Consider the following 53,225-nt stretch of genomic DNA (forward strand, 5'->3'; position numbering starts at 1 on the left):
TCGTCCGCTCGCCAGCCGTCTGCGCGTCAGTCGGCGCGTGGATCTAGGTCCATCGCTTCGGCGAGGAGCGCGTGCGAATCGAGCGCGGCCTCGCGGTCCGGCACCGTGTGCTGGATCATCACCTCGTCGACGCCGACGCGGTCGGCCAACTGCTCCAGCAGGCCCGACATCGTCTCCGGGCTCCCGGAGATCGACCGCGGCCACTCGTCGTCGTCCAGCGTCGCCGGCGTCGGGTCCGGCGCGCCGCCTAGCTCGTCGATCGCCTCCTCCTCGGTCGGCGTCTCGTCGCCGAGCTCACCGCGTTTCATACGCCGGAACGTCGCCTCTGCGGGCGCGCGCCGACGGGCCGCGGCCGCGTCCGTCTCGGCCGCCACCGCGTTGACCGCGACCATCCCTTGCGGCTCGTCGAGGCCGCCGGGGCCGGCGTCGGGGTCGAACGCCTCGCGGTACGCCGCGAACGCGCGCTCGGCGAACCCGGGCCGGATGAAGCCGGCGAAGCAGTAGCGCAGGCCCAGCTCGCCGGCGATCTCCCCGCTCGCCGGACTCGACCCCAGCACCCACGGGACGGCCGGCCCCTCGGCCGACCCGGGCACCGACAGGTCGGCGTACGGGTGTTCGTCCGGATAGGCGTCGCGGAGGTGGTTCACCACCGCGGTGATCCGCTCGCGGTGGTCCTCGTTCGGGTTCTCGACGCGGCGGTCGGTGCCGAGCGCGCGGTCGGAGGCGGGCGAGCCGTTCGCGCGGCCCATCCCGAGGTCGACGCGGCCGGGCGCCAGCCCGTCGAGGACGCCGAACGACTCGGCCACCTTGAACGGGCTGTAGTGGTTCAAGAGGACGGCCCCGCTTCCGATCCGGATCGAGTCGGTCGCGCCCGCGACCCGACCGAGCAGCACCTCTGGCGTGGTGCCGGCGAGGCGGTCGCCCATCCCGTGGTGTTCGGCGACCCAGAACCGCTCGTAGCCCAGTCGCTCGGCGTGGCGCGCGGCGTCGACCGTGTTCGCGAACGCGTCCGCCGCGGTGCCGCCCCGGGGGACCGGCGAGAGGTCGACGACTGAAAGGTCCATACCCGCGTTCGGCGACTGATCCGGTTAACGGTTGGCTCGGCGGCGGAGCGGTCGGGGGATCGAAACCGCGCCGACCGCGGGGCCGGGAGGACCAGCCGAGCGAAACGCCGCGGCTAGTCGACGGTGAAGACGAAGCGAAGAGAAGAACCGCAGTTCAGTTGTCGCCGGTCTTCGACTGCCAGGCGTAGTCGCGCCGGGAGGCGGACTCGCCGAAGCCGCACGAGGAGCAGCGCTCCTTCTTGACGTGGTAGGACTTCTCGCCGCAGCGTCGACACTTCACGTGAACCGTCTTGTTCTTTTTCCCTTGGGAGGGCGTACCTGCGCCGGTCATGCTTTGATTGTGACGACGTTATCGCCGCGTATAATCGTTGTGTCTTCGATCGCGACCGCGAACTCGCCGTCGAGGTCTTCGTCGACGCGGCCGTCCACGTCAGCCTCCGGCTCGATGACGACGTTCATGTGCTGGTCGTAGCCGCCGAGGACGCCGTAGTACGTCGTGCCGTCCTTCAGGTGTACCGTCACGGGCTCCTCGAGCGACGCTTCGAGCACGTCGAGGGGTCGTCCACTCATTGTCCGTATCGCCGCCCGTCGCGGTAATAAAAATACCGGGACGGAGCCCCCGAGGCCGGTCGGTTTGACACGAACTTCGCGCTCGCGCCCGCCGCAGTCCGTCAGTCCAGCCGCTCGCGGAGGAACTCGCTCGCCGCCGGGACCGCCGCGCCGTACAGGGCGACGTACTCAAGGGTCGCCTGCGTCCGCCGGGCCGAGCTGTACCCCTCCTCGACGCGGTCGGCGACGTACTCGAAGCCGTCCAGCCCGGGGCGGACGAGCCGCGTCGCCAGCGGATCGTCGCCGGCGACGGCCTCGCCGACCGCCGTCCGCGCCCGCTCCGCGGCCGACCGCACGGACGACTCCGAGGGGGCCTCCCGGTGTTCGCCGTCGCGGATCTCGCCGACGGCCGCCCGAAACGCGTCGAGCTCGGCCAGCGCAACGCCGGACTCGACGACGGCCGTGGCGCAGTCGCCGGCGTCGACCGCCCGCTCGACGTCCTCGACGGCCGAGTCGGTCCGGAGCTCGCCCGTGGCCACAAGCTCCTGTGCGACCGTCCCGCTCAGGTCCTCGCCGCCGAGCGGGTCGTCGCCGCCGGCGCGCTCCCGGACGGTCGAGCGTGTCCGACTCACGGAGCCCCGCAGCTCGTCGGCGGCCGCGACCAGCGACGCCCACCGCGGGACCAGTCCGTCGCGCCCGTCGAGGTGCGCGTTCCGGAGGCTCTCGGCGTCGTCCGCGGTCGCCCGCGCGCGCTCGACCCGAGCCGTCGCCTCACCGGCTCGGAACGGCTCGGCGACCGGGTCGGCGGGGTACGTCAGCTCCGGCCGGACGTGCCGCTCGCACTCCGCGAGCAGCGATTCGACCGGCTCGTACGCCAGCGCCGCCGCGACCGGCGACTCGGCTCGGTACTCCACCTCGGCGGCGAGCGCGCCCCGAGCGTCCCGGACCGCGCTCCGCCGAGCGGCCAGGTCCGCGCCGTCGTCGACGCCGGTGGCCGCGCGGTACGCGCCGCGCACCGCCGCGGCGTCCTCCCGACGACGACGCCACGCCGAGAGGACGTCCACCGGCCACTCGGCTGTCACTCCGGCGTCCGCCCGCTCCAGCGCCCGCTCGCGGTCGGAACCGATCTCCGTCGCCACCGCAGCGTTGGCTATCCCCGGCTCGGCCGGCACGTCGTCGAGTAGGCTCCGGGTCCGCGCCTCGTGGGCGTCCGCGAGCGACTCCGGTACGGTCGCCGGAAACGGCGACGCCGGCCAGTCGACGGTCCCCACGGCGCCGGACGGGAGCGATACGGGCGAGCCGCGGCGCTCCTCGCCGCCGCCGAACGGGAGTCCGGAGCAGCCGGCGACCGCAGCCGTCCCGACCGCCGCTCCGACCCCTGCGAGGAACCGGCGGCGAGAGCTTGAGCCGCCGTGCGAACCGGACCCGCGACCCGTCGACTCGCGGCTCACTCGCCATCACCTCCCGCGCCGGGTGCCGAGGAGTTGAACACGGCAGGCGGATCTCCCTGTCGACAGGAGCCACGCATCCCCATTCCGCTCCCGCTCGACCGCTCCGCCGCCACGGGGAGTCGGATCGCGAAGCCGACGGTGTGGACGGCCTCCGGATCGCACTCGACGTCGGCCGGGCGGTACGCCCGGCAGAAGTCGGCTCGGGGGTGGAGGTCGCCGTCGGCGAGCTCCGACGGCTCGACGGCGACAGACCGAAGCCGGACATCGCGACAGGCCGTCACCGGCATCGAGAGAAGGTAGGCCGACGCCGACTCGAAGTCCGTCCCGTCGAGGAACGACCGCAGGCGGTCGGCGGCCGCGGTCTCGGCGAAGTCGAGTGCGTCGAGGCCGTCGCCCGAGACCAATACGCGCCGGGCGCGAGGCCGCCGTCGCCCGCGCTCGTCGGTTTCGCTCGACGGCGTCTCTTCACCGCCGGTGAGGATCGGCTCGCCGCTCTCGTCGCGCGCTCGTTCGAGTTCGTACCCGTCTATCGGTTGATCGCCCCGGACGGGGTAGCTGTTCGACGCGGAGTCGCTACCGGCGCAGCCGGCCAGCGCGGCGATCCCTGATGCGGCCGCGAGGAGGGCTCGGCGGCGGGGTACGTCTGCCATCGCCGGGGATTCGATCGAGAGCGTGAAACCCTTTGTGGGGCCAGTTCGGGCGCGAATCCCCGCCGCGGGGCCGAACCCGGGAGTTTTTAACGTGCGCGGGAGTACGCCGATGTACCACACTCCCGCGGGACACGGTGAGTCGCGGTGACTCGGCCGTAGCGGGGCCTTCAACGACGCGCGGTAGGACGTAGCGCCGACGGCTCCTTGCGGGGTTTCAGTGACCGGCGCCGACCACGGCGTCAAACACGACAACACCATGGAAATCGAAATTGCGACACTCGGCGGTTACGAAGAGGTCGGTCGACAGATGACGGCGGTCCGGGCGGGCGAGGACATCGTCATCTTCGACATGGGCCTGAACCTCAGTAAGGTCCTCATCCACGACAACGTGGAGACCGAGAGCATGCACAGCCTCGACCTGATCGACATGGGCGCCATCCCGGACGATCGGGTGATGAGCGAACTCGAAGGCGACGTCAAGGCGATCGTCCCCACCCACGGGCACCTCGACCACATCGCGGGGATCCCGAAGCTCGCCCACCGCTACGACGCGCCGATCGTCTCCGCGCCGTACACGATCGAACTGGTGCGCCAGCAGATCGAAGACGAGGGCAAGTTCCAGGTGGACAACGACCTCGTGAAGATGAAGCCCGGCGCGTCGATGGCGATCGGCGACTCCGAGCAGGTCGAACTAGAGTTCGTCAACGTCACCCACTCGATCATCGACGCGATCAACCCGGTCCTCCACACGCCCGAGGGCGCGGTGGTCTACGGCCTCGACAAGCGCCTGGACCACGACCCCGTCATCGGCGACCCGGTCGACATGGACCGGTTCCGCGAGATCGGCCGGCAGGACGAGGGCGTCCTCGCGTACATCGAGGACTGTACGAACGCCGGGAGCAAAGGCCGGACCCCCTCCGAGTCGTACGCGAAGAAACACGTCGAGGACACGCTGAAATCGATGGAGGACTACACGGGCGGCATCATCGCCACCACGTTCTCCTCGCACATCGCCCGCGTGAAGACCCTCGTCGAGTACGCCCGCGAGATCGGCCGCCAGCCGGTCCTGCTCGGGCGCTCGATGGAGAAGTACTCCGGTACGGCCGAGCGGCTCGACTTCGTCGACTTCCAGGGCGACGTCGGCATGTACGGTCACCGGAAGTCGGTCGACCGCGCGTTCAAGCGGATCATGAAGGAGGGGAAGGGCAATTTCCTCCCCATCGTGACGGGCCACCAGGGCGAGCCGCGAGCGATGCTCACCCGCATGGGCCGCGGCGAGACCCCTTACGAGATCGACGACGGCGACAAGGTCGTCTTCAGCGCGAGCGTCATCCCGGAACCCACCAACGAGGGGCAGCGCTACCAGTCCGAACAGCTGCTCCGGATGCAGGGCGCCCGCCTCTACGACGACATCCACGTCTCCGGCCACCTCCGCGAGGAGGGCCACTACGAGATGCTACAGGCGCTCCAGCCGCAGCATCTCATCCCCGGCCACCAGACGCTCAAGGGTCGCTCGCCGTACGTCGACCTCGCGAAGACGCAGGGGTACAAGCTCGGACGCGACGTCCACGTCACGCAGAACGGGTCCACGATCCAGCTCGTCGAATGACGAGCGAGACGAAGGAGGCGCGGGTGCTCGACGCCATCCGCGAGCGGCGTGAGCTCGTCAACGCCGCTATCGACGAGGAGCTGCCGGTCCAGGAGCCTGAGCGACTGTACGAGGCCACCCGATACATCCTCGAGGCCGGCGGCAAGCGGCTCCGCCCGACGGTGACGACCCTGGCCGCTGAGGCGGTCACCGGCACCGAGCCGATGGGCGCCGACTTCCGCGCGTTCCCGTCGCTCGACGGCGACGAGGTCGACGTGATGCGGGCCGCGGTCGCCATCGAGGTGATCCAGTCGTTCACGCTGATCCACGACGACATCATGGACGAGGACGACCTCCGGCGGGGCGTCCCGGCAGTCCACGAGGCGTACGACGTCTCGACGGCGATCCTCGCGGGCGACACCCTCTACTCGAAAGCGTTCGAGTTCATGACCGAGACGGGCGCGGACCCGCAACACGGGCTCGAAGCGATGCGGATGCTCGCGTCGACCTGTACCGAGATCTGCGAGGGGCAGGCCCTCGACGTCGCCTTCGAGAGCCGCGACGACATCCTCCCCGACGAGTACTTGGACATGGTCGAGCTGAAGACCGCGGTGCTGTACGGCGCCTCGGCCGCGACGCCCGCCCTCCTACTCGGCGCCGACGAGGCGGTCGTCGACGCCCTGTATCAGTACGGGATCGACTCCGGGCGCGCGTTCCAGATCCAAGACGACGTGCTCGACCTCACCGTCCCCTCGGAGGAGCTCGGGAAGCAGCGCGGCTCCGACCTCGTGGAGGGGAAGGAGACGCTCATCACGCTCCACGCCCGACAACAGGGAGTCGATATCGACGGGCTCGTCGACGCCGACACGCCCGCGGCGGTGACCGAGGCGGCCATCGACGACGCGGTCGCGGCCCTCGAAGAGGTCGGCTCGATCGAGTACGCCCGCGAGACCGCCGAGGACCTCACCGCGCGGTCGAAGGACCACCTCGGAGTGCTCCCCGAGAGCGGCTCTCGGAGCCTGCTCGAAGACCTCGCGGACTACCTCATCGTCCGCGGCTACTGAGCGGGCCGCGGCGCGACTGACCCGCCGGACGGGTCGGAACTTCCAGACACGGCGTCACGGCCGGACGAGCCGGCACCGGCGGTCCGGGCCGCGACGGACACCGCTTTACCCGCGGCCCGCGTTCGGTCGACCGTGTCACGGTACCGAGACGCCCTCCTGTTCTTCACCCTCGCCCTGCTGTGGGGCGGATCGTTCGTCGCCATCGAGGTCGGCCTCGACTACTATCCGCCGGTGTTGTACGCCGCCTACCGGTTCGACGTGGCCGCGCTGGCGCTGCTGTCGTACGTGTTCGTCACGCAGGACGGTCCGTTTCCGCGGACGCGCGGCGACCTCGCCGCGATCGGGTTCAGCGGCGGACTCTCCGTGGCCGCGAACAACGCGCTGCTGTTCGTCGGCCAGCAGTACACCACGAGCGGTATCGCCTCGATCACCTACAGCCTCGTCCCCATCGCGACCGCGGCGGTCGCCGCCCTGTGGATCGGCGGGGCGGACCTCGACGCGCGCGGCGCGGTCGGGGTCGTCCTCGCGTTCCTCGGCGTCGGCCTCGTCGCACAGCCGGACCCCGCGAGCCTCGGCGGGGGCGTCGCGGTCGGCGTCGGGCTGATCGCGATCGGCGTCGTCGCCGTCGCGGTCGGCAGCGTCGGGCTCCGGACCGTCGAGACGTCGTTCTCCAGCGTCGCGCTCACCGGGTGGGCGATGGGGTTCGGCGCGCTGGCCATCCACGCACTGAGCCTCGGGATCGGCGAGAGCCAGCGCCTCCCCGCCGCGGCGCCGCGCGCGCTCCTCGCGCTGGCGTTCCTCGGGCTCTGCTCGTCGGCGGTGGCGTACACCATCTACTTCACGCTGCTCGACCGGCTCGGCCCCTTCGAGATCAACCTCGTCTCGTACGTCGTGCCGGTCGTCGCCACCGTCGCGGGCGCCCTGCTGCTCGCCGAGCCGGTAACGGCGTTCACCGTCGCCGGCTTCGCGGTCATCGTCCTCGGCTTCGGCCTGCTGAAGCGCCGCGAGATCGCCGACGCGGTCGCCGGGATCAGCCCGTCGGGATAGCGGTCGCCCTCGACGGCGTCGACCGCCCCGATCAGCCGTCGAGCGCGCGGATGTCGTCGAGTATCTCGACGGCGTGGTCCTCGGGGGAGACCCCCTCGTACGCCAAGACGACGGTTCCCTCGTCGTCGATGACGTACGTGTTCCGGAACACGCCGTCGAAGGTGTTCCCGAACATCGACTTCTCGCCGTAGGAGTCGTACGCGCTCGACACCGCGCCGTCCGGGTCCGAGAGGAGCGTGAAGGGTAGGTCGTACTCCTCGGCGAAGGGTTCGAGGTCCTCGACCGGGTCGTCGCTGATCCCGACGACGGCGATGTCGGCGTCCTCGAACGCGTCCCACTCGTCGCGGAAGCCGCACGCCTCGGCGGTACAGCCGGGGGTGTCGGCGCGCGGGTAGAAGTACACCACCGTGTGGCCGGCCGCGGTCGGGTCGACGGTGGCCGTCTCGCCGCGGTGGTCGGTGAGCGTGATCGCGGGCGCGTCGTCGCCGGGTTCGAGCATACGGATCGACGCCGCTCGAACTGGTTAGAGGATTCGGTCCCTTTTTACCGACTACTCGCATCCTACCGGTATCGATGGCGTGGCAACCGACGCCGTACACGGTTCCGCTGCTCGTCGCGGCCGTCGCGTCGTTCGGATTCGCCGCGTACGCGGCCGCGAACCGTTCTCGCGGCGGCCGGGCGCTCCTGTGGAGTTTCGTCGGCGTCGCCGGCAGCGCCGGCGTCTGGTCGCTGGCGTACGCGGCGCAGCTGTCGGCGACCGCGCTCGGTCCCACGCTGCTTTTCAACCGCCTCGTCTGGCTCGGGTCCGCGGGGCTGGCGGTCGCGTGGCCCGCCTTCGTCCTCTCGTACGTCGACCGGACCGAGTGGCTCGGTCGCCGCCGGTTCGCGCTCTTCTGGGTCGTCCCGGCCGCGACCGCCGTTGCCGTCCTGACGGTCGGCGCCGACCCGCTGTTCTACGCCGACCCCTCGCTCGTCGACGCCGGCGGGTACCGCCTCCTCGGCTACGCGCCGACGCCCGCCCTGCTCGGATTCGTCGGGTACACTTACGTGGTCAACCTGTTCTCCTTCGGCGTGCTCGGCTACGCCGCGGTCGCCCGTGACGGCGTGTTCCGCCGGCAGGCCGCCCTCCTCTTCGCCGCCGGCGTCGCGCCGCCGGCGCTCGGCGCGGCCGGCATCTTCGGGCTCGTCGGTCCGGCGGACGGCGTGGTCGACTTCACGCCGATCGCCTTCAGCGGGACCTCGGCGCTGCTGGCGTGGGTCGTGTTCCGGTACCGGCTGCTCGACGTGTCGCCAATCGCCCGCGACGCGGTGTTCGCGAACCTCTCCGACGGCGTGGTCGTCTGCGACGCCGACGGGCGGGTGATCGACCGCAACGACCCGGCTCAGGCGCTGTTTCCCGACGCCGAACTCGGCGCCCGCGCCGACGAGGCGTTCGCCGACGCCCCGCCGGTCGTCGACGCGGTGACGGAGGCGGGGTCCGACGAGGGAGAAGCGTCGTCCGACGACGAGTTCCGCGTGACCGTCGGCGGCGACGACGCCGCGCCGCGGTTCCTGACGGTTGACGTCCACGACATCACCGGCCCGGGGACGACCCGCGGCGGGACGGTCCTGCTGTTCCGCGACGTCACCGAGCGGGAAACGCTCCAGCGGCGCTACCGCGCCCTCATCGAGAAGTCGCCGAACGTGATCGCGGTCTGCGGCGAGGACGGCCTGATCAGGTACGTGAGCCCCTCGATTGAGCGCCTGCTCGGTCACGCTCCCGCGGCGATCGAGGGGCGTCCTGTGATCGACCTGGTCCACCCGGAGGACCGACGCGAGGCGCAGCAGGCGTTCGAGCGCGCCTTCGAGGGCGCCGAACCCCAGTCGATCACGCACCGGATCGCCCGGGGCGACGGCAGTTGGCGCCGGTTCGAGACGGTGATCGAGCGGCTGTTCGAGGACGCGCGCGAGGTCGTCATCACCGCAACCGACGTGACGGAGGCCCGGCGGTACGAACAGCGGCTCCAGGTTCTGAACCGCGTGCTGCGCCACGACCTGAAGAACGACACCAACGTCATCGGCGGGTACGCCGACCTGCTCCGCGACCACGTCGACGAGGAGGGCGACCCGTACCTCGACGTCATCGACCGGAAGGTACAGACGCTGACGCACCTCAGCGACCAGGCGCGCGAGATCGATGTCGCGCTGCACAGCGACGCCGACAAGACCGAGATCGACCTCGCCGAACTCGTCGACCGCCTCTGCGAGTCGCTGGGCTCGTCGTTCCCGCGGGCGACGGTGACGGTGACGGTGCCCGACTCCGCCGTCGTCGCCGCCGACGAACTGCTGGAGTCCGCGGTCCGGAACGTGCTGGAGAACGCTGTCGTCCACAACGACGACGATGATCCGCACGTCGAGGCGACGGTCGTCGCCGACGGCGACCGGTTCCGGCTCGACGTGGCCGACGACGGCCCCGGCATCCCGCCGGTCGAGCGGACGGTGTTCTCGGAGGCGCGGGAGACGGCGCTCGAACACGCGAGCGGGCTCGGCCTCTGGCTCGTCCACTGGATCGTCACGGAGTCCGGCGGCGACCTCGAGATCGACACCCGTGAGCCGACCGGCACGGTAGTCCGGATGTGGCTCCCGCGAGCGGCCGAAGAGTGCGAGTAGATCCGCCGACCTTCCGGTGTCGGCTCAGACGCGGACGCGGACGACGTGACCCCCGCAGCCGCACTGCTCGATGTACTCCCAGTCGAGGTCGCCGCCGAGCTCCGATTCGAGCGCGTCGACGAGGTACGTCTCCGGGTGGCCGTGGTCGCCGTGGGTGACGAGGTTGACGTGGTTGCCCGCGGCCGTGTGCTCGACCGCTTCGATCGCCTGTCGGACGAGCAGATCCCGGTCGTCCGCGTGTTCGGGGCCTTCGAGGTTCGCGGACCACGAATTCTCGTGGACGTGGTCGGTCACCGGGTCCGCGTCGTGATCGTGGCCTGAGGGTGTACTCGACATGTCCGATCCGACGCCCTCAGTTCCCCTACGTCTTCGAGCGAACATGTTCGCGCGGAGCGTCGACCGACGACCGGCGCGCGAACGTCTTGGGGACAGGAGACACTCCCGCGGGACCCGACGACAGACTCATGAGTCGCGACCCGTTCGGCGACGCGGACGAGCCCTTGGACGCTCGCGAGATAGACGACGACCCCGACCGGCGACGCGTGGTACGTCGAGGTCACGAACGGGGCGTAGTCGACCGCCCTCCGCAACCTCTTTGCGCGCCCTCGCCGAAGCCGGAGCCATGAGTCACGGACCTCTGGACGAGGACGCGGTCGAAAGCTACCGCGAGGCCGGCGCGGTGCTGGTCGAGGCGATGAACGAGGCCCGCGAGATGGTCGAGCCGGGCCGGACCCACCTCGAAGTCGCCGAGTGGACGGAGGACTTCGTCCGCGAGCAGGGGGCCGGCCTCGCGTTCCCGGTCAACATCAGCGTCGACCCCGAGGCGTCGCACGCGACGCCGGGTCGGGACGACGAGACCGAGTTCGGCGAGGAGATGGTGTGTCTCGACGTCGGCGTCCACGTCGACGGCTACATCGCCGACGCCGCGGTGACGGTCGACCACAGCGGGACGCCCGAACTCGTCGAGGCCGCCGAGATGGCGCTGGAGGCCGCGCTCGACGAGGCCGGGCCGGGCGTCGAGGTCGGCGTCGTCGGGCAGGCGATCGAAGACGTGATCCGCGGCTACGGCTACACGCCCGTCCTCAACCTCTCCGGGCACGGCGTCCAGCGCTACGACGCCCACACCGGGCCCACGGTACCGAACCGCGGCGTCGACCGGTCGGTCGAGCTGGAGCCGGGGCAGGCGGTCGCCATCGAGCCGTTCGCCACCGACGGCCGCGGAAAGGTCGGCGAGGGGACCGACGAACAGATCTTCGAGCAGCAGGGCTCCGCGAGCGTGCGCGACCGGCGGGCGCGGCAGGCGCTCGAAGAGATCGAGGCGTTCGACGACCTCCCGTTCGCGGCGCGCTGGCTGGAGACGGACCGGGCGGGGATGGCGCTTCGTCGCCTGAAGCAGGCGAACGCGATCAAGGGGTACCCCGTCCTGAAGGAGGACGACGACGCCATCGTGAGCCAGGCGGAGCACACGCTGCTCGTCACCGAGGACGGCGTCGAGGTGACGACCGCGGGCATCCACGGCTTCGACGACTGATGGACCGGATCTTCGCGCCGTGGCGGATCGAATGGGTCGAGCGCGACGCCGACCCGATCGACGGCTGCCCGTTCTGCGTCCTGCCCGAGCGCGAGGACGCCCGCGAGGCGCGCGTCGTCGCCCGCAGCGAGCGCAACTACGTCCTCCTGAACAACGCGCCGTACAACCCCGGTCACGCGATGGTGATCCCGGACGCACACGTCGAGGATCCGACCGGCCTCGACGACGCGACACTCCTCGATCACGCGAAGCTGAAGGCGGCGACGCTCGCCGCGCTGCGCCGCGACGTGAACCCCGACGGCGTCAACACGGGCCAGAACCTCGGCGGCGACGCCGCGGGGGGGTCGATCGACCACCTCCACACCCACGTCGTCCCGCGCTGGAGCGGCGACACGAACTTCATGCCCGTCACCGGCGCCACGAAGGTGATCGTGGAGGCGATAGACCGCACCTACGACCACCTCCACGCGGGCTTCGCGGCCGACGACGCGGTCGTCGATCCGGGAGACGCCGAGGCGGGCGAGGCGGTCGAACTTGACTTCGGCGTCTAACTCGGCGGTGTCGATCACTCATAAACAAACGGCGTGGCGGCGCGTGCCGATGAGCGCCCGTATGGCGCGAATCGCCCGCGCGAGGTCGCCGGCGCGAAACGCCGGCTGCCGGAGAATCTTCGATTCTCGCCGGAGTCGCTGGCTCCCGGAGCGAAGCGACGGGTGTCAGCGACGAGGCTGGGGAGGCGTGAGGTGCGGTCGCTGTGCGGGGTGGGACTCAACGGGGCAGTCGCGAGGAGGCGGGAGGCGATGTAAGCACCGCAGCGAGCGGAGCGAGCGAGGAGCACAACGGGCGTACCGTCTCCTCGCGACCGGGGCTTTGGAGGTATTCACCGCAGCGTCGTCGATCACCCGAACCGGATCGCTGTATTCGACCGATCTCCCGCCTCCCCTCGACGCAAATTAGTACACCAGTTCGCCCGAGATGAACTTCCGGGTGCGCTCGTCGGCGGGGTCGTCGAAGATCTCCTCGGTCGGACCGATCTCCGTGATCCCGTCGTCGAGCAGCACCGCGACGCGGTCCGCGACCCGCTCGGCCTGATACATGTCGTGGGTCGCCACGACCACGCCGATCCCCCGCGCTTTCGCCTCACCGATCGCCTCCTCGATGACGGCCGTGTTCCGTGGGTCGAGGTCGGAGGTTGGTTCGTCGAGCAAGAGGGCGTCGGGGTCGTACGCCAGGGCGCGGGCGAACGACACCCGCTGGGCCTCGCCGCCGGAGAGCGAGTCGGCGGGCTGGTCCGTCTTGTCTGCGAGTCCGACGACCTCCAGCGACTCGTGGACCGCGTCGGCGGCGCCGGACAGCCGGAAGAGCGAGGCGATCCGCTCGCTCCACGAGCGGCGGACCCGGAGCCCGTACTCGACGTTTCGGGCGACCGATCCCCCGAAGAGGCTCGCCTCTTGGAACACCATCCCGACGCGGCGGCGCAGCGCGAGCCGCGCCGACTCGTCGACGGCCCACGCGTCAGTCCCGTCGAGCGTCACCGTCCCCTCGTCCGGCTCCAGCGACAGCGCGAGCGTCCGCAGCAGCGTGGTCTTGCCGACGCCGGAGGGACCGATGACGGCGACGACCTCGCCCGCGTCGACGTCGATCGTGAGGTCGCGGAACACCCTCTCGTCGCCGTACGACCGCGACACGCCCGTCGCGCGGAGCATCAGCCGGACACCCCCCGCCGCATCAGCCGGACACCTCCCGCCGCATCAGGCCACCCCCCGATCGCCGAAGCGGACCACGATCGCGTTGACGGTCAACACGAGCGCGACCAGCACCGCGCCGAGCACCATGGCGGTCTCGTACCGCCCCTGCCGCGCTTCGAGCTGGATCGCGGTGGTGAGCGTGCGCGTCTTCGAGATGCCGTCGGCGCTCGTGATGTTCCCGCCGACGATCAGCACGGAGCCGACCTCGCTCACCGCGCGACCGAACCCGGCCAGCACCGCGGTCGCGATCCCGTACTTGGCCTCCTTGATCACGACCAGCGCCACGTCGATCCGCGTCCCGCCGAGGACGCGAGCGGCGTCCCGGACGCCGTCGTCGACGCCGCTCACTGCCGCGAGGCTGATCGCCGTGATCGGCGGCGTCGCGAGGACGAACTGCGACATGATCATCGCCTCGCGGGTGAAGATGAGCTCTAGCGACCCCAGCGGCCCCTGGTTGGAGACCGCGAACAGCACTACCAGCCCGACCACCACGCTCGGGAACCCCATCCCGGTGTTGACGACCGACTTCACGAACCCCTTCCCCGGGAACTCCGCGAGGCCGATCGCGACGGCCGCCGGCACGCTGACGAGCGTGCTCAGCGCCACGGCGGTGAGGCTCACGTACAGCGAGACCGCGACGATACTCCCGACGTACCCCTCCCTGAACGAGGCGCCGAGCAGGGACGCCGCGGGGCTCGCGCCCGAGTCGAGGAGGGCGGGGGCCAGCTGTGCGACCGGTTCGAGCGGCACGCTTACGCGTCCGAGTCGTCGCTACTCCAGCCTTCCGGAACGTACTGTTGGAAGTCGGGGTCCTCCGAGACGGCCTCGGGGAAGAACAGCTGTTCGCCGTTCACCTGGTACTCTGCGATGGCCTCCTGGACGCCGGGACTGGTGATCCAGCCGATGTACGCCATCGCGAGGTCGTAGTTGGCGTTCTCGTGGACGCCGGGGTTGACCGCCATGACGCCGTACGGGTTCGCGAGGATCTCCGGCCCGCCCTCGATCGGCCCCTGAACGAGGATCGTCAGGTCGATCTCCGAGCGCTGCGAGATGTAGGTTCCGCGGTCCGAGAGCGTGTACGCGCCCTGCTGGTTTGCGATGTTCAGCGCCTCGCCCATCCCGGTGCCGGTCTCCTGATACCAGTCTCCGCCGGGATCCGTGCCCGCCGCGTCCCAGAGGTTCAGCTCCTTCGTGTGGGTCCCGGAGTTGTCGCCGCGAGAGACGAACGTCGCCTCCGCCTCCGCGATGGTCGTCAGCGCCTCGGTCGCTGAGCCCGTCCCCCCGATTCCCGCCGGGTCGCTCTCGGGGCCGACGATCACGAAGTCGTTGAACATCAGGTCGCGGCGGTTGATCCCGTACCCGTTGCGCATGAACTCGTCTTCGAGGCCGCGGGCGTGGACCATCACGATGTCCGAGTCGCCGTTGCGCGCGGTCTCCAGCGCGGCGCCCGTCCCCTGCGCGACGGCGTCGACCGTGACGCCGTACATCTCCTCGAAGTCCGGGTGGATCGCGTCGAGGAGCCCCGTGTCGTAGGTGCTCGTCGTCGTCGTGAGCGTCAGCGTCTCGCCGGCGACGCCGACGCTCTCAGCGCTGTTTCCGCCGTCGGTGCCGTTGCCCCCGGTCCCGTCGCCGCTGCCGCCGTCGTTCGTCGACGAACAGCCGGCCGTACCCACGATCGCTCCGGCGCCGACCGCGGCCACGAACTTCCGTCGTTGTATCGGCATAGATACAACGGTGGGGCGACACGACATATAAGTTGCGTCACGGTGGGGAACGTCGGCCCGGAGCGGCCCGAGGGCGCGTCGAAACCCCCAACACGTCCCGGACGCATCCCCCGAGCATGGGAGAGCCGACCGACTCCGGTCCCGCCCCGGCCGCGGGGCGCGGACGGGCCGCGCTGATCGAGGACGGCGTCGAGTTCGACGGCCGCGACGCGGCCCTGTTGCGCGCGGTCGACGCGGCGGGATCGGTCGCGGGCGCGGCCTCGGAGCTCGGCCGCTCCCGCGCCCGCGCTCTCACCCGGATCGAGACGCTGGAGGACGCTTACGGCACGCTCGTCGAGCGCCGTCGGGGCGGCGAGGGCGGCGGCGGGAGCCGGCTCGCCGCGTCGACTCGGGACCTCCTCGACCGCTACGACCGCCTTCAGGCCGTCCTCGCGGCGACCGCGTCGGTGCCCGAGACGGTCCTCGACGGGACCGTGGCCGCCGTCGACGGCGAACTCGCCGTCGTCGACACGCCGGTCGGAGAGCTCTCCGGACTCCACGGCGGCACCGTGGACGACGAAGACGCAGACGACGGGACCGACGGCAGAGACGCAGACGACGGGGCCGACGGCGGCGCGGTCGCCGTCGGCGACGCGGTTCAAGTCCGGATCGGCGCGGACGCGGTCACCGTCAACGACGCGGCCAACGCGGTCGACCCGGACGCGACGAGCGCCCGGAACCGCCTGGCCGGCCGCGTCTCGCGCATCGACTCGGGCGAGACGGTGTCGACGGTTCGGATCGTCGTCGAACCGGTCGACCGGGGAGGGACAGACGACGCCGCCGTCGAGGTCGCGGCGCTGATCACCGCCGAGAGCATCAACCGGCTCGGCCTCGCGCCCGGCGACCCGGTGTCGCTCCGGTGGAAGGCGACCGCGACGCGACTCGTTGCGCAGGTCGAGTGACTCGGCCGACCGGAGTAGACCAGCGTTCTGAACCGGGGGGGCAGACCGGCGTTCCGGACAGGCGGGCCGTGCCAAGCGCTCCCGCGCAAGCGAACGGTTTTTGCGTCGACCGACGGGAGAGGTGGTATGGACGAGGACACCCCCGAAGGGACGACGCCGGGCGGTGACGGGCGCGAGCCCGACGCCGACCGCGGGCCGTTGACGCCCCCCCGGACCGACGGCGGGACCGACGCGGACGAGCCGACCGAGGACGTCGCGCTCGACCCGTGGGGGTCGGCGTCGGTCGGGGACTACGCGGACCTCTTCGCGGAGTTCGGCATCGAGGCGTTCGACGAGGTCGACGACGACGTGCCGGACCCGCACTACCTGATGCGCCGCGGCGTCATCTTCGGGCACCGTGAGTACGACGCGGTCGCGGAGGCGATGGCGAACGACGAGCCGTTCGCGGCGCTCTCCGGGTTCATGCCCACGGGGGACCCGCACATCGGTCACAAGCTCGTGTTCGACGAGATCATCTGGCACCAAGAGATGGGCGGCGACGCGTTCGGGCTCATCGCCGACCTCGAAGCGCATTCCGCGCGCGGGATGTCGTGGGACGAGATCGACGAGCACGCGCGGAACTACCTCCTGAGCCTCCTCGCGCTCGGCTTCGACGCCGAGGACGGCGAGATCTACCGCCAGTCCGACAACCGCGAGGTCCAGGACCTCGGCTTCGAGCTCGGCTCGAAGGCGAACTTCTCGGAGTTCGAGGCGATCTACGGCTTCGACGGGGAGACGAACGTCTCGCACATGCAGAGCGTGATCACCCAGACCGCGGACATCCTCTACCCGCAGCTCGTCGACGAGCCGAAGCCCACGGTGATCCCGGTCGGTCCCGATCAGGACCCGCACGTCCGGCTCACCCGCGACCTCGCGACCCGCGTGCGCTACTTCAAGGTGACAGAGGCGTTCGCTTCCTTCGAGCTCGACGACGACGAGCGCCGGCTCGTGCGAGCCGCCTACGACGCGCTCGCGGCCCGCGACGAAGAGAACGACGCCGCCGGAGACGCGGACGACGCCGCCGAGACCGACGTGCGCTGCGAGGACGCCGCCGAGTGGCTCGCCGACTACGAGCCGCCGGAGAGCGACCGCGAGAGCGTCGACCTCGCGGCCGCGAAGGCGAGCGCCCTCGACAAGCTCGAGGCCGGCGGGAAGGAGCCGCTTCGCCCCCGCGTGCGGTTCTTCGACCGCAACGCCACCGACGAGGCGTTCGAGGCGCTGATCGAGGCCGTGGAAGGGGAAAAACGCGTGTTCGAGGGCCACGTCGACGCGTTCGACCTGACCCGCGACGAGGCCGAGTCCATCGCGCGCGAGGTCGAGATCGACCACGACGGGTTCGGCTTCCGGCAGCCCTCCTCGATCTACCACCGGTTCATGACCGGGCTCACCGGCGGCAAGATGTCTTCGTCGATCCCGGCGAGCCACATCTCGTTGCTCGACGACCCCGAGGACGGCTACGACAAGGTGAAGGCGGCGACGACCGGGGGCCGCGACACCGCCGAGGAGCAGCGCGAGTTGGGCGGCGAGGCCGACGAGTGCCCGGTCTACGAGCTGTACGCCTACCTGCTCGCGGGCGACGACGACGAACTCACCAAGGAGGTGTACTCCGAGTGCGTCAACGGCGAGCGCCTCTGCGGCGGCTGTAAGGAGCAGGCCGCGGAGCTCATGCGCGAGTTCCTCGAGGACCACCAGGAGAAGCGCGCGGAGGCCGAGGAACTCCTCGACGACCTCGACATCGACCTCGACTCCGACCGGCGCGGCACCGGCGGCGAGCACTGAGGCGTCTCTATTGAGGCCGCAGGGCAACTCTCACGAGCTGTTTTATAAACGAACGGTGCGGTGGCGCGTGCCTGCGAGGCCGCCTCGCGGCCGAGCAGCACGCGCGAGGGAGTCGCTGGCTCCCGGAGCGAAGCGGAGGGTGCCAGCGACGAGGCTGGGGAGGCGTGAGGTGCTGTGCTGGGCGGGACTCAACGGGGCAGTCGCGAGGACGAAGCACGGCGACGTAAGCACCGCAATGAGGGAGAACGGAGTGAGCGACCGAGTGAGGAGCACAGCGAGCCGCGCGAGTCCTCGCGACTGGGGCTTTGGAGGCGTTCGCCGCCAATTCACGGGTAGCTGTTTATGACCGAGCGACTGGGGCTTTGGAGGCGTTCGCCGCCGATCCGCAATCGATTTCTATAACTAACAGCGACCGCCTTACAGCTCGTTCTTCACGTACACGCCCAGCAGTCCGCCGAGCGCGCTCAGAACCACGGAGTAGGCGACGCCGCCCAACACGATGAGGGCGGCGACGAAGACGACTCCGCCGGCCGCGAGGCCGACTTCGAGCGGGAACCCGAAGAACCCCAAGAACGGGAGGAAAACCAGCACGAGCAACAGCAGTCCGACGATCGGGATCGCGGCGATCGCGCCGGAGAGCGCGCCGACCTGGAGGCCGTCGTCTCCATTTAAATACCCGGCCACCGCGCCGCCGAGGAGCGGTGAGATGCCGGTAAACGAGAGCACCGTCGACGCGATAGCGCCGACGACCGCGTTGAGGAGGGTGTTCTCTGTGTCCATGCGCGGTCGAACTCCCGGCGGCGGCATACGTTTTGCGAAGCGCGGCGGCCGGGCCGGCCCGCGCTCGGCACGACCGGACGGCGAGCGAGCCGATAGTTTATGAGGCGGGCGCCACCTCTCACGGGTATGAGCGAGGAGGAGGCGATCCACGTCGCGGACGTCAGCGAGGGGATCGGCGGCGACGCGACGGCGGAACCCGGCTCGCCGGTCGAACTCCCGGTCGTCGACGTGCTCACCGGTCGGTCCTTCATCACGGGGAAGAGCGGGTCCGGGAAGAGCAACACCGCAAGTGTCGTGATAGAAAATCTGCTATCTAACGGATTTCCTGTCATGATCGTGGACACAGACGGTGAATATTACGGTTTAAAGGAAGAATATGAAATTCTTCACGCCGGCGCCGACGACGAGTGCGACATCGTCGTCTCCCCCGAGCACGCCGAGAAGCTCGCGACCCTCGCCTTAGAGCAGAACGTCCCGATCATCTTGGACGTCTCCGGCTACCTCGAAGAGGACACGGCCAACGAGCTCCTCTTGGAGGTCGTCAAGCAGCTGTTCGCGAAGGAGAAGCGCATGAAGAAGCCCTTCCTGCTCGTCATCGAGGAGTGCCACGAGTACATCCCCGAGGGCGGCGGCATGGACGAGACGGGGAAGATGCTGATCAAGGTGGGGAAGCGCGGCCGGAAGCACGGGCTCGGCATCGTCGGCATCAGCCAGCGCCCGGCCGACGTCAAGAAGGACTTCATCACCCAGTGCGACTGGCTCTGCTGGCACCGGCTCACCTGGGACAACGACACGAAGGTGGTCGGGCGCATCCTCGGCTCGAAGTACGCCAGCGCGGTCGAGGACCTCGGCGACGGCGAGGCGTTCCTGATGACCGACTGGGACGAGTCGATCCGCCGGATCCAGTTCCACCGCAAGGAGACGTTCGACGCGGGCGCGACCCCCGGGCTCGACGACTTCGAGCGCCCCGAACTGAAGTCCGTCTCCAGCGACCTCGTCGGCGAGCTCCAGTCGATCTCCGACGAGAAGGAGCGCCGCGAGTCCGAGATCGCCGACCTCAAGCAGGAGTTACAAAAGAAGGACCGGCGGATCGCCGACCTCGAACGCGAGCTGGAGGAGGCCCGCGACCTGAGCGACATGGCCGACCAGTTCGCGCAGGCGCTCCTCGGTAAGGCGGAGGCCCCGTACCGGGGCGGCGGTCGACCTCCGGCCGGCGACGAGCGACTCGGAGGGACGGACGACGGCGACGAGGGCCAGTCCGTCCTCAAGTCGTACGACGAGGCGGTCGCCGCGACCGAGGAGAGCGACGCGGACGCGGAAGCGGAGACCGACGCCGCGCCCGGACCGGGCCCATCGGCCGCCGACGGCGGCGCCGAGGTCGACGCCGACGCCGCGACCGGTGACGCCGCGACCGCTGACGCCGCGGATGTCGACGCGACGGCCGCCGATTCTGCGGACGAACCGAACCCCCCGGACGACGTCGACCCGGTCACCCGCGACGACGTGGCCGAGAGCGCGCTCCGGTTCGACGAGGCGATCGAGCTCGGTACCCGCGAAGCGGTCATCGATGAGCTCCGCTCGCGGATCGAGTCCCTCCCGGAGCTCTCGCGCGGGATGCTCCGCCACTATCGGCGCGAGGGCGCGAGCGACCCCGTCGCGGCCCACATCGACGCCGGGGGCGACGGCGACTCCGGCCACGCGTACAGCCGTCACCGCCCGATCCGGCGGGCGGGACTCATCCGCCACGCCGGTCGGGGCAGCTACGCCTACGCGGTCCCGGACCTCGTCCGGGAGGCGTACGCCGACCGCCTCGACGAGGCGCAGGTCGACGAGATCGTTCGCGCCGTCGAGCGCGTCTTCGTCCCGTCCGCCGAACTGGACTACCCGCCGGACGCCGCTCCGGCCGAGGTCGGTGACCGGGCGCCCGCCGGAGACGACGAGGCCGAGGAGAACACGGACGCCGACGCGGCCGACGGGGACGAGGAGCCTTCGGCGCCGACCGACGCCGGCCTGAGCGACGCCGCGCGTCGGTTCGCCGAGCGATCGGAGCGCTGAGGCCGGAGTGCCGGGGCCGGAGCGCTGAGACCGGAGCGCTGCGGTCGGCGAACCCCGCGGCCGGCTCTCGAGGTAACTCTCCGCTCGGTAGCCCGGTCAGAACGGGACCGAGAGGTACTCGCTCGGCACCGCGTTCCGTGCCGTCACCTGCGGGTCGACCACCTGACTGATCTCCAAGCCCCCGACGAGGCTGGAGAAGAGATACGCCTCGGTGCGCGAGAAGCCGTGGTGGTGCGCCAGCAGGTCGAGCATGTCGGCGTTCGCCAGCTCGACCGCCCCCTCCAGCGTCTCGGCGCTCGCGAGCGTCTTCACCGCGTCGCCGGTGTCGAGGAGCGGACGGTCGAGCGGCACGGCCGGATCCTCGACCACGGAGAGCGTCGCGTCGACCTCGACCGCGATCTCCGCGCCGGTCCCGCACATCTCCCCGTCCGCCATCGCCGCTTTCGCGTCGCCCAGCGCCAACATGGCGCCCTCCTGAAACACCGGGAAGTAGACGGTCGTCCCCCCGGTCACGTCGGTCGTGTCGAGGTTACCGCCGTGGTCGTCGGGCGTGAGCGTCGAGACCGTCCCGCCGCCGGTGGCGACCCCGATCGTTCCGATCACGGGTTCGATCGGTACGTCGATCCCCTCGAACTCGACCGCCCCGGCCTCCGACTCGTCGGCGTCGACCTCGGTGATCCGCGTCGCTGGGTGGTCGATCTCGGGGTCGTCCTGAAGCAGTCCGAACCCGGGTGCGGTGAGCACACGGCCGCGGTCTTCGGCGACGCGCACGGCCTCGATCTCCACCGCGAGGACGTCGCCGGGGCTCGCGCCGGCTACCGCGATCGGTCCCGTCGCGGCGTTGACCTCTTCCGGGATCGCGTCGAGGAGGTCGTCGTCGCGCTGAATCTCGCCGTTCAGACTGTCGATCGTCTCGACCGTCAGCGACTCGCCGTCGGCGGCCTCGTAGACGGGGTCCATCTCCGGACCGAACTCGTAGACGTGGCCGTCGCGGTGTGAGACTGTCTCTCGCGTCATTACGTCCACCTGGGCGCCCCGGTAACAAAAAGCCCGGCCGGCGTCAGCGCGGCGCCGCCGCCTCGGGCGGGACGAGCAGGACGTTGTTCGTCCCGCGCGCGACGATCGACTCCGCGGTGCTCCCGAGGAGGAGCCGCCGGAGTCGGCTCGTCCCGCGCGCGCCGATGAGCGTCGTCGTCGCGCCCACGCGCTCCTCTTCGGCCGTGATCTCGTCGACGGGGTTGCCGGACCTGACGTTGGTCTCGACGTGGAACCCGGTCCGGTCGCCGAGGTCACTCGCAAGCTCGTCCAGCCGCTCCTCGGCGGTCGCCGTCGACTCCGCGTCTCCGCCGCCCACGTGGAGCAGGTACGCCCGCTCGGTCGCGCCCGTCAGCGCCGGGAAGTAGTCGTAGGCGCGCGCCGCGTTCTCGGAGAAGTCGGTGGCGTACAGCACGTCCTGGAACAGGTGTTCCTTCTTGACCGCGTGTCCGTCCGGCGTCTCCTCGATCCGCTCGACGAGCAGCGGCCTGACGGCCGTCCGCGCGACGTTGCGCACGGTGCCGCCGATGAGCCGATTCTGGAGCGGCGCCTGTCCGCGCGACCCGACGACGATCATGTCCGCGTCGAGCCGCTCGGCCAAGCCGTTGATCCGTCGATGCGGCGTCCCGCGGGCGACGTGCGTCTCCACGTCGAACCCCGCGCGCTCGAACACGCTCCGCTGCGGCGCGAGCGCCTCTCGGGCGTCGCTGGCGGCGTCCATCCCCGGCAGCCCGCTGGAGACGTTGTCCGGGACGACCGTCAACAGGTGAACCTCGCTGACACCGATGTTGTCGAGACACTCCAGACAGGTCCGAGATTCGATCGCCGCCTCGTTCGCGTCCGAGAGGTCTGTCGCGAATACGATCCTCATACGCGACTGTTCGTGCTGATGAGTAATATTGTTTTTGTTGTACAATACAAGAATCTTCGAAGACGGCACAGCGGTCGGTCGGTGACGGCACACTCCGGTTCGGGGCCGGTCGCTGCCGGGGGAGCAACCCGCCTCAGGCGTCCGGGTCGGCCGCCGCCGACGGTCCGTGATCGAGGAGCGGCGAGTCCGCGTTCGCACACTCGTCCCGGCCACAGACGCCGGCGTCGTCGCCCGCTCGCTCGACGCCTGCCGTGAGTCCGCCGATCTGCCAGTCGACGGCGTGCCCCGTCGCGCGCTCGTGGTCGTCGAGCGCGGTCCGCGCCCGCCGGAGCGAGTCGAACGCTTCGTCGTACGCACAGTCGGTACAGCGGACGCGAACGGTCGTCGACATGGCCTTCTCTTCGGTCTCGACCATCGTAAGTGCCGCTATCGGCTACTGGGCCGATCGCCCCGGCGTCGGATTCCCTCGGACGGGACTGTATTGAAACGGATACGCAAGATTAAAACATATGTGTGTAGTATTGTCTTTTGCGCACAAACTACTAACCCATGAGCACCGAACTCGATATCGCGGAGACGCTGGACGTGAAAGGACTGAACTGCCCGATGCCTATCGTGAAGACGAAGGGCGCGATCGACGACCTCGCCCCCGGTGAGGTGCTGGAGGTCGTCGCGACCGATCCCGGAAGCGTGAGCGACATCGACGGGTGGGCGACGGGCACCGACGGCGTCACGCTCCTTGAACAGGAGGAGGGCGACGACGTGTACACGCACTACGTCCGCAAGGAAGAATGAGCATGGACGAGATCGGAATCATCGTCTCCAGCGACGACCCGAAGAGCCTCGCGATGGCGACCAACCTCGGCCACGTCGCGCTGACGATGGACACCGACGTGTTCCTTTACTTCACCTTCGACGGACTGACGCACCTGCTGGAGGGCGAGAAAGACCTCTCGTCGGTCCAGCCGCTGCTCGACGAGGGGATGCCGAACCCCTACGACATGCTCGACCAGCTGATCGCCGACGGTGGGGAGGCGGTCACCTCGGTCGCGTGTACGACCACGCTGGACATGCTCCAGTGGGAGCAGGAGGCCATCGACGACGACCTGACGACGCAGTTCGCCGGCGCGGTCACCTTCCTCGAGGCGGCCGAGGAGGCCGATCACGTGTTCACGTTCTGAGCGCCGGCGTCGCGTCGGTCCGCTCCACCCTTCCCGCCGCTGTATGTGTGCCCCTGAGACGTATCGCCGTCCGAAACAACTCTCCCACCGTCCGAAACTCCCGCGCCGTCCGAAGCTTGCCACCGCGAGACGTGTCCGACTCGACGTGAGAACGGATCGATCCTCAATCGGGAGCGTACGGATCACAACTATTTTGGAGAATACTGGAAAAATCACGCACATGCCCTCTGAACAGACCTGTCCGGACTGCGAGGAGCCGCTAGAGGAGATGGAGCTACAGGGAACCGACGCTCTCGGGACGCTCTCCGTGGTCTCCGACGGGTCGAGCGACGGGTTTCTCGGCGGCCTCAGCGCCGACGAGATCCTCACGCCGGTCCCGTACGTGTGCCCCGAGTGCCGGCGGACCCTCATCTACGCGGAATAGCGACCGAAAGTAGCGCGCGAAACCCTGCGACGCCCACCGCCCTCGCGTCGAGTCCGCCTCGTGAGGGGTCTCGGTGCTCCGCTCAGCTCTCGACGGCGGCGCGCTCGGGTTCGTCGTACTTCTCCTCGAACTCGCCGATGAGCTGGCCCATCTTCGCGTACCAGTCGTTGAGCATCCGCTGCATGTCGTCGGCGATCTGGGACGGATCCGTGGGGCTGTACACGTGGTAGTAGCCGCCGTGGTCGTAGTTGATCTGTTCCTTCTGGATGAAGCCGGCGTTCAGGAGGCGCTGGACCGCGCGGTAGGCGGTCGAGCGCTCGCGGTCGACGCGTTCGGCGACCTCGTCGATCGTGAGCGCCTCTTCGGCCGAGACCATCGCTCGGTAGCAGTCCTTGTCCAACTGTTTCAGACCGTGGAAGCACTCGAGTAACCCCTCGCACTCCATGTCTCGTTGGAGCTGTTCGGACATCGAATCGGACATTTTACGTGGTAACTGACGGTTTCCGCCGCAAAAAGTGTTGTGTGTGTCGTACAATCGCGCGCTTCCGAGCCCGGACTCCCGCTCCTCCCGGCGCTGCCCGCGCCGGTCGTTCCCGCCGCGAGGAGGCGCGGCGGCGCGGTTCGGTCCCGGCTCCCGCACGCGGTCGCTACTCGTCGCCGTCGGACGCGTCGTCGTCCGTCTCCTCCGCGTCCTCCTCGTCCGCCGCGAGCCCGGCGGCCTCGACGGCGGCCTCGACCTCGTCGGTCGGGACCGTCCGGAAGCCGTCGGCCTCGGTCACGGTCGCGACCGCGAGGTCGGACGCCTCGAACTCGTCGTCGTGGGCGGCCAAGGCCGCGACCGCGAGTTCGATGCCGTCCTCGAGCGAGAGGTCGTCGCTCCACTCGTCTTCGAGGTGTCCCTGAATGTCCTGCCGGCCGCCGCCGATGACGGTCGCCTTCCACTCGTTGGGCGTACCCGAGGGGTCGGCGGCGAACAGGCGCGGCTCGCCGTCGTCGATGCCGCCGATGAGGAGGGCGGCACCGTACGGGCGCGTGCCACCGCGCTGGGTGTTCTCTTGGATGTGGTCGGTGATGAACTTCGTCAGCGTCTCGACGCCGACGGGCTCGCCGTAGCGGAGGCGGTTCCCCTGCGACTGGCGGCGCGCGAGGTCGATCAGCTGTCGGGCGTCGGCGACGTGGCCGGCGCTCGCGGTGCCGACGTGGTCGTCGAGCTTGTGGAGCTTCTCGATGCTCTCGGCCTCCATCAGCGACGAGGAGGGGCGAGACATCGCGACGAAGACGACGCCGTCGGTCGTCCGGACGCCGACGCTCGGCGCGCCGCGCGAGACTGCCTCGCGGGCGTACTCGACCTGATATATCCGGCCGTCCGGCGAGAACAGCGACGTGCCGCGGTCGTACGCCTGCTGGTCGTTGCCGCCCATCATCGCCGATCACCCGCTCGCGCGGTGTCGCGTTCGGTCATTACCCTCACTTACGTCGGCCCGTTGAAAAAGCATCCGTAACCGGTACGTCTCGGTGGCCGTCGAAACCGCGGGTCCCCGCCGGCCGCGTTCGCCGCCTAGCGGCGGAGTCGAGTTCGCTGACGAAGCGCCGGTAGGAGCCGTTAGCTTCCGTCGCCGACGGATATAACCACGCAGGTCGCGTAGTCATAGTGACATTGACGCCCACACGAACTACAGCCGCGCTGCTGGCCGCGTTAACGGTGCTGTCCGTCGTCGGCGGCGGGTTCGCGGTCGGCGGCGCGGCGGCGGTACCGGACGCGCGGATCACCCTCACCGAGGTCGGCGTGTCTCCGGGCGCTCCGACCGTCGACGAGCGCGCGACGCTGAACGTCACGGTCTCGAACTCCGGCGGCAGCGACGCGGCGGCGAACCTCACGACGGTCCGCGTCCGGGACGCGGACGGCGACGTGCTCGACAGCGCCTCGGGCGTCGGGGCGCTCTCGGCGGGCGACTCGCTGGACGCGACGCTGTGGACGACGTTCAGGGAACCGGGCGAGAAGCGGCTCACCGTCGAGGTCGTCGCGAACCAGTCGACGAGCGGCGAGTTCGTGACTGTCAGCCGCGACGTCGTGTTCGAGGTGCGCCCGACCGAGGTCGCGCTCGACCTCCGCACCCGCGCGCTCGACCCCGAGGACCTCCGGAGCGACGACGAGAGCGAGAGCGCCACCGGCGACCTCGGCATCGGCGGCATTCAGGGCATCTTCGGCGGGGGCGGCGGGCTCGATACCGGCGACGGCGGTCAGGACGAGGCGTCGCCGCCGGCCGTCGATTCGCCCGTCGAGGTGACCGTGGTCAACACCGGCACGACGGCCGCCGACCGGATCAGCCTCCGCGCCGTCGGGGCCGCGGTCGACGGTGACGGCGCGGAGACGGTCGACGTCGGCCCGTTCGTCGTCGAGGGCGTGGCGCCCGGCGAGGAGCGACGCGTGATCGTCGATCTCGGACCGCTCGACCGGCGCTCGGACGTGACGGTCACCGCCGCCTTCCGCGCCGACACGGACCGGCGGAACGATCGCGGCGCCGACCGGAGCGCGGAGTCGACGGTGACGTACCCCGTCCGCGAGGCGACGCCGACCGTGACCGACGCGACCGTGCGCGAGACCGCTGACGGTGTCGTCGTCGACGCCAACCTCGGCAACGCGGGGAGCGGCGAGATGACCGGTGCGGTCGTCTCGGTCGGCGACGCGCCCGGCGTCGCGCCGACCCCCGCAGGCGGCGAGTACTTCGTCGGGACGCTCGGCGCCAGCGACTTCGTCGGCTTCGACGTGACGACCGCGGCGAACGTCACGGTCGCCGAGGAGATCCCGATCCGCGTCACGTACACCGAGCGCGGCGTGCGGTACACGGAGACGTTCTCGGTGGCCGCGCCGGAGCCGGCTACCGACGATCGCGACGGCGGCGGCACCCTCGGCCGACTCGGCGCCGGCGGGCTGGGGACCGTGGGGACGGTCGCGAGCGGCCTCGCGCTCGTCGGCCTCGCCGGGGCGGTCGGCGTCGCGGTCAGGACCGGACGAATCGGGGGACCGACCGGGCGACGACGCGACGGGTCGGCGCCGTGAGCCGGAACCGCACGACCGACGAGGCGGAGGATCTTGCGGCCGGTCGGGCGACGAACGGCGCTGCGGCCGACTGGGAGACGAGCGGCGACAGCAATCTCGCTGACGACGACTACGCCGTCGCGCTCCGCGGGGTCGTCAAGCGGTATCCGAGCGGGGGCGGCGAGCCGGTGGTCGCGCTCGACGATGTCGACTTCGCGGCCCGGCCCGGCGAGTTCGTCGCGGTAGTCGGGCCGAGTGGCTCCGGCAAGTCGACGCTGCTGAACGTCCTCGGGCTCCTTGACGACCCCACTTCTGGCCGACGGCTGCTCGGCGACACCGACGTGACGAGCCTCTCCGTCGCGGAGCGAACGCGGGCGCGCAAGGAGTCGATCGGGTTCGTGTTTCAGGACTTCCACCTGCTGCCGACGCTCACCGCCGTCGAGAACGTCGCGATGCCGACGGCGTTCGACCCCGGCGACGCGAGCGACCGGGCCGCGAACCTGCTCGCGCGGTTCGGGCTCGGCGACCGGCTCGACCACGAACCGAACGAGCTCTCCGGCGGGCAGAAACAGCGCGTCGCGATCGCCCGGTCGCTGATAAACGAGCCCGCGGTCCTGCTCGCGGACGAGCCGACGGGGAACCTCGACACCGACACCGGCGAGGCGATCCTCGCCGAGTTCGAGCGCGTCAAGGCCGAGGGGGTCGCCGTCATCGCTGTCACGCACGATCCGCTCGTCGAGGAGTACGCCGACCGCGTCGTCGACCTCACCGACGGCGTGCTGACCGGCGGCTTGCCCGGCGAGTCCGATCCGCACGCCGACGCGGACCGGCGCGGCGGCCGCGACGCCGGCCGGACCGCTCCGGGACCGCAGATGGGCGGTGACCGCGGATGAGCGGTGACCGCGGATGAGCGCCGACGACCGCGCACCGGGGGGCGCCGCCGGCTGGCTCCGCGGCTGGCGCCCCGCGGTGTCGATGGCGTCGCGGAACCTCCGACGAAACCGGGTCCGGACCGTGCTGGCGGTCCTCGGGGTCTGTATCGGGGTCCTCGCGGTCGCGGCGCTCGGCATCTTCGGGAACGTGCTGGCGCTGGGCGCGGACGACGCCATCGGCGATATCGGCACGCAGGTCGTCGTGTCGCCGAACACCGACGCCGGCGTGGAGTCGCTGTCCGACGCGGACATCGCCTCGATCCGCCGGGCGGTCGGCGAGCCCGCAGTGATCCCGCTGTACTCCGACAGCGCCACGGTCGCGCGGCAGGGCGACCAGACGTTCGCGACGGTGTACGGGGTCGAAGAGCCCGCGCTGGCGTACGAGGCAGCCGAGGGGCGACTCCCCGAGCGGCACCGACAGGGCGCGATCCTCGGCGCGGGGATCGCCGAGGACCTCGGCGCCGGCGCGGGCGACACCGTCGAGATCGCCGGCTCGCAGGTCCGCGTCATCGCGGTGTTGGTCGAGAGCCAGACGTTCAGCCCGGTCGCGCCCGACGACGCGGTGTACCTCCCCGAGTCGGCGTTCTCGGCCGACGGCTACGCGCAGGCGCTCGTCGTCTCCGACACCGGCGCCGAGGCGCGGGCGGCCGCGGACGCCATCCGCGAGGCGGTGAACGCCCGCGAGGACCGGGTGGAGCTGTTCGAGCTGGCCGCCCTCGTCGACGAGATCAACGAGTTCTTCGGCCTCCTCTCGACGTTCCTGCTCGGGCTCGGCGCGATCTCCCTCGTCGTCGCCGGGGTCTCGATCCTCAACGTGATGCTGATGAGTACCGTCGAGCGCCGGCAAGAGATCGGGGTGATGCGCGCGGTCGGCGTCGCCCGCCGCGACGTGTTGCGCGTCCTGCTCGCGGAGGCCGGGCTGATCGGCGCGGCCGGCGCCGCGGCCGGCACCCTGCTCACCGTCCTGCTCGTCGCGGGCCTGGTCCTCGCGACGCCCGCCGTCGATACGGCGCTCGTGCTCGACCGTACGAACGCCTACTACCTCCTCTTGGCGCTCGGCTTCGGCGTCGGCGTGGGGCTCGTCAGCGGCGCGTACCCCGCGTGGAAGGCGGCCAACGAGCGGCCCGTCGAGGCGCTTCGGAGCTGACGCGGTCGCCGACATCCACAGCCGAGCGTCCGCGGGACCCCTCGCGACGGTCCGACCGGATCTACTCCAGTCGGCGGTCGCGGAACGCGCGGATCACGTCCTGACGCGCGATGATCCCGATGATACGGCCGTCGTCGTCGACGACGGGCACGCGGTTGATGTCGGGGTCGTCGCCGACGAGCAGGTCCAGCACGTCGTCGACGCTCACGTCCGGCGTCACGGTCGCCACGTCCGCGCTCATCACCTCGGAGACGGGTCGGTCCGCGTTGCGGAGCATGTCGACGCCCAGATCGAGGTCGGCCCACGGGCGCTTCACCTGATACGAGAGGGTGTCCACGAACGGAGGGAGTCCGACGGGGATCCACAGCGTCTCGTCCTCCGGCTCGAACAGGTCGACGAGGTCGGACTCGGTGACGATCCCGACCACCCGCTCGTCCTCGTCGACGACCGGGAACCCGCTGAACTCGTACCGAGCGAACCGCTTGAACGCGTCGGCGACGTCGTCGTCCGGCGAGACCGTCTTCACGTCCGGCTCCATCAGGTCGCGGGCGGTCAGTGTCATACCGGAGCGTCACGGCGGGAGGCCGTAGGCGTTTCGCCCCGACAACGCGACGGGACCGCGAGTTCCGCGGACGCGTCCGGAGACGCGCCGTGGGGGGTCGCGTCTCGACGTAACGGACTTACGGACCCGGAACGCAGTCGTCAACATGTACCGGAAGGGACACGTCGGGGCCTCGCTCGTCGTCTACGCCCCGTTCGGGTTTCTCGTCACCGCCCTCCTCTCGATAGAGGCCGGCCTCGTCGGCGCCGCCGGCGTCGCCTCGACGGCGATGGTCCCCGACCTCGACATGCGAGTTCCCGTCGTCACGCATCGGGGGATCACGCACACCGTCTGGTTCGCGCTGCTCGTCGGAGTCGTCCTCGGGGGCGTCGGGCTGGCGGTCGGGCTTCAGCGCGGACTCGCCGAGGCGCTGCTGTTCGGCGCCGCCGCGTTCCTGTTCGGCGCCGTGACGATCGTCTCGCACATCCTCGCGGACGCGCTCACACCGACGGGCATCCGACCGTACGCGCCCGTGCGAGACACCGAGTATTCGCTCGACCTGTTCACCGCGGCGAATCCCTTCGCGAACTACGGACTGTTGGGACTGGGCGGCGTCGTCGTCGCGGTCGCGCTCGTCGCCGGCGAGGCGGTTCCGGTGTAGCACTCGATCCGGCGGCGACGGCGGACGGATCGGCGGGGCCGGCGCTCGCCGACCGGTCGGTCGTAGAAATGGCCGGGGTGGGCTCCGAACCCACGATCTCCGCATGTCCCAGGTCCGAGGCTCGGCGGAGCCACGGGAAGGACGCGGACGCTTCCAAGGCGTCACCGCACCGAATCTCCGAACCCTATGAGTGCGGCGCTATGTCCAGCTAAGCCACCCGGCCTCACCTCCTCGTACCGCGATGAGACCCTTTAACCTTCCCATCCGTCGGAGGGTTGTGAACCGATCGCAGATCGCCGCGGCCGGTCGCCTTCGGGAGGATCGCTTCGGGGGCTGTCGCTTTCGGGAGGATCGCTTCGGGGGCTGTCGCTTTCGGGAGGATCGCTTCGGGGGCTGTCGCTTTCGGGAGGATCGCTTCGGGGGCTGTCGCTTTCGGGGGCGATCGCTCCCGCCTCGGGCCGGCGGCGCGGGCGGCGCGTCGGGAGCGCGGTGAACGCGGTGACTGGGCTCGATCGACCCCGAGCCAGCGGATTTATGCCGGGCGCGGCGTATCTCCGGCGTATGAGCCTTCCCGACCTGCTCGCGGGGACCGTCGGCGACGAGGACGTCGTCGCCGAGGTACCGCTGGGCGGCGACGATCGACTCGCGGTCACGCCCACCCGGACCCTCGTCTACCGCGGCGACGGACTCCTGTCCGACGAGTCCGTCGACGAGTACGGCCACGACGTCGAGCGAATCGAGGTCTCGACGGGACGCCGCAAGGCGAAGATCACCCTCGGGTACGGCCTCGACGGCGACGAGACGCTCTCGGTACCGACCAAGCGCGTCGACGATGTCCTCCACCCGATCCTCGCGGGCGTCCTCTCCGCGAGCGGCGTCACCGGGCCCGGCGAGACGGTCGTGCGCACCTTCCGCTTCTCGGAGCTCACCCTGATCGTCACCAGCGAGCGACTGGTCAAACACGTCGGCTCGGCGGTCTGGGACCCCGAGTTCGAGGAGTTCGGCTACGACGACCTCACCGGGCTCGACTTCGAGGAGGGGACCGTCGCCACCGCGGTCGTCCTCGTCCACGACGGCCGCTCGGAGCGGTTCAAGGCCCCGAACGAGTCCGCCCGGGCGGTCCGGGAGACGCTCGCCGACGCGGTGTGCTCGTTCCACGGCGTTGACAGCTTAGAGGAGTTCCGCGTCGCCGCCGCCGAGGCCGAGGAGGCGGCGTCCGACGCCGAACAGACCGGCACGACCGACTTCGGCGAGGGACCGGACCCGCTGTCGGCTTCCCCGGCCGCCGACGCCGAGGCGGACGCCGACGCGGCGCCCGGCGCCGAGGCGGAGCCAGACTCCGGCGGGCTCGGAACGGAACCGAAGGGCGCGGGCGGACGCGACTCCGCCGGGGGGTCGGAGTCGCTCGCCGGGGGCGACGGGCCCGGAGCGACGACCGAGAGCGCGGAGTCGGCGTCGGTCGGATCGCCGGAACCGAGCGGCGGCAGCGACCCGCTCGACGACCCGCTCGCCGCGGACGCCGCCGTCGACGACGCGGCCGAGGACCCTCTCGCGGGAGACGCGGGCGCGACGGAGTCGACGGGCCCCCTAGCGGGAGACGAGGCCGGGGCGGAGTCGACGGACTCCCCCGCCGGCGACGCGCCCGAAGCCCCAGGGGAAGGCGCCGAGCGAGGGGCCGGAGGCGAGCCCGCGGCGGTCGGCGAGGAAGCGGTCGCGGCGGACGGCGAGACCGACGGCGTCGTCCCGGACGACGACGCGTTCGACGGCTCGCCGTTCGAGAGCGCCGGCGTCGAGGACGCGGACCTCGCGAGCGAGGTCGCCGCGCTGCGGCGCACGGTCGAGGCGCAGTCCGAGCGCCTGGACCGGCAGTCGACGCTCATCGAACAGCTGATCGAAGAGCTCCGACGCGGCCGGTGACCGGGAGCAGGGCAGTCGCGGCCTCCTTCCCCGCAGCGGTCGTGCCGATTCTCTCCGCTGAGACTCGCGTCGGATCCGTTAACCGAGCGGCGGCGAACGTCAGACCGTGATAGGCGGACTGGGAACGCGGATCGGCGCGGTGTTGAGCGACGTATCGAGCACGGAGGGGCGGCTGGCGGTCACCGCGGCCATCGCCCTCGCGACGCTCGGCGTCGGCTGGCTGCTGCTGCCGCGGGCGGTCCGCGCCGGCGAGCAGACCGTCACCGACTGGGTCGGGCGGCTCCTCGACGAGCGGCTGTCGGAGTCGACGGAGGGCGCGGTGGAGACGCTGCGGGAGGGGATCCCCGCGTCGTTCCTCCTGCGGCTCGCGGTCGGACTCCTACAGCTCGCGCTGTTCGCGCTCGCGGGCGTCGCCGTGCTGACGCTGTGGGGCCGGTTCGCACTCGTGGTCGCGGTGCTGCCGCTCGTGGAGAACGCCGCCCGGGTCGGCGGGCAGGTGATCGCCTCGGCGCTGCTGCTCGGCGGTGCGTACGTCGTCAGCGACGTGGTGGAGACGTACGTCGGCGAGCTGTCGGCGGACAGCGACCGGATCACCGCCCACCAGGAACAGCTGCTCACCCGGCTCGCACAGGTCGGCCTGCTCGTGCTCGCGCTGATAACCGTCCTCGGCATCTGGGGCGTGAACCTCGGCGGCCTCCTCGTCGGGGCTGGGTTCCTCGGGATCGTCCTCGGGATGGCGGCCCGGCAGACGCTGGGCTCGCTCATCGCAGGCTTCGTGTTGATGTTCGCCCGCCCCTTCGAGATCGGCGACTGGGTGGCGATCGGCGACGAGGAGGGGTTCGTCACCGACATCACGATCATGAACACCCACATGCGCAACTTCGACGGGGAGTACGTCGTGGTACCAAACGACCTCGTCGCCAACCAGGCGATCACCAACCGGAGCCGGGAGGGGCGCCTCCGGATCCACATGGAGGTCGGGATCGGCTACGACGACGACCCGGACGAGGCCAGCGAGATCGCCGAGGATGTCTTAGAGAACATCGGCGTCATCGCGAACAACCCCCAGCCGTACGCGATCCCGTCCGGATTCGGCGACTCGGCGATCCTGCTTGACCTCCGGTTCTGGATCGACCCGCCGACCCCGCAGGCGCGGTGGCGCTCGAAGGCGCTCGCCGTCGAGCGGATCCAAGAGCGGTTCGCGGACGCCGGCATCTCGATCCCCTACCCGCAGCGGACCGTCTCGTACCCGCCGGAGAAGGCGGCGGCTGACGACACGGTCGAACGCGTCGAACAGACCGACGAAAACGGCGACGGGCGGTCGCGAGACCGACCGGCCTGACGCGCCGCCGCGGCGGCGCTCCCGCTACCCGTCTGGCCCCTTCTGCTACCCGCCGGACCCCCCTACCGGTCGGACGGACCGGTGTAGCCGCTCGGCAGCTCCGACCCGCGGCCGGTGAACAGCCGCTCGAACCGCTCGATCTTGTCCAACACGTAACTGAGCGCCGCGGTGAGCGAGTCCGCGCCGATCGAGAGCAGGTGGCGCGCCCCCTTCGTGCGGTCGGCGTGGTAGAAGCTGACCTCGCCCTCGGGGTCGGTGTTCCGCTCCGGCATCACCACGAGGTCCTGTCTCGTGGGGCCGTGACGGAAGACGAGCACGTCCGTGAGTGAGTCCGCGCCGTAGGTGACCACGTCGTGGAGGACGCTCCACTTCGGCGGCGTCTCCTCGGCGAGCGCGTCCGCGTCGACGACGTTCCGCATCGTCGTCGCCGCCGAGACGCTCTCCAAGCTCGAGGCGCGTCGCTTCCGAAGCCACGCGAGCAGTCGCTCGACGAGGTCGCGGAAGCCGTCCGGCTCCGAGAACCGGCCGGCCGACCGCTCCGCGGGCAGCGACCCCCGCGTCACTTCGGTCCGCTCTCCCATGCGAGTATCCCCGGTCCCATCGCGTTAATAGATATCGGTCGGTACTGTCGACCGCCTCGCCGCGGGGCGACCGGCCTCGCGGCTCAGCGGTCCCGACCGAACCCGGCCGCGACCGTCTCCTCGTCGACCGAGAGGACGGTCGGCCGGCCGTGCGGACAGGCGTACGGGCGGTCGCACTCGCCGAGACGGTCGAGCAGCCCCCGGAGGTCGTCGCGAGCGAGGTCCGAGAACTCGCCGCGCTTCAGCGACGGGTGACACGCCAGGTCCGCGAGCAGGTCGTCGCGCGCGTCTCGCGCCGTCCTCGGGTCCGCCCCGACGAGCGCGGCGAGCGCGTCGCGGAAGGCGTCGGCGTCGGCGGTCCGGCCGAACGGCGCCGGGACAGTCCGGAGGCGACGCGTGCCGCCGCCGAACGCCTCGGTCTCGAAGCCGAGCGCGGCGAGGTCGTCCGCGTGCGCCCTCGCGGCCGCCGCCTCGTCGGTCGACAGCGAGACGGTCGCGGGCGGGTCGAGCGGGGCCGTCGGCACCGGCTCGCCGTCGAACGCGCGGGCCAGCCGCTCGTAGTTCACCCGCTCGTGGGCCGCGTGGCCGTCGATCACGAGGAGCTCGTCGCCGGCCTCGACGAGGACGTACAGGTCGCGGAAGGTGCCTATCGGCACGGCGTCGGCGAACGCGCCGGGCCGCGAGCCGTCGTCCGCGCCGACCGGATCGAGGGCGCCGTCGAGGTCGGTGGCGACGTCCGCGGCCCGCCGGAGGTCCGCGCCGGTGAGCGCGTCCTCGACGACCGACGCGACCGCGTCGGCGACCGCGTCGGCGTCGCGGAGCCCCACCTCCCGCTTCGCCGGGTGGACGTTCGGGTCGACCCGAGCGGGCGGCAGCGACACGTCGACCGCGGCCACCGGCTCGCGGCCGTCGGGGAGGAGCCGCCCGTAGCCGTCGCGGACCGCGGCCGCGAGCCGGTCGTTCCGGACCGGGCGGCCGTTCACCGAGACGCGGACGTGATCGCGGGAGGACCGGGTGATCGACGGGTACGCCAGCGTGGCCGAGACCTCGACGCCGACGGCGTCCGCGTCACCCTCACCGCCGGGCGGCGCGTCGACGCTCGCGGCCACCGTCGTCGACCGGCTCGCGGTGTCGCGGTCGTACACGCCGAGCAGCGCGTCCGTGCGGTCGGTCCCCGGCGTCGACAGCGTCGTCGACCCGTCGTGGTCGAGCGTGAACGCCACCGACGGGTTCGCCAGCGCGTAGTCGGCGACGAGCGAGGAGATCCGCGCGAACTCCGCGTTCGCCCCCGCGAGTGACTCCCGACGCGCCGGCCGGGTCGCGAACAGGTCCTCGACGAGGACCGTCGTCCCGCGGGCGCGGCCCGCGGGTTCGACGCTGACACCGTCGGTCGAGTCGGACGCGCTCGACCGGTTCCCCCGGTCGGCGGTCCCGTCGACGACGACGCGGGTGCCGACCTCGTCGCCGGAACTCGTGACGACCTCCAGCCGGGCGGCCTCGGCGATCGCCGCGAGCGCCTCGCCGCGGAACCCCAGTGACGGGACGCCCACCGGGTCGCCGTCGGGCGCCAGCTTGCTCGTCGCGTGGCGCTCGACGGCCCGGGCCGCGTCCGCGCGGGCCATGCCCCGACCGTCGTCCGCGACGCGGATCCGGTCGGTGCCGTCGCCGTCGACCGCGACGTCGATCCGCGAGGCGCCCGCGTCGAGCGCGTTGTCGACGAGTTCGCCGACGACGCGGGCGGGTCGAGTGACGACCTCGCCGGCCGCGATCCGGTCGACGGTCGCCGGGTCAAGCCGACGGACGCGACTCTCGCTCTTGGACCGATCACCGGTACCCGACCGGCCGCGCTCGCCGTCTCGCTCACCCGTCATCGTCGACTCGCGACTGGAGGTCGTGGAGAGCGTTCAGCGCCTCGATCGGCGTCATCCGCGCCAGATCGAGGTCGCGAAGCTCCGCGGCGAGGCCGGGGGGCGCGCCGGCGGCAGGCCTGTCGTCGTCGCCGCCCGTCGGCTCCGCCCGCTCGCTTTCGGGCGGGGTGTCCGCCTCGGACCCGGATCGGCTGCCGTCCTCCGACGCCTCCTCCGCGAGGAACTCGCGCAGCGACGCGTCGCCGTCCCGGTCGCCCTCTGCCTCGCCCTCGCCCGACCGGTCCGCCGGGTCGACCGCGTCCTCGCGTCCGGCTCCGCTCGGCGCCCGCCACCGGTCCGCCTCCTCCGCGGCGACGAGGTCGCGGGCGCGGTCGACGACCGCCCCCGGGACCCCGGCGAGCTCCGCCACCTCGACGCCGTACGACGACGACGAGGCGCCCGGCACGACCCGGTGGAGGAAGGTAACGTCGCCGTCTTCCCGGGTGGCGGTGAAGTGGAGGTTGAAGACGCGCTCTCGCTCGTCGGCGAGGTCGGTGAGCCCGTGGTAGTGCGTCGCGAAGAGCGCGGTCGCGCCCAGCTCGTCGTGGAGGAACTCGGCGGCCGCGCGGGCGATGGCGCGCCCGTCGGTCGTGGCCGTGCCCCGGCCGACCTCGTCGAGGAGGACGAGCGAGTCGGGGCCGGCGTCGTGGAGGATCTCCGTCAGCTCGCTCATCTCTCGCATGAACGTCGACTGGCCGCCCGCGATGTCGTCGGAGGCCCCGACGCGGGTGAACACCCGGTCGAAGACGGGGAGCGTGGCGGCCTGCGCTGGAACGAACGACCCCGTCTGCGCGAGCACGACGGCGAGCGCGACCGACCGCATGTACGTCGATTTCCCGCTCATGTTCGGCCCGGTGATCACGGCGACGGAGCCGCGCGGGAGGTCCGCGTCGTTCGGGACGAACGCGTCCTCGGCCCGCTCGACGACCGGGTGTCTGCCGCCCTCGATCTCGACGCCCGCGGTGGCCGCCCCGTCCGCGTCGGGGGACTCGTCGACGCCCTCCCGCAGTTCGGGCCGGACGTAGTCGTGTTCGACCGCGACCGCGGCGAGCGACGCCAGCGCGTCGAGTTCGGCGAGCGCGTCGGCGAGGGCCTGGATCCGCTCGGTCTCGGCCGCGACGCGCTCGCGGACGTCGACGAACAGCTCGTACTCCAGCGCGTCCGCGCGCTCGGCGGCCCCGACGATCTCCTCTTCGCGCTCCTTCAGCTCCGGCGTGACGTAGCGCTCGCTGTTCTTCAGCGTCTGCCGACGCCGGTAGTCGTCGGGGACGCGGTCGAGGTTCGCGTCCGTCACCTCGATGTAGTAGCCGTGGACCTGGTTGTGGCCGACGGACAGCGAGTCGATCCCGGTGCGTTCGCGCTCGCTCGCCTCCAGATCCGCGACCCACTCGCGGCCCTCGCGCTCGGTGGCGCGCAGGTCGTCGAGGTCGCCGTCGAACCCCTCGCGGATCACCCCGCCCTCGGTGATCTCCTGCGGCGGGTCGGTCGCGATCGCGTCGTCGATCAGCTCGCGGACCTCGGTCAGCTCGTCGAGTCGGTCGCGGAGGTCGCGGAGGTGGTCGGTGCGGGGGAGGTCGGCGCCGTCCTCCGCGGCGGCCTGTTCGCCCTCGGCGCCCGCGAGCGTCGCCTTCAGCCCGGGGACGACCGCGAGCGTCCGGTGGAGCGACCGCAGGTCGCGGGCGTCGGCCCGACCCCGGGAGACGCGGCTCACCAGCCGCTCGAGGTCGTATGCTGTCGCGAGCGCGTCGGCGATCCCCTCGCGGGCGAGGCTCCGGTCCGCGAGCTCCCCGACCGCGTCGTGGCGGCTCCGGATCGCGTCGGCGTCGACGAGCGGGCGGCGGAGCCAGCGCTCGAGACACCGGCGCCCGAGCGCGCAGCTCGTCTCGTCGAGGGCGTCGAACAGCGTGTCGCTCGCGCCCAGCCCGCGGTTCTCGAACAGCTCCAGGCTGCGCTGGGCCGCCGCGTCGAGCCGGAGCCGGTCGCGGGGGTCGTACCGCCGGACCCGGGTCACGTACGAGAGCGGGCCGTCGTCGCCCTGCGTGTACTCGGCGTACGCGAGCACCGCGCCGGCCGCCCGTAGCTCCGCGTCCGCGTCGAAGCGCCGCTCGGGCGCGGGGAGGTACGGCTCCAGCCGCTCGGTCGCAGTCCGGCGGTCGAAGGCGCCGGCGTCGTAGTCGTGCGTCGTCCACCCGCGCTCCGCGTCGCTCGGCTCGAAGGCCGGCGCGTCCGGCCCCGCGATGAGTTCGGCCGGGGCGATCCGGTCGAGTTCGCCCGCGACCGCGTCCGGACCGCCGGACGTGACGAGGCACTCGCCGGTCGAGACGTCGACCGCGGCGAGCCCGACGGTCGTCTCGGCGGAGTCGTCGTCTTCGGCCGCCACCGCCGCGACGTAGTTCGTCGTCCCCGACTCGAGGAGGTCGTCCTCGACGACGGTCCCGGGCGTGATCACCTCGGTGACGGCGCGGTCGACGAGCCCCGACGCCTGCGCAGCGTCCTCGACCTGGTCGCCGAGCGCGACGCGGTAGCCCGCGTCGAGTAGCGACTCGAGGTAGGGGGCCGCGTTGTCGATCGGGATCCCGGCCATCGGGTAGTCGCCGGTCGAGTCGGACCGCTCGGTCAGCGTCACCTCGCAGACGCGGGCCACGGTCTCGGCCGCCTCGCAGAACGCCTCGTAGAAGTCGCCGACCTGAAACAGGACGAGGGCGTCCCCGTGGGCCGCACAGAGGTCGGCGTACTGCGAGAGCATCGGCGTGAGATCCTCGCGGGCGGCGGCGATCCCGGGCGGTAGCCCCGTCACCGTCTCCCTGTCCGCCGGTTCCATACGCCGTACCCGGGCGGCCGCGGTGATAAACGGTGCGGAGGCGAGGAGCGGCAAGCGAGTGGGGCCGCGAGGGAGCGAGCGGAGGCGGCGGGCGACGCGAACGCCGGCCCCGACGTGACCCCCGCTTCGCCGGACGGCCGCCGTCGGGACTCTTACGGTCCTCCGTCCCCCAGTACGGCCGTGACGAACCGAACGATCGTCGTGGTGCTCGCCGGGGCGTTCGTCGGCATGACGGCGCTGCTCGTGATCGCGGGGATCGTCCTCCACCCGATCGCGTTAGCGCTCGCGCTGCCGTTCGGCGCCGTCTCGTACTTCCTCTGGTACCACGCCAGCGGACGCCTCGACGACCAGGCCCGGCGGTCCGCCGAGCGGGCGGGACCGACTGAGCGCGAGCGCGCGAGACAGCGCGCCCGCGCCGAGGCCAACCGAGAGCGCGCGTACCGCGCCGCCGGGACCGACGGCGGTCGGAGCGCGCGCGGCCGACGGGCCGGCGCTCGCGGTCCCGGCGGAGCCGGGGGTGGGGACCCCAGTGACCGCGCGCCCGCGGCCGACCGGATGAGCGAACGGGAGGCGTACGAGACCCTCGGCCTCGACCGCACGGCCGACGGCGAGACGGTTCGCCGGCGGTACCGAGAGCGCGCGAAGCGGCTCCACCCGGACGGCGAGGACGGCGACGAGGAGGACTTCAAGCAGCTCAACGAGGCATACGAAGTGCTGAAGGAGTGACCGCCGGCCGATCGCCTCACGCCGCGTCGAGCGCGGCGGCGACCGCCCGCTCCGCGTCGTCGCGGTCGGACCGCGTGTTGACGTTGGTGAACGTGCGGTCGGTCGTCAGCGAGCGGATCGCCGCGTCGTCGACGACGACCTCGTCCAGCCGGTCCACCAGCGCCAGCACCTTCCGGTCGCCGCGACCGAGCGCGCGGTCGCAGGCGACCGCGGCCGGCTCCGTCGCGTAGACCGCCTGCGTCGTCTGGTACCACCGCCCGTCGAGCCGTGGGACCGCGGCCTCCGCGCCCGCGGCCGCCTCGCGGAGGTGGGCGAGGAAGCCCGGGTCGACGAACGGCATGTCGCAGGCGACGACGACGGCGTAGGGGTCGGTTGCCGCCCGGCAGGCGTTCCGGATCCCCGCCAGCGGGCCGCGGTCCGGCGCCTCGTCGAGCGCCCAGCGGACGGACAGCGGGACCGCGGCCAGCGCGTCGGCGATCGCCTCGCGCTGGCCCGGGCGGCAGTTGACGACGAGTTCGTCGACGACGGGGTCGCCGCCGCTCGCGCGGTCGGCGCCGGGCGGGACCGGGTCGTCGGTCCCCGCGAGCCGGTCCGCGACCCGACGGATCATGGGGGTCCCGGCGATCGGCGCCACCGCCTTGTCCGCGTCGCCGAAGCGCGTCGAGCGGCCGCCGGCGAGGATGGCTCCGGTCGTCACGCTCGCGGCGTAGACGGCGGGGAGACTTCGCGGTTGCGGTGGCGACGCGCGAGCGCGGAGCGCGGCCGCGACGGACCGCGCTTCCGATCGCGACTGAACGGCGCGCTCGCCCGTCCATCCGCCCGAAAGCGACCCGTTAAGTGGCCGGCGACCCAAGCTATATTCATGCCAGAGGCCACGGATCTGGAGGAGCTGAAGCGGGGGACCGAGCTGGTCAAGCGCGGCTTCGCGCAGATGCAGAAGGGCGGCGTGATCATGGACGTCGTCAACCGCGAGCAGGCCCGCATCGCGGAGGACGCCGGCGCGGTCGCCGTGATGGTCCTCGAACACGTCCCGGCCGACATCCGGAAGCGCGGCGGCGTCGCCCGGATGCCCGACCCCGAGCGCGTCCCGGAGATCATCGACGAGGTCTCGATCCCGGTGATGGGGAAGTCCCGGATCGGCCACCGCAAGGAGGCGGAGATCCTGGAGGCGCTCGGGATCGACATGATCGACGAGTCCGAGGTGCTCACGCCCGCCGACGACGAGTACCACACGGACAAGCGCGACTTCACCTCCCCGTTCGTCTGCGGGGCCCGGAACCTGCCGGAGGCGCTCCGCCGCATCAACGAGGGCGCGGCGATGATCCGGACGAAGGGCGAGGCCGGCACGGGCGACGTGAACCAGGCCGTCAAACACCAGCGCACGATCAAAAACCAGATCCGGACGCTCACCGGGCTCAACCACGAGGAGCGCGAGAAGTGGGCCCGCGAGCACGGCGCGCCCCGCGACCTGGTCCACGAGACCGCCGAGGCCGAGCGCCTCCCCGTCGTCAACTTCGCCGCCGGCGGCATCGCGACGCCGGCCGACGCCGCGCTGATGATGTACCACGGCTGCGACGGCATCTTCGTCGGCTCCGGCGTCTTCGGCGCGGAGGACCCCGAGGCGATGGGCACCTCGATCGTCGAGGCCGTCAACAACTGGGACGACCCCGAGGAGCTCGCCCGGATCGCGAGCGGCAGCGGCAAGGGGATGAAGGGTCAGTCCAACGAAGACATGGCCGAAGAAGAGCAGCTCCAGGGCCGCGGCGTTTAAATACGCGGTCTCGGGCCGCGCGACGATCTGTGATAACTGAGCCCGTGTGGCGGGCGTAGCGACGAGCGACCGTCAGACCGCGAACCCCGCCTGCGACCGTTCCGACGTTGATAGCGACACGCGGCGACCGCTCGACTGCGCCGAACGTCTCGTCGCTCCCGCCGCCGGACTCGCCGCCTCGGCGATCGCACGCTCGTCGGTTTCGAACTGATCGGGCCGGGGGTCGCGAACGGACAGCCTCTTCCCGGTCGACCGTCAGGAACGGACGGACATGCTGATCGCCGGAACCGTCGTGGCCGACTCCGAGACCGTCATCCCCGAGGGCGCCGTCGTCGTCGAGGGGAACACGATCGCCGCGGTCGGCGACGAGAGCATCCTGCGGGACCGATATCCCGACCACGAGCGGCGCGCGTTCGACGTCGTCGCGCCCGGCCTCGTCGGCGGCCACGTCCACTCCGTCCAGTCGCTGGGGCGGGGGATCGCGGACGACGACGCCCTCCTCGACTGGCTGTTCGACGCGGTGTTGCCGATGGAGGCCGCGATGGACGCCGAGGCCACCCGCGCGGCCGCCGAACTCGGCTACTTGGAGTGTCTCGAGTCGGGCACGACGACCGTCGTCGACCACCTCTCGGTGAACCACGCGAACGAGGCGTTCGAAGCCGCGATCGAGACCGGGATCCGCGCGCGGCTCGGGAAGGTCCTGATGGACCGCGACTCGCCGGACGGCCTCTTGGAGGAGACCGACGCCGCGCTCGCGGAGAGCGAGGCGCTCATCCGGGAGTACCACGGGGCCGCAGGCGGGCGCGTCCGGTACGCGGTCACCCCGCGGTTCGCCGTCACCTGTACGGAGGCCTGCCTGCGCGGCTGCCGCGAGTTGGCCGACCGGTACGACGGCGTGACGATCCACACCCACGCCAGCGAGAACGAGGACGAGATCGAGACGGTCGAGGCCGACACCGGAAAGCGGAACATCCTCTGGCTCGACGAGGTCGGGCTGACTGGGCCGGACGTGACGCTCGCCCACTGCGTCCACACCGACGAGCGCGAGCGCGAGGTGCTCGCCGAGACCGACACGGTCGTCACCCACTGCCCCTCCTCGAACATGAAGCTCGCCTCGGGGATCGCCCCGGTTCAGGACTACCTCGACCGCGGGATGACGGTCGCGCTCGGCAACGACGGCCCGCCGTGTAACAACACGCTCGACCCCTTCACCGAGATGCGACAGGCGAGCCTCCTCGGCAAGGTCAACGCCCGCGACCCCACGAGGCTCCCCGCGTCGACCGTGCTGGAGATGGCGACCGAACACGGCGCCCGCGCCGCCGGCTTCGACCGCCTCGGCGCGCTGCGCGAGGGGCACCACGCCGACGTAATCGGGATCACGACCGACCTGACGCGCGCGACGCCGGTCCACGACCCCCTCTCGCACCTCGTGTACGCGGCCCACGGCGACGACGTGACCTTCACCATGGTCGACGGCGAGGTCCGGTACGCGAACGGCGAGCACGTCGGGGTCGACGCGGCGACGGTCCGCCAGCGCGCGACGCGACACGCGGAGCGTGTGGTCGAGCAGGCCGGCATCGACACGGCCAAACCGTAGGTCCGCCGGCGAGAGCGGGCCGCTCACCGTAAACCACCGCGATACCCGCTAAAATCGGCTTTATCGGCGTAAATCCGACCGGAGTATCTCTCGTTTATACCCGTCCGCGGCCCGTCCGTCGAATCACCATGACGGACCGATCGCGGACGGCAGACGACGACGGATCGCAGCCGACAGACGACGACCGACCGGCCGACGCGGCCACCGGCGGCCTCGGCCGACGCGAGTTCGTCGCCGTCGGCGCCGGCGCGAGCGCGACGCTCCTCGCCGGCTGTACCGGCGGCGAATCGCCCCCGTCGTCTGGCGGCTCGGACGGCTCCGACGGCTCGGACGGCTCGGAACCGCTAACCGGCACTTTCCGGCTCCTCATCAGCGACGCCCCGGCCGACATCGACGACTTCGACCGGCTGGACGTGACCCTCGACCGAGCCCGCGTGTTCGAGGCTGGTGACGGCGAGGACGAGGACGACGAAGACGGAGATGAAAACGAGGACGACGCCGGCGAGAACGTCACCGACACCGACGGTGACGACGGGTCCCCCAACGGAACGGCGGACGACGAGGACGAGGGGGACGACGTGGCAGGAGACGAGAGCGGAGACGACGAGGAAGACACCGAAGGAGACGACGACGAGGAAGACGACGCGGACGAGGGCGAGGACCGCGGCTTCAGGGTCGTCGACCTCGACGGCGCGACGGTCGACCTCACGCAGGTGATCGACGAGGACGCGATCGCCGTCTTCGACGGCGAGCTCCCGGCCGGGGACTACGAGAAGATCGAACTGGCGGTCTCCGCTATCGAGGGGACCGTCGACGGCGGCGAGGTCGACGTGAAGCTCCCGAGCGAGAAGCTCCAGATCACGAACGGGTTCGAGGTCACCGCCGACGAGCCGGTCAGCTTCGTCTTCGATATCAACGTCGTCAAGCGCGGCAAGAACAACGGCTACATCCTCAAACCCGTGATCTCGGGCAGCGGGGTCGCGGGCCGCGACGTCGAGGTCAACGAGATCGACGAAGACGAGGACGGCGACGGCGACATCGAAGAGTCAGAGGCGGACGAAGACGGTGAGGAGGGCGGCGGCGAGGAGAGCGACGACGGGGAGACGACCGACGACTCCGGTGACGGCGACGCCACCGGTGGTAACGAGACGGACGACGCGGAGAACGGGACCGAGACCGGAAGCTAACTACGAGGAGGTCCCGACCGACGATGCGGTCGCGGACGGGCTCCTCGCCCACTGCATCGCGGCGTCGTCGTCGTTGAACGCCTCGGTGTCGACGCCCTCGACGTCGATGGTCCGCTTGAGGTACCGCCGCTTCGAGCGCTGCCCGACGACGGCGAAGCGGTCGACGCCGCGGGCGACCGCTATCTGCGCCGACTCGCGGAGCGCGCGCCGGCCGGCATCCGAACACGGCCTGCTCGTCCGCACGACGATCACGATCGCGTCGACATCGTCGGGGTCGGTCGCGCTCCGCCAGCGGTCGAGCAGCGCCTCGCCGTCTGCGGGGCTCAGCCCAGTCCCGTGTGGGAACTCGACGACGAGGATATCGTCCTCGACCCGCAGCAGCCAGCGCTCGCTCGGTTCCATGGCACCCGATACCACGTTCCCGATAATAAATCCGCGCTCCCGAATATCACGAGTGGTATTTTCGCGGCCGAATCGGGACGCGACCGCGTCGTTACCCGCGAGCGAGCCGAAGCGACGAGAAACCCCGACGCCGCCTCGCGTTTTCGCTCCGGATATTCGGCGGCCGCGACGGCCGCCTCGACGCGGCCGAGCCGCTGTCGTTCCGCTTCAGTCACGCGACCGCGGGGTCAGCGCGGACCGTCGCCGGACGCGGCGGTCGACGCTTTGCCGGCCGCGTCGACGACCGCGGCCGCGAGCGACTCGAACGACGCCGCGTCGGGAACGACGTCGACGTCGACGCCGCGGTCGGCCGCGGTCTCGGCCGTCGGCGGGCCGATGGCGCCGACGACCGCGTCCCCCAGTCCGGCGCGCGCCGCCTCCTCGACCCCGCGGTCGGCGGCCGCCGCGAGGAAGTGGTCGACCGTGAGCGAGGAGGTGAACGCCGCCGCGTCGAGGTCGCCCGCGGCGGCCAGCTCCGCGGAGTCGCCCGCGGCGGCCGGCCGCGCGAGCCGATACAGGACGGTCTCGGTCACCTCGGTGCCGGCCTCGCGGAGCCCGTCGAGGAGGACGTCGCTGCCGTGATCGGAGCGGGCGACCGTCACGCGCTCGCCCGCGACGCGCGGTTCGAGCGCCGCGACGAGGCCCGCGGAGGTGTACTCTTCCGGGACGACGGCGACCGTCCACCCCGCGTCGCGGGCGGCCGCGGCGGTCGTCGGGCCGATGGCCGCGAGGTCGGCGTCCCCCGGCTCCCAGCCCGCCTCGGCGGCAAGTTCGACGCCGGTCTTGCTCGTGAACACGACGAGCGGCGCGTCGGCTGGGACGGCGCCCGTCGGCTCGACTTCGAGCATCGGGTCGGCGACCGGCTCCGCGCCGAGCGACCGGAGCAGCTCGACGGCCGCCTCGATCCGCTCGTCGTCCGGCCGGAAGACGGCCACGCGCGGGCGACCACCCCCGTCTTCGCTCACGTCTCGTCACCTCCGACCGACCCATCGTCGTCTCCCTCCGTCGCCGGCCGGACCGGTGCGGGGCCGGCGTTCTCGAGGAAGGTCACGACGCGGTCGCGGGTCGCGGCAACGTCGCCGATCACGGTGATCGCGGGCGGCTCGATCCCCGCCTCGTCGCGGGCGTCGACGATCGTATCGAGCGTGCCGGTCGCGACGCGCATGTCGGGCCACGTCGCGCGCTCGACGAGCGCGACGGGCGTGTCGCCGTCGAGGCCGGCGTCGCGGAGCTCGGCCGTGTACGCCGGCAGCTTCCCGACGCCCATCAGCACGACGATGGTGCCGGCGGTCGCCGCCAGCGCCTCCCAGTCGACGGCGGACTCGTCTTTCGTCGGGTCCTCGTGGCCCGTGACGAAGGAGACGGAGGAGGCGTGGTCGCGGTGGGTCACGGGGATCCCGGCCACGGAGGGCCCCGCGATGGCCGAGGTGACGCCGGGGACGACCTCGAAGGGAATCCCGACCTCGGCGAGGTGTTCGGCCTCCTCGCCGCCGCGGCCGAAGACGAACGGGTCGCCGCCCTTCAGTCGGACGACGCGGTTCCCCTCGCGGGCCAGCTCGACCATGCGCCGGTTGGTGTACTCCTGCGGCGTCCACTCGCCGCCGGCGCGTTTCCCCACGTCCTCGCGCTTCGCCTCGGGGATCTCGCCGAGGATCTCCGGGCCCGGGAGCTTGTCGTGAAGGACCACGTCGGCCGACTCGATCAGTCGCTTCGCTTTCACCGTGAGCAGGTCCGGGTCGCCCGGGCCGGACCCGACGAGGAAGACGGTGCCGACGCCGTCGTCGCGCCGACGCGTCGGGGGTTCGTCCGCGTTCGCTCCGGAGCCCGCGCCGGCGCCGTCGTCACTCATCGGCGTCGGCCTCCTCGCGGGCCTCGGCTATCAGCTCGTCCGCCCCGCGGTCCGCGAGGTCGGCGGCAAACTCGGCGGCGGCCGTCGCGTGTGACCGGATCGGGAGGTCGCGGGTGTCGGCCACCTCCTCGGTGCCGTCGGTCGACAGCACCCGCGCTCTGACGTGGACGTGCTCGCCCTGAACCATCGCGGAGACGCCGATCGGCGCGACGCAGCCCCCGTTGAGCTCGCCGAGGATCGTCCGCTCGACGGTGACCGCGACGCGGGTCCGCGGGTGGTCGACCGCCTTACGGACCGCCTTGATCACGTCGGGGTCGCTCGCGGTGACGGCGATGGCCCCCTGCCCCGCCGCAGGGACGTACTCCTCGCGCGGGAGCCGTGTCGTCTCCACCTCGTAGAAGAGGTTCGAGCGGCGTAGGCCGGCCTCCGCGAGGACGACGGCGTCGTACTCGGTCTCGACCTTCCGCTCCATCGCGTCGCGTTCGAGGTCGGACAGCGAGTCGAACCACTCCTCGACGGTCTCGTCGAACTCCTCGTCGACCTCGTCGCCGTCGGTATCCTCGTCGTCCGTGTCGTCAGCGTTCTCGTCGCCGCCCTCGTCGGCCTCCGCCGTCAGGGCATTCTCCTCGCCCGACGCGATCAGGCGCCGCTCGTGTTCGGCCTGGAGGCCGGGCGCGAGCAGCTTCTCCAGCCGCGTGTCGACGTTGCCCCGGATCGGCTCGACGGTGAGGTCGGGGTGGGCCGCCCGGATCTGCGCCCCGCGGCGGAGCGAGCCGGTGCCGACGACGGCGCCCGCGGGGAGGTCCTCGATCCCGAGTCCCTCCGGCTGGACGACCACGTCGCCGGAGGGCGCCCGCTCGGGGACGCCGGCGACGACGAGCTCCGCCATCTCCTCGGTGGGGAGGTCCTTCAGCGAGTGGACCGCGAGGTCGGCGTCGCCGGCGAGCACCTCCTCGTCCAGGGCGCGCACGAACGCGCCCGTCTTCCCGAGGCGGTGGATCAGTTCGTCGGGGATCTGGTCGCCGCGCGTCTCCACTTGCCGGAGTTCGACGTCGCGGCGCCGGCTCGACAGCGCTTCGCGGACGGTCTCGGCCTGCCGGAGGGCCAGGTCCGACCCGCGGGTCGCGAGCCTGAGCGTTTCGGTCATACCCGGACCGAGGTCCCCCGCGTTCAAAAGCGCACCAGTTCGGCCGCCTCGGCGACCGAGACGGCTCGGTCCCCGTTCGCGCGGCGCGGCTCAGGCGGACACCGAGGCAACTCCCGCCACCGTCACGGGCCCTTTATTTGTCGCGCCCCAAGCCGAAGGCGAGATGGCACGCGCGAGCGCCGGGGCGCGGCTCCACTTCGGCTTCTGTAACCTCAGCCTCTCGCACGAGCGCCTGTACGGCGCGCTCGGCGTCGGGCTCGACAGCCCCCGCGTCGTCGTCGACGCGGAACCGGCCCCGGCGGTGCGCGTGGCGGTCGAGCAAGCGGCGGGGACGCCGTCGGAGTCGAGCGATTCGTCGCCGAGCGTGCGCGACGACGTCCGCGGCTACGCGACCGCGGCGGTCGATCTGCTCGGGGTCGACGGCGCCCGCGTTACGGTCCGCGAGTCGCTCCCCCGTCACGCCGGACTCGGCAGCGGGACGCAACTGGCGGCGGCGACGCTCGCGGCGGTCGCGGCCGCGTACGACCTGCCCGCCAGAGTGCGCGAGCGCGCCCCGGCGCTCGGCCGCGGCGGGCGCTCCGGCGTCGGCGTCGCGACGTTCGAGGACGGGGGGTTCGTCCTCGACGCCGGCCACCCCACCGCGCGCTTCACCACCGACCGCCCCGCGAACGGCGAGTGGACCGTGCCGCCGGTGGCCGCGCGCCACGCCGTCCCGGACGACTGGCGCTTCCTGCTCGTCGCGCCCGAGGCGGCCGCCGGTCGGAACGGCGCGGCGGAGGACGACGCGATGCGGACCGCGGTCGAGCGCGCGGAGCCGGGGCTCGCCGACCGCATCGCCGGCATCGTCACCCGGCGCGCCCTCCCCGCGGTCGCGTCGGGGAACGCGGAGGCGTTCGGCGCCGCTGTCGCCGAGATCGGCCGGCTCAACGGGGCGTGGTACGCCGACGAGCAGGGCGGGGTGTACCGGCCGCCCGTGGGGGAGGTCGTCGACTCCCTGTCAGGGGCCGCGTCGGTGTTCGGCGCCGGGCAGTCCTCGTGGGGGCCGACCGTCTACGGCGTCACCGACGCGGCCCGCGCGGACGCGGCGCGCGACGCCGGGCGGTGCGCTCTCGACGCGGCCGGCGTCGGCGGCGAGGTGTCGGTCGTCCGGGCGACCGACGAGGGGGCGCGAGTCGACGAGAGCGCGGGCGAGTGAGTGGAACGGGCTGGGAGGGGTAACACTAAGCCCCGCGGCGACGGGGCGTAAGCCATGTCCAGTGTTCCGTTCGGGATCGCGCGCCTCGACTCGATTCTCGGGGGCGGCGCACCCGCCGGGAGCGTCGTGCTGCTCGCGGGCGAGGCGGGCGCCGGCGCCCGGGAGTTCGCGTACACGAGCGCCGCGATGAACGCCTTGGCGCGCACCGACGAGGAGCTGTTCGACCTGTACTACGGCGACATCGACGCCGACGCCGCGCTCCCCGACTCGGTCCACTACATCTCCTTCACCGCCGACACCGACGCGATCACCCGGGAGATGGCGTACACGATGGCCGACGAGATCGTCGACACGGCCGTCGACGAGATCGCCTTCCGCGACCTCTCGCCGGAGTACTTCCAGCTGTCGCCGGTGCCGCGCGACTGGTACGAGACGGAGACGGCGTCGATCACGGAGCTCGGCGACCGCGGCGAGTACGAGGACGTCCTCACCGCGTTCGGCGACTACCTCTCGGAACACGGCCGGGGGAGCCTCGTCTGTATCGACTCCGTCACCGACCTCGTCTCGATGGTCTCCGACGACACCGACTGGAGCGACGTGGCGATGGTGATGAAGGGGCTGAAGAAGGCCGCCTACGAGTGGGACGCCCTGGTCCTCGTGTTGGTGAACACCGACGCGCTCCGCGACCGCGAGTTCGGCACCCTGATGGACGCCGCGGGCGGGACACTCCAGTTCTCGTGGGAGAGCGGCGGCTCGCAGCGCGCCCGAACCATGTTCGTCCGCGAGTTCCGCGGCGTCCTCTCGCGGCTGGAGGCCGAGAACATCGTCCGCTTCGAGACGGAGATCCACGAGGGCGGGTTCGACATCAGCGACGTTCGTAAGATCCGGTAGCGGGCGCAGTTCGACCCGACCCTCCGCCCGTCTCCCGATCGAGTGGCGCCCGCCGAGTATCGATCTGGAGAACGCCGCGACAGGTTACTTAAGCCTCGCCGCTCAATGTCACGTAGATGACGGAGGACCCGCGATGAGCGACCTCGACCCGGCGACGGCCGCCCTCGACGCCGCCGCCGAGGACGCCGGCGTGAGCCGCGAGGAGCTCCTCAAGCGCGCGCTCGTCGCGCTCGCGGAGTCCGAGGGGATCGACGTCCCCGACTCCGACGAGGTGGCGGCGATCGAAGCGCGCCTCGACGACCTCGACGAGGAGCTCGACGAGAAGGTTGCGGACCTCCGGGAGCGGTTCGTCGACCTCTACCGCGAGGTGGAGGCGCTCGACTCGGGCGAAGCCGCCGAGGACGCGCAATCGTCGGCCCCCGGGCTCGCCGACGCGGACGAGGCCGAATCGCGGGTCGACGACCTCGCCGACGAACTGGAGGAGGTCGCCGCCCGGCTCGACCGCCTCGACGCGGCCGCCGCCGACGCGCCGTCCTCGGATCGGGTCGACGACCTCGACGACCGGCTGGACGCCGTCGACGACCGACTGGACGCCGTCGACGCCCGGCTCGATGACCTGAATGCCGTCGGCGACCGCCTCGACGCCTTCGACGAGCGGCTCGGTGGGGCGGAAGACCGCTTCGATGCGGTCGAAGAGCGGGTCGACAGCGTCGACGACCGCCTCGACGGCGTCGAGGCGGACCTCGCGGGGATCTCCGCGGACGACCTGACCGAGATCGACGAGAAGCTCTCGCGGGTCGCGAACGCGGTCGTGAAGCTCAAGCGCCGGCTCGACGCGGCCGAGCGCGACCGCGCCGACCGAGAGCGCGTGGACGCCCTGACGCGGACGGCGAACCGCCACGGCGTGCGGACCGCGGACTGCGGCCACTGCGGCGGCGGCGTGGAACTGGGACTGTTGTCGGCGCCCGAGTGCCCCCACTGCGGCCGCCGGTTCGAGGACTTAGAGCCGAACGCCGGCTTCCTCGGGACCTCGAAGCTCCTCGTCGCGGACAAGCCCGCCATCGACGGCGACGTCGCGGACGGCGACGGGACGGACCGAACGGGAACCGCCGCGAGCGACGGCGGACCCGACGGAGAGTACCGATGAGCGACGACGACCGATCGGACGGCGACCGGTCTGACGGCGCCGACGACCGATCGGACGGCGACGCCGCACCGGAAGGCGACCCCTTCGGCGGCGGACTCTTCGACGACGAGCCGACCGACGAGGTCGACGAAGCGTTCGACGCGCCCGACAGAGACGAGGCCGACGAGGCCTTCGGCGCGCCTGACGGAGACGAGACCGACGATCCCTTCGCGGCGCTCGGCGGCGGGACCGAGAGAAGTGCGGGCCCCGTGACCGGGTCGGACGGCGACGCGACCGGCGGCGCGCCACGCGAGGACCCGGAGCCGCGCGCGCCGGCGGACGACCCGTTCGCCGATCTGGACACCGACGGCACGGCGGCCGACGAGGACCCGTTCGAGTCGATGGGGACCGGCGAAGTCGGCGAGGAGGACGTCTGGCAGGCGCTCGACGAGGAGGCGTCGGTCGGGACCGACGCGACGGCGTTCGACGACCTCGGCGCCGACGGAGAGGTGGGCGGCGCGGCGACGCGCTCGCCGGGCCCGACATCGGACGCCGGGAGGGCCGGCGACGAGCACGTCGTCGACAAGCGGAGCTACTGCCAGCGGTGCCCGCACTTCACGGCGCCGCCCGAGACGGCGTGTGCGCACGAGGGGACCGAGATCGTCGAGTCGGTCGACTTCTCTCAGTTCCGGGTCCGCAACTGCCCGATGATCGACGCGGACGACCCCGCCTTCGACGGCGAGTAACCGGAACCAGTTCCTTCGGGTCGCCTGCGTACTCCCGACCGATTTCTGAACACGTTCAAGCGCGTTCGCCCGGAAGTGGCGCGTCACGTGATAGGATCCCTCTCGAAGTCGGACCACCCCGTCGATTTCGGGTCCGGGGAGGTCACCGGCGCGATAGGGGATTCGATTACGGTGATCCCGCTCGTCGTCGCGCTGGCGCTGCTGACGGACGTCTCGCTGCCGCACGCGCTCGCCGCGTTCGGCGCGTTCCAGATCGTCTGGGGCGTCCGGTACGGGCTACCGATCTCGGTCGAGCCGATGAAGGCGCTGGCCGCGCTCGCGATCGCGGGCGCGCTCACCTACGCCGAACTCGCGCTCGCGGGGGTTATCCTCGGCGCCGTCCTCCTCGCGATCGGCCTCTCGGAGACGCTCGGGTACGTCGAGCGGTGGATCGGCGAGCCGGTCATCCGCGGCGTCCAGTTCGCGGTCGGCCTCGTCCTCTTGGAGACGGGGCTCCGACTCGCGGCCGACGACCCGCTCGTGGCGCTCGTCGGCGTCGCGATCGCCGCCGTGTTCGCGCTCACGGGGCACGGGAAAGCGAGTGCGCTGGCCGTCGCCCTCGTCGGCGTCGCGGCCGCGCTCGTCGTCGCCGGCGTCCCCTCGCCGCGGCTGCCGGGCGCACCGCCGACGCCGGCGTTCGGCGCGGCGCTCACGCGCGCCACCGTTGACGGCGTGGTCGCGCAGCTGGCGATGACGATCGGCAACGCCGCGCTGGCGACCGCGCTCCTCTTCTCCGACCTGCTCGACGCCGACGTCACCCCCGACGAGCTGTCGACGAGCATGGGGGTGACGAACCTGATCGCGGTGCCGCTCGGCGGGGTTCCGATGTGTCACGGCTGCGACGGGGTCGCCGGCAAGCACGCGTTCGGCGCGCGCACCGGCGGCGCGAACCTCGTTCTCGGGGGCGGCTACCTCGTCGCCGCGCTCTTCGCCACGCCCGCGCTGATCGCGGCGTTCCCGCTCGCGATGCTCGGCGCGCTCCTCGCGATCGTCGCCGTCTCCCTCGCGCGCAACGTCACCGACTCGGGGAACCGTGCGCTCTCCGTCGGTATCGGCCTCCTCGCGGTGGCGACGAACCTCGGCGTCGCCTTCCTCGTCGGGATCGCGGTCCACCTCGCCTGGGAGCGAGTCCGAGTGAGCGACTAGGCCGCTGAGCGGACGCGCCAGTTATATATGAAACTGCTGCGGCGCGCGCCTGCGAGCGGCCGCCACCGGCGGCCGCGAGCCAGCGCGTGCGAGAGAGTCGGTCGCCGAGCGAAGCGAGGGCGACCGACGAGGGCGGGGAGGTGTGAGGTGCGGCGCGGTGCTGTGTGGGGTGGGACTCATACGGTCGTGCGAAAGTATTTCCCAATATAGTCGTATTCTATAGTAATGGGTCGGTTGGACGGAATCACTCTGGAAGAACTTCACGAGCTACGTGAGCAAACAGCGGGAGAGATCCCGCGAGAACG

General features: G+C 71.5%; 52 protein-coding genes and 1 tRNA gene. 27 read left to right on the forward strand and 26 right to left on the reverse strand.

What is annotated here, in order from left to right:
- Positions 1–26: 26 nt before the first annotated feature.
- From EXE41_RS02230 to EXE41_RS02250, 5 genes are all read right to left on the reverse strand, one after another.
- The gene (locus tag EXE41_RS02230) at positions 27–1,064 is read right to left on the reverse strand and encodes an MsnO8 family LLM class oxidoreductase (protein WP_086219528.1); all 1,038 of its coding nucleotides are present in this window, start codon (positions 1,062–1,064) and stop codon (positions 27–29) included.
- A 154-nt stretch (positions 1,065–1,218) separates the two neighbouring features.
- The gene (locus tag EXE41_RS02235) at positions 1,219–1,395 is read right to left on the reverse strand and encodes a 50S ribosomal protein L37e (RefSeq protein WP_006112801.1); all 177 of its coding nucleotides are present in this window, start codon (positions 1,393–1,395) and stop codon (positions 1,219–1,221) included.
- Positions 1,392–1,634, reverse strand: coding sequence for an LSM domain-containing protein (locus tag EXE41_RS02240; RefSeq protein ID WP_049930582.1), 243 nt, complete (start codon positions 1,632–1,634; stop codon positions 1,392–1,394). Before EXE41_RS02240 ends, EXE41_RS02235 begins: the two co-directional genes overlap by 4 nt.
- 101 nt (positions 1,635–1,735) lie before the next feature.
- Positions 1,736–3,064 carry a hypothetical protein gene (locus EXE41_RS02245; protein ID WP_086215527.1) on the reverse strand — a complete coding sequence of 443 codons (1,329 nt, stop codon included), beginning with the start codon at positions 3,062–3,064 and terminating at the stop codon, positions 1,736–1,738.
- Positions 3,061–3,714 (reverse strand): hypothetical protein, encoded by a 654-nt coding sequence (locus EXE41_RS02250; protein WP_086215526.1) that lies wholly within the window; start codon positions 3,712–3,714, stop codon positions 3,061–3,063. Before EXE41_RS02250 ends, EXE41_RS02245 begins: the two co-directional genes overlap by 4 nt.
- Before the next feature lie 256 nt (positions 3,715–3,970).
- On the opposite strand from EXE41_RS02250, the gene EXE41_RS02255 reads away from it, so the two are divergent.
- The 3 genes from EXE41_RS02255 to EXE41_RS02265 all read left to right on the forward strand — a co-directional run bounded on the left by EXE41_RS02255 (position 3,971) and on the right by EXE41_RS02265 (position 7,413).
- Positions 3,971–5,323: a ribonuclease J gene (locus tag EXE41_RS02255; protein WP_049930694.1), complete on the forward strand. Its 1,353-nt coding sequence runs from the start codon at positions 3,971–3,973 to the stop codon at positions 5,321–5,323.
- A complete protein-coding gene (gene idsA3, locus EXE41_RS02260; protein WP_137690188.1) occupies positions 5,320–6,366 on the forward strand; it encodes a geranylfarnesyl diphosphate synthase in 1,047 nt (348 codons plus the stop codon). The genes EXE41_RS02255 and idsA3 overlap by 4 nt, the downstream gene beginning before the upstream one ends.
- A gap of 132 nt (positions 6,367–6,498) precedes the next feature.
- Positions 6,499–7,413: a DMT family transporter gene (locus EXE41_RS02265; protein WP_049930589.1), complete on the forward strand. Its 915-nt coding sequence runs from the start codon at positions 6,499–6,501 to the stop codon at positions 7,411–7,413.
- A gap of 31 nt (positions 7,414–7,444) precedes the next feature.
- Here EXE41_RS02265 and EXE41_RS02270 read toward each other — a convergent pair whose 3' ends face one another.
- The gene (locus EXE41_RS02270) at positions 7,445–7,912 is read right to left on the reverse strand and encodes a peroxiredoxin (protein ID WP_049930591.1); all 468 of its coding nucleotides are present in this window, start codon (positions 7,910–7,912) and stop codon (positions 7,445–7,447) included.
- 74 nt (positions 7,913–7,986) lie between these two features.
- Between EXE41_RS02270 and EXE41_RS02275 the strand changes: the two genes are divergently transcribed.
- A complete protein-coding gene (locus EXE41_RS02275) occupies positions 7,987–10,062 on the forward strand; it encodes a histidine kinase N-terminal 7TM domain-containing protein (RefSeq protein WP_086219791.1) in 2,076 nt (691 codons plus the stop codon).
- Positions 10,063–10,086: 24 nt separating this feature from the next.
- On the opposite strand, the gene EXE41_RS02280 is transcribed toward EXE41_RS02275, so the two are convergent.
- Complete coding sequence (locus EXE41_RS02280) at positions 10,087–10,398, reverse strand: CGCGG family rSAM-modified RiPP protein (RefSeq protein ID WP_086215523.1); 312 nt, start codon at positions 10,396–10,398, stop codon at positions 10,087–10,089.
- A gap of 286 nt (positions 10,399–10,684) precedes the next feature.
- Between EXE41_RS02280 and map the strand changes: the two genes are divergently transcribed.
- Entirely contained in the window at positions 10,685–11,593 is a 909-nt protein-coding gene (gene map / locus EXE41_RS02285; protein WP_086215522.1) for a type II methionyl aminopeptidase, read from the forward strand.
- Positions 11,593–12,144 (forward strand): HIT domain-containing protein, encoded by a 552-nt coding sequence (locus EXE41_RS02290; RefSeq protein ID WP_086215521.1) that lies wholly within the window; start codon positions 11,593–11,595, stop codon positions 12,142–12,144. Before map ends, EXE41_RS02290 begins: the two co-directional genes overlap by 1 nt.
- A gap of 402 nt (positions 12,145–12,546) precedes the next feature.
- Here the strand turns inward: EXE41_RS02290 and EXE41_RS02295 are convergent, their stop codons facing one another.
- From EXE41_RS02295 to EXE41_RS02305, 3 genes are read right to left on the reverse strand one after another with little or no spacing between them, the layout of a single operon-like run.
- Positions 12,547–13,299 (reverse strand): amino acid ABC transporter ATP-binding protein, encoded by a 753-nt coding sequence (locus EXE41_RS02295; RefSeq protein WP_086215520.1) that lies wholly within the window; start codon positions 13,297–13,299, stop codon positions 12,547–12,549.
- A 45-nt stretch (positions 13,300–13,344) separates the two neighbouring features.
- Positions 13,345–14,091, reverse strand: a complete 747-nt coding sequence (locus EXE41_RS02300) for an ABC transporter permease (RefSeq protein ID WP_086215519.1) — start codon at positions 14,089–14,091, stop codon at positions 13,345–13,347.
- A gap of 2 nt (positions 14,092–14,093) precedes the next feature.
- Positions 14,094–15,065: a substrate-binding domain-containing protein gene (locus EXE41_RS02305; protein ID WP_049930602.1), complete on the reverse strand. Its 972-nt coding sequence runs from the start codon at positions 15,063–15,065 to the stop codon at positions 14,094–14,096.
- Positions 15,066–15,181: 116 nt separating this feature from the next.
- On the opposite strand from EXE41_RS02305, the gene EXE41_RS02310 reads away from it, so the two are divergent.
- On the forward strand, positions 15,182–16,006 hold the full coding sequence (locus EXE41_RS02310) for a TOBE domain-containing protein (RefSeq protein WP_137690189.1): 825 nt from the start codon (positions 15,182–15,184) through the stop codon (positions 16,004–16,006).
- 126 nt (positions 16,007–16,132) lie between these two features.
- Positions 16,133–17,824 carry a tryptophan--tRNA ligase gene (locus tag EXE41_RS02315; RefSeq protein WP_137690190.1) on the forward strand — a complete coding sequence of 564 codons (1,692 nt, stop codon included), beginning with the start codon at positions 16,133–16,135 and terminating at the stop codon, positions 17,822–17,824.
- 417 nt (positions 17,825–18,241) lie between these two features.
- Here EXE41_RS02315 and EXE41_RS02325 read toward each other — a convergent pair whose 3' ends face one another.
- Positions 18,242–18,604 carry a DUF5518 domain-containing protein gene (locus tag EXE41_RS02325; RefSeq protein ID WP_137690192.1) on the reverse strand — a complete coding sequence of 121 codons (363 nt, stop codon included), beginning with the start codon at positions 18,602–18,604 and terminating at the stop codon, positions 18,242–18,244.
- 126 nt (positions 18,605–18,730) lie between these two features.
- On the opposite strand from EXE41_RS02325, the gene EXE41_RS02330 reads away from it, so the two are divergent.
- Entirely contained in the window at positions 18,731–20,659 is a 1,929-nt protein-coding gene (locus EXE41_RS02330; protein WP_137690193.1) for an ATP-binding protein, read from the forward strand.
- A 96-nt stretch (positions 20,660–20,755) separates the two neighbouring features.
- On the opposite strand, the gene EXE41_RS02335 is transcribed toward EXE41_RS02330, so the two are convergent.
- From EXE41_RS02335 to EXE41_RS02345, 3 genes are all read right to left on the reverse strand, one after another.
- On the reverse strand, positions 20,756–21,676 hold the full coding sequence (locus EXE41_RS02335) for an acetamidase/formamidase family protein (protein ID WP_086215515.1): 921 nt from the start codon (positions 21,674–21,676) through the stop codon (positions 20,756–20,758).
- Positions 21,677–21,719: 43 nt separating this feature from the next.
- Complete coding sequence (locus EXE41_RS02340) at positions 21,720–22,565, reverse strand: universal stress protein (protein WP_049930612.1); 846 nt, start codon at positions 22,563–22,565, stop codon at positions 21,720–21,722.
- Between the two features lie 133 nt (positions 22,566–22,698).
- Positions 22,699–22,980, reverse strand: coding sequence for a hypothetical protein (locus EXE41_RS02345; protein ID WP_241987180.1), 282 nt, complete (start codon positions 22,978–22,980; stop codon positions 22,699–22,701).
- Positions 22,981–23,114: 134 nt separating this feature from the next.
- On the opposite strand from EXE41_RS02345, the gene EXE41_RS02350 reads away from it, so the two are divergent.
- From EXE41_RS02350 to EXE41_RS02360, 3 genes are all read left to right on the forward strand, one after another.
- Positions 23,115–23,360 (forward strand): sulfurtransferase TusA family protein, encoded by a 246-nt coding sequence (locus EXE41_RS02350; RefSeq protein ID WP_137690195.1) that lies wholly within the window; start codon positions 23,115–23,117, stop codon positions 23,358–23,360.
- Between the two features lie 2 nt (positions 23,361–23,362).
- Complete coding sequence (locus EXE41_RS02355; protein WP_049930616.1) at positions 23,363–23,746, forward strand: DsrE family protein; 384 nt, start codon at positions 23,363–23,365, stop codon at positions 23,744–23,746.
- A gap of 220 nt (positions 23,747–23,966) precedes the next feature.
- Entirely contained in the window at positions 23,967–24,170 is a 204-nt protein-coding gene (locus EXE41_RS02360; RefSeq protein WP_094553004.1) for a hypothetical protein, read from the forward strand.
- 82 nt (positions 24,171–24,252) lie between these two features.
- On the opposite strand, the gene EXE41_RS02365 is transcribed toward EXE41_RS02360, so the two are convergent.
- Together EXE41_RS02365 and psmA are read right to left on the reverse strand one after the other, a co-directional pair.
- Positions 24,253–24,651: a helix-turn-helix domain-containing protein gene (locus tag EXE41_RS02365; protein ID WP_049930620.1), complete on the reverse strand. Its 399-nt coding sequence runs from the start codon at positions 24,649–24,651 to the stop codon at positions 24,253–24,255.
- Between the two features lie 166 nt (positions 24,652–24,817).
- A complete protein-coding gene (psmA, locus tag EXE41_RS02370) occupies positions 24,818–25,594 on the reverse strand; it encodes an archaeal proteasome endopeptidase complex subunit alpha (RefSeq protein WP_176450675.1) in 777 nt (258 codons plus the stop codon).
- 227 nt (positions 25,595–25,821) lie between these two features.
- Between psmA and EXE41_RS02375 the strand changes: the two genes are divergently transcribed.
- From EXE41_RS02375 to EXE41_RS02385, 3 genes are read left to right on the forward strand one after another with little or no spacing between them, the layout of a single operon-like run.
- Complete coding sequence (locus EXE41_RS02375; RefSeq protein ID WP_199240851.1) at positions 25,822–27,231, forward strand: CARDB domain-containing protein; 1,410 nt, start codon at positions 25,822–25,824, stop codon at positions 27,229–27,231.
- Entirely contained in the window at positions 27,228–28,103 is an 876-nt protein-coding gene (locus EXE41_RS02380; RefSeq protein ID WP_080508558.1) for an ABC transporter ATP-binding protein, read from the forward strand. Before EXE41_RS02375 ends, EXE41_RS02380 begins: the two co-directional genes overlap by 4 nt.
- 13 nt (positions 28,104–28,116) lie before the next feature.
- Positions 28,117–29,289, forward strand: a complete 1,173-nt coding sequence (locus EXE41_RS02385) for an ABC transporter permease (protein ID WP_086217015.1) — start codon at positions 28,117–28,119, stop codon at positions 29,287–29,289.
- Positions 29,290–29,350: 61 nt separating this feature from the next.
- Here EXE41_RS02385 and EXE41_RS02390 read toward each other — a convergent pair whose 3' ends face one another.
- Positions 29,351–29,851, reverse strand: coding sequence for an HPP family protein (locus EXE41_RS02390; RefSeq protein WP_086217016.1), 501 nt, complete (start codon positions 29,849–29,851; stop codon positions 29,351–29,353).
- 145 nt (positions 29,852–29,996) lie between these two features.
- Between EXE41_RS02390 and EXE41_RS02395 the strand changes: the two genes are divergently transcribed.
- A complete protein-coding gene (locus EXE41_RS02395; protein ID WP_137690196.1) occupies positions 29,997–30,491 on the forward strand; it encodes a metal-dependent hydrolase in 495 nt (164 codons plus the stop codon).
- Positions 30,492–30,560: 69 nt separating this feature from the next.
- On the opposite strand, the gene EXE41_RS02400 is transcribed toward EXE41_RS02395, so the two are convergent.
- A tRNA-Met gene (locus EXE41_RS02400) sits at positions 30,561–30,714 on the reverse strand.
- A gap of 338 nt (positions 30,715–31,052) precedes the next feature.
- Here EXE41_RS02400 and EXE41_RS02405 point away from each other — a divergent pair.
- On the forward strand, positions 31,053–32,408 hold the full coding sequence (locus tag EXE41_RS02405) for a hypothetical protein (protein ID WP_137690197.1): 1,356 nt from the start codon (positions 31,053–31,055) through the stop codon (positions 32,406–32,408).
- 106 nt (positions 32,409–32,514) lie between these two features.
- Positions 32,515–33,750: a mechanosensitive ion channel family protein gene (locus EXE41_RS02410; RefSeq protein WP_198943844.1), complete on the forward strand. Its 1,236-nt coding sequence runs from the start codon at positions 32,515–32,517 to the stop codon at positions 33,748–33,750.
- 62 nt (positions 33,751–33,812) lie between these two features.
- On the opposite strand, the gene EXE41_RS02415 is transcribed toward EXE41_RS02410, so the two are convergent.
- From EXE41_RS02415 to mutS, 3 genes are all read right to left on the reverse strand, one after another.
- A complete protein-coding gene (locus EXE41_RS02415; RefSeq protein WP_137690198.1) occupies positions 33,813–34,331 on the reverse strand; it encodes a hypothetical protein in 519 nt (172 codons plus the stop codon).
- A gap of 83 nt (positions 34,332–34,414) precedes the next feature.
- Positions 34,415–36,202: a DNA mismatch repair endonuclease MutL gene (mutL, locus tag EXE41_RS02420; protein ID WP_086216908.1), complete on the reverse strand. Its 1,788-nt coding sequence runs from the start codon at positions 36,200–36,202 to the stop codon at positions 34,415–34,417.
- Positions 36,192–39,059 carry a DNA mismatch repair protein MutS gene (gene mutS, locus EXE41_RS02425; RefSeq protein ID WP_137690199.1) on the reverse strand — a complete coding sequence of 956 codons (2,868 nt, stop codon included), beginning with the start codon at positions 39,057–39,059 and terminating at the stop codon, positions 36,192–36,194. Before mutS ends, mutL begins: the two co-directional genes overlap by 11 nt.
- 180 nt (positions 39,060–39,239) lie before the next feature.
- On the opposite strand from mutS, the gene EXE41_RS02430 reads away from it, so the two are divergent.
- Positions 39,240–39,785, forward strand: a complete 546-nt coding sequence (locus EXE41_RS02430) for a DnaJ domain-containing protein (protein WP_049930639.1) — start codon at positions 39,240–39,242, stop codon at positions 39,783–39,785.
- Between the two features lie 16 nt (positions 39,786–39,801).
- Here EXE41_RS02430 and EXE41_RS02435 read toward each other — a convergent pair whose 3' ends face one another.
- A complete protein-coding gene (locus EXE41_RS02435; protein ID WP_086215637.1) occupies positions 39,802–40,482 on the reverse strand; it encodes a molybdenum cofactor guanylyltransferase in 681 nt (226 codons plus the stop codon).
- 165 nt (positions 40,483–40,647) lie between these two features.
- Between EXE41_RS02435 and pdxS the strand changes: the two genes are divergently transcribed.
- The 3 genes from pdxS (at position 40,648) to EXE41_RS02450 (ending at position 44,340) form a co-directional block, all read left to right on the forward strand.
- Positions 40,648–41,556, forward strand: a complete 909-nt coding sequence (gene pdxS, locus EXE41_RS02440) for a pyridoxal 5'-phosphate synthase lyase subunit PdxS (RefSeq protein WP_049930642.1) — start codon at positions 40,648–40,650, stop codon at positions 41,554–41,556.
- A gap of 271 nt (positions 41,557–41,827) precedes the next feature.
- Complete coding sequence (locus EXE41_RS02445; RefSeq protein ID WP_137690200.1) at positions 41,828–43,153, forward strand: 5'-deoxyadenosine deaminase; 1,326 nt, start codon at positions 41,828–41,830, stop codon at positions 43,151–43,153.
- Positions 43,154–43,281: 128 nt separating this feature from the next.
- Positions 43,282–44,340 (forward strand): DUF4382 domain-containing protein, encoded by a 1,059-nt coding sequence (locus EXE41_RS02450; protein WP_137690201.1) that lies wholly within the window; start codon positions 43,282–43,284, stop codon positions 44,338–44,340.
- Here EXE41_RS02450 and EXE41_RS02455 read toward each other — a convergent pair whose 3' ends face one another.
- From EXE41_RS02455 to hemC, 4 genes are all read right to left on the reverse strand, one after another.
- A complete protein-coding gene (locus EXE41_RS02455; protein WP_086215634.1) occupies positions 44,341–44,742 on the reverse strand; it encodes a hypothetical protein in 402 nt (133 codons plus the stop codon).
- A 227-nt stretch (positions 44,743–44,969) separates the two neighbouring features.
- Positions 44,970–45,746 carry a uroporphyrinogen-III synthase gene (locus EXE41_RS02460; protein ID WP_137690202.1) on the reverse strand — a complete coding sequence of 259 codons (777 nt, stop codon included), beginning with the start codon at positions 45,744–45,746 and terminating at the stop codon, positions 44,970–44,972.
- Positions 45,743–46,630 carry a uroporphyrinogen-III C-methyltransferase gene (gene cobA, locus EXE41_RS02465; RefSeq protein WP_086219828.1) on the reverse strand — a complete coding sequence of 296 codons (888 nt, stop codon included), beginning with the start codon at positions 46,628–46,630 and terminating at the stop codon, positions 45,743–45,745. Before cobA ends, EXE41_RS02460 begins: the two co-directional genes overlap by 4 nt.
- Positions 46,623–47,777 (reverse strand): hydroxymethylbilane synthase, encoded by a 1,155-nt coding sequence (gene hemC / locus EXE41_RS02470; RefSeq protein ID WP_137690203.1) that lies wholly within the window; start codon positions 47,775–47,777, stop codon positions 46,623–46,625. The genes cobA and hemC overlap by 8 nt, the downstream gene beginning before the upstream one ends.
- A 163-nt stretch (positions 47,778–47,940) precedes the next feature.
- On the opposite strand from hemC, the gene EXE41_RS02475 reads away from it, so the two are divergent.
- The 5 genes from EXE41_RS02475 to EXE41_RS02495 all read left to right on the forward strand — a co-directional run bounded on the left by EXE41_RS02475 (position 47,941) and on the right by EXE41_RS02495 (position 52,920).
- Positions 47,941–48,972, forward strand: coding sequence for a beta-ribofuranosylaminobenzene 5'-phosphate synthase family protein (locus EXE41_RS02475; protein WP_137690204.1), 1,032 nt, complete (start codon positions 47,941–47,943; stop codon positions 48,970–48,972).
- A 54-nt stretch (positions 48,973–49,026) separates the two neighbouring features.
- Positions 49,027–49,863 carry an HTR-like protein gene (locus EXE41_RS02480; protein WP_086215630.1) on the forward strand — a complete coding sequence of 279 codons (837 nt, stop codon included), beginning with the start codon at positions 49,027–49,029 and terminating at the stop codon, positions 49,861–49,863.
- A 133-nt stretch (positions 49,864–49,996) separates the two neighbouring features.
- Positions 49,997–51,010, forward strand: coding sequence for a hypothetical protein (locus EXE41_RS02485; protein WP_137690205.1), 1,014 nt, complete (start codon positions 49,997–49,999; stop codon positions 51,008–51,010).
- The gene (locus tag EXE41_RS02490) at positions 51,007–51,735 is read left to right on the forward strand and encodes a hypothetical protein (RefSeq protein ID WP_137690206.1); all 729 of its coding nucleotides are present in this window, start codon (positions 51,007–51,009) and stop codon (positions 51,733–51,735) included. Before EXE41_RS02485 ends, EXE41_RS02490 begins: the two co-directional genes overlap by 4 nt.
- 87 nt (positions 51,736–51,822) lie before the next feature.
- On the forward strand, positions 51,823–52,920 hold the full coding sequence (locus tag EXE41_RS02495) for a putative sulfate/molybdate transporter (RefSeq protein ID WP_394348103.1): 1,098 nt from the start codon (positions 51,823–51,825) through the stop codon (positions 52,918–52,920).
- The last annotated feature ends 305 nt before the right edge of the window (positions 52,921–53,225 follow it).

This window comes from Halorubrum sp. SD690R, assembly GCF_005435035.1.
Lineage (GTDB): Archaea > Halobacteriota > Halobacteria > Halobacteriales > Haloferacaceae > Halorubrum > Halorubrum ezzemoulense.

What these genes read in the sequence shown, in the direction of transcription:
- EXE41_RS02270 (WP_049930591.1), bottom strand. Translation starts at nt 7,912, where the DNA reads ATGCTCGAACCCGGCGACGACGCGCCCGCGATCACGCTCACCGACCAC.
- EXE41_RS02480 (WP_086215630.1), top strand. Translation starts at nt 49,027, where the DNA reads ATGTCCAGTGTTCCGTTCGGGATCGCGCGCCTCGACTCGATTCTCGGG.
- cobA (WP_086219828.1), bottom strand. Translation starts at nt 46,630, where the DNA reads ATGAGTGACGACGGCGCCGGCGCGGGCTCCGGAGCGAACGCGGACGAA.
- EXE41_RS02335 (WP_086215515.1), bottom strand. Translation starts at nt 21,676, where the DNA reads ATGACGCGAGAGACAGTCTCACACCGCGACGGCCACGTCTACGAGTTC.
- EXE41_RS02350 (WP_137690195.1), top strand. Translation starts at nt 23,115, where the DNA reads ATGAGCACCGAACTCGATATCGCGGAGACGCTGGACGTGAAAGGACTG.
- EXE41_RS02295 (WP_086215520.1), bottom strand. Translation starts at nt 13,299, where the DNA reads ATGCTCCGCGCGACGGGCGTGTCGCGGTCGTACGGCGACGAGAGGGTG.
- EXE41_RS02255 (WP_049930694.1), top strand. Translation starts at nt 3,971, where the DNA reads ATGGAAATCGAAATTGCGACACTCGGCGGTTACGAAGAGGTCGGTCGA.
- hemC (WP_137690203.1), bottom strand. Translation starts at nt 47,777, where the DNA reads ATGACCGAAACGCTCAGGCTCGCGACCCGCGGGTCGGACCTGGCCCTC.
- map (WP_086215522.1), top strand. Translation starts at nt 10,685, where the DNA reads ATGAGTCACGGACCTCTGGACGAGGACGCGGTCGAAAGCTACCGCGAG.
- EXE41_RS02310 (WP_137690189.1), top strand. Translation starts at nt 15,182, where the DNA reads ATGGGAGAGCCGACCGACTCCGGTCCCGCCCCGGCCGCGGGGCGCGGA.
- EXE41_RS02290 (WP_086215521.1), top strand. Translation starts at nt 11,593, where the DNA reads ATGGACCGGATCTTCGCGCCGTGGCGGATCGAATGGGTCGAGCGCGAC.
- EXE41_RS02235 (WP_006112801.1), bottom strand. Translation starts at nt 1,395, where the DNA reads ATGACCGGCGCAGGTACGCCCTCCCAAGGGAAAAAGAACAAGACGGTT.
- EXE41_RS02315 (WP_137690190.1), top strand. Translation starts at nt 16,133, where the DNA reads ATGGACGAGGACACCCCCGAAGGGACGACGCCGGGCGGTGACGGGCGC.
- mutL (WP_086216908.1), bottom strand. Translation starts at nt 36,202, where the DNA reads ATGACGGGTGAGCGAGACGGCGAGCGCGGCCGGTCGGGTACCGGTGAT.
- EXE41_RS02405 (WP_137690197.1), top strand. Translation starts at nt 31,053, where the DNA reads ATGAGCCTTCCCGACCTGCTCGCGGGGACCGTCGGCGACGAGGACGTC.
- EXE41_RS02395 (WP_137690196.1), top strand. Translation starts at nt 29,997, where the DNA reads ATGTACCGGAAGGGACACGTCGGGGCCTCGCTCGTCGTCTACGCCCCG.
- EXE41_RS02360 (WP_094553004.1), top strand. Translation starts at nt 23,967, where the DNA reads ATGCCCTCTGAACAGACCTGTCCGGACTGCGAGGAGCCGCTAGAGGAG.
- idsA3 (WP_137690188.1), top strand. Translation starts at nt 5,320, where the DNA reads ATGACGAGCGAGACGAAGGAGGCGCGGGTGCTCGACGCCATCCGCGAG.
- EXE41_RS02275 (WP_086219791.1), top strand. Translation starts at nt 7,987, where the DNA reads ATGGCGTGGCAACCGACGCCGTACACGGTTCCGCTGCTCGTCGCGGCC.
- EXE41_RS02445 (WP_137690200.1), top strand. Translation starts at nt 41,828, where the DNA reads ATGCTGATCGCCGGAACCGTCGTGGCCGACTCCGAGACCGTCATCCCC.
- psmA (WP_176450675.1), bottom strand. Translation starts at nt 25,594, where the DNA reads ATGATGGGCGGCAACGACCAGCAGGCGTACGACCGCGGCACGTCGCTG.
- EXE41_RS02230 (WP_086219528.1), bottom strand. Translation starts at nt 1,064, where the DNA reads ATGGACCTTTCAGTCGTCGACCTCTCGCCGGTCCCCCGGGGCGGCACC.
- EXE41_RS02490 (WP_137690206.1), top strand. Translation starts at nt 51,007, where the DNA reads ATGAGCGACGACGACCGATCGGACGGCGACCGGTCTGACGGCGCCGAC.
- EXE41_RS02475 (WP_137690204.1), top strand. Translation starts at nt 47,941, where the DNA reads ATGGCACGCGCGAGCGCCGGGGCGCGGCTCCACTTCGGCTTCTGTAAC.
- EXE41_RS02240 (WP_049930582.1), bottom strand. Translation starts at nt 1,634, where the DNA reads ATGAGTGGACGACCCCTCGACGTGCTCGAAGCGTCGCTCGAGGAGCCC.
- EXE41_RS02390 (WP_086217016.1), bottom strand. Translation starts at nt 29,851, where the DNA reads ATGACACTGACCGCCCGCGACCTGATGGAGCCGGACGTGAAGACGGTC.
- EXE41_RS02330 (WP_137690193.1), top strand. Translation starts at nt 18,731, where the DNA reads ATGAGCGAGGAGGAGGCGATCCACGTCGCGGACGTCAGCGAGGGGATC.
- EXE41_RS02345 (WP_241987180.1), bottom strand. Translation starts at nt 22,980, where the DNA reads ATGGTCGAGACCGAAGAGAAGGCCATGTCGACGACCGTTCGCGTCCGC.
- EXE41_RS02280 (WP_086215523.1), bottom strand. Translation starts at nt 10,398, where the DNA reads ATGTCGAGTACACCCTCAGGCCACGATCACGACGCGGACCCGGTGACC.
- EXE41_RS02355 (WP_049930616.1), top strand. Translation starts at nt 23,363, where the DNA reads ATGGACGAGATCGGAATCATCGTCTCCAGCGACGACCCGAAGAGCCTC.
- EXE41_RS02455 (WP_086215634.1), bottom strand. Translation starts at nt 44,742, where the DNA reads ATGGAACCGAGCGAGCGCTGGCTGCTGCGGGTCGAGGACGATATCCTC.
- EXE41_RS02385 (WP_086217015.1), top strand. Translation starts at nt 28,117, where the DNA reads ATGAGCGCCGACGACCGCGCACCGGGGGGCGCCGCCGGCTGGCTCCGC.
- EXE41_RS02325 (WP_137690192.1), bottom strand. Translation starts at nt 18,604, where the DNA reads ATGGACACAGAGAACACCCTCCTCAACGCGGTCGTCGGCGCTATCGCG.
- EXE41_RS02450 (WP_137690201.1), top strand. Translation starts at nt 43,282, where the DNA reads ATGACGGACCGATCGCGGACGGCAGACGACGACGGATCGCAGCCGACA.
- EXE41_RS02305 (WP_049930602.1), bottom strand. Translation starts at nt 15,065, where the DNA reads ATGCCGATACAACGACGGAAGTTCGTGGCCGCGGTCGGCGCCGGAGCG.
- EXE41_RS02485 (WP_137690205.1), top strand. Translation starts at nt 49,997, where the DNA reads ATGAGCGACCTCGACCCGGCGACGGCCGCCCTCGACGCCGCCGCCGAG.
- mutS (WP_137690199.1), bottom strand. Translation starts at nt 39,059, where the DNA reads ATGGAACCGGCGGACAGGGAGACGGTGACGGGGCTACCGCCCGGGATC.
- EXE41_RS02365 (WP_049930620.1), bottom strand. Translation starts at nt 24,651, where the DNA reads ATGTCCGATTCGATGTCCGAACAGCTCCAACGAGACATGGAGTGCGAG.
- EXE41_RS02250 (WP_086215526.1), bottom strand. Translation starts at nt 3,714, where the DNA reads ATGGCAGACGTACCCCGCCGCCGAGCCCTCCTCGCGGCCGCATCAGGG.
- EXE41_RS02340 (WP_049930612.1), bottom strand. Translation starts at nt 22,565, where the DNA reads ATGAGGATCGTATTCGCGACAGACCTCTCGGACGCGAACGAGGCGGCG.
- pdxS (WP_049930642.1), top strand. Translation starts at nt 40,648, where the DNA reads ATGCCAGAGGCCACGGATCTGGAGGAGCTGAAGCGGGGGACCGAGCTG.
- EXE41_RS02415 (WP_137690198.1), bottom strand. Translation starts at nt 34,331, where the DNA reads ATGGGAGAGCGGACCGAAGTGACGCGGGGGTCGCTGCCCGCGGAGCGG.